The organism is Paenibacillus tepidiphilus, from assembly GCF_008635795.1.
Taxonomy (GTDB): domain Bacteria; phylum Bacillota; class Bacilli; order Paenibacillales; family Paenibacillaceae; genus Paenibacillus_AQ; species Paenibacillus_AQ tepidiphilus.
Map to the genome: position 1 here is coordinate 1 of NZ_VWRQ01000031.1, position 57671 is coordinate 57671.

General features: G+C 51.9%; 32 protein-coding genes (1 of these 32 running past the window's edge). 19 read left to right on the forward strand and 13 right to left on the reverse strand.

The genetic code is table 11. From position 1 onward, the window contains the following. Window positions 1-202 precede the first annotated feature (202 nt). Entirely contained in the window at window positions 203-973 is a 771-nt protein-coding gene (locus F1379_RS27005) for a class I SAM-dependent methyltransferase (RefSeq protein WP_150275573.1), read from the reverse strand. Between the two features lie 227 nt (window positions 974-1200). Here F1379_RS27005 and F1379_RS27010 point away from each other — a divergent pair, with 227 nt between their 5' ends. From F1379_RS27010 to F1379_RS27025, 4 genes are all read left to right on the forward strand, one after another. Then, window positions 1201-2112: an AraC family transcriptional regulator gene (locus F1379_RS27010; protein ID WP_150275574.1), complete on the forward strand. Its 912-nt coding sequence runs from the start codon at window positions 1201-1203 to the stop codon at window positions 2110-2112. 151 nt (window positions 2113-2263) lie between these two features. Beyond that, window positions 2264-3169, forward strand: coding sequence for a hypothetical protein (locus tag F1379_RS27015; RefSeq protein ID WP_150275575.1), 906 nt, complete (start codon window positions 2264-2266; stop codon window positions 3167-3169). Between the two features lie 266 nt (window positions 3170-3435). Continuing rightward, window positions 3436-7977, forward strand: coding sequence for an S-layer homology domain-containing protein (locus F1379_RS27020; RefSeq protein ID WP_150275576.1), 4542 nt, complete (start codon window positions 3436-3438; stop codon window positions 7975-7977). Window positions 7978-8259: 282 nt separating this feature from the next. Continuing rightward, a complete protein-coding gene (locus tag F1379_RS27025) occupies window positions 8260-12687 on the forward strand; it encodes an S-layer homology domain-containing protein (RefSeq protein WP_150275577.1) in 4428 nt (1475 codons plus the stop codon). A 104-nt stretch (window positions 12688-12791) separates the two neighbouring features. Here the strand turns inward: F1379_RS27025 and F1379_RS27030 are convergent, their stop codons facing one another. Beyond that, window positions 12792-14183: a SpoVR family protein gene (locus tag F1379_RS27030; protein WP_150275578.1), complete on the reverse strand. Its 1392-nt coding sequence runs from the start codon at window positions 14181-14183 to the stop codon at window positions 12792-12794. A gap of 198 nt (window positions 14184-14381) precedes the next feature. Here F1379_RS27030 and F1379_RS27035 point away from each other — a divergent pair, with 198 nt between their 5' ends. Further along, complete coding sequence (locus F1379_RS27035; RefSeq protein WP_150275579.1) at window positions 14382-15263, forward strand: hypothetical protein; 882 nt, start codon at window positions 14382-14384, stop codon at window positions 15261-15263. Between the two features lie 132 nt (window positions 15264-15395). Here the strand turns inward: F1379_RS27035 and F1379_RS27040 are convergent, their stop codons facing one another. Further along, window positions 15396-16826, reverse strand: coding sequence for a hypothetical protein (locus tag F1379_RS27040; protein ID WP_150275580.1), 1431 nt, complete (start codon window positions 16824-16826; stop codon window positions 15396-15398). A gap of 306 nt (window positions 16827-17132) precedes the next feature. Between F1379_RS27040 and F1379_RS27045 the strand changes: the two genes are divergently transcribed. Further along, window positions 17133-17957, forward strand: coding sequence for a DUF4362 domain-containing protein (locus F1379_RS27045; protein ID WP_162551296.1), 825 nt, complete (start codon window positions 17133-17135; stop codon window positions 17955-17957). A gap of 98 nt (window positions 17958-18055) precedes the next feature. Here F1379_RS27045 and F1379_RS27050 read toward each other — a convergent pair whose 3' ends face one another. Next, window positions 18056-19792 (reverse strand): glycoside hydrolase family 2 protein, encoded by a 1737-nt coding sequence (locus F1379_RS27050; RefSeq protein ID WP_150275582.1) that lies wholly within the window; start codon window positions 19790-19792, stop codon window positions 18056-18058. A 149-nt stretch (window positions 19793-19941) separates the two neighbouring features. Between F1379_RS27050 and F1379_RS27055 the strand changes: the two genes are divergently transcribed. Next, window positions 19942-20823: an AraC family transcriptional regulator gene (locus F1379_RS27055; protein ID WP_150275583.1), complete on the forward strand. Its 882-nt coding sequence runs from the start codon at window positions 19942-19944 to the stop codon at window positions 20821-20823. Here the strand turns inward: F1379_RS27055 and F1379_RS27060 are convergent. Next, entirely contained in the window at window positions 20789-21799 is a 1011-nt protein-coding gene (locus F1379_RS27060; protein WP_150275584.1) for a bifunctional glycosyltransferase family 2/GtrA family protein, read from the reverse strand. The genes F1379_RS27055 and F1379_RS27060 overlap by 35 nt on opposite strands. Before the next feature lie 8 nt (window positions 21800-21807). Further along, on the reverse strand, window positions 21808-22761 hold the full coding sequence (locus F1379_RS27065) for a phosphodiester glycosidase family protein (protein ID WP_150275585.1): 954 nt from the start codon (window positions 22759-22761) through the stop codon (window positions 21808-21810). A 148-nt stretch (window positions 22762-22909) separates the two neighbouring features. On the opposite strand from F1379_RS27065, the gene F1379_RS27070 reads away from it, so the two are divergent. The 5 genes from F1379_RS27070 (at window position 22910) to F1379_RS27090 (ending at window position 28216) form a co-directional block, all read left to right on the forward strand. After that, complete coding sequence (locus F1379_RS27070; RefSeq protein WP_150275586.1) at window positions 22910-23629, forward strand: response regulator transcription factor; 720 nt, start codon at window positions 22910-22912, stop codon at window positions 23627-23629. Continuing rightward, complete coding sequence (locus tag F1379_RS27075) at window positions 23629-24573, forward strand: sensor histidine kinase (protein ID WP_150275604.1); 945 nt, start codon at window positions 23629-23631, stop codon at window positions 24571-24573. The genes F1379_RS27070 and F1379_RS27075 overlap by 1 nt, the downstream gene beginning before the upstream one ends. A gap of 111 nt (window positions 24574-24684) precedes the next feature. Then, entirely contained in the window at window positions 24685-25602 is a 918-nt protein-coding gene (locus tag F1379_RS27080) for an ABC transporter ATP-binding protein (RefSeq protein ID WP_150275587.1), read from the forward strand. Continuing rightward, on the forward strand, window positions 25586-26275 hold the full coding sequence (locus F1379_RS27085; RefSeq protein WP_239004839.1) for an ABC transporter permease: 690 nt from the start codon (window positions 25586-25588) through the stop codon (window positions 26273-26275). Before F1379_RS27080 ends, F1379_RS27085 begins: the two co-directional genes overlap by 17 nt. A 288-nt stretch (window positions 26276-26563) precedes the next feature. Further along, window positions 26564-28216, forward strand: coding sequence for a PAS domain-containing sensor histidine kinase (locus F1379_RS27090; RefSeq protein ID WP_150275589.1), 1653 nt, complete (start codon window positions 26564-26566; stop codon window positions 28214-28216). An 85-nt stretch (window positions 28217-28301) separates the two neighbouring features. Here F1379_RS27090 and F1379_RS27095 read toward each other — a convergent pair whose 3' ends face one another. From F1379_RS27095 to F1379_RS27120, 6 genes are all read right to left on the reverse strand, one after another. After that, the gene (locus F1379_RS27095; RefSeq protein ID WP_150275590.1) at window positions 28302-29147 is read right to left on the reverse strand and encodes a DegV family protein; all 846 of its coding nucleotides are present in this window, start codon (window positions 29145-29147) and stop codon (window positions 28302-28304) included. A 187-nt stretch (window positions 29148-29334) separates the two neighbouring features. Then, window positions 29335-30195, reverse strand: a complete 861-nt coding sequence (locus F1379_RS27100) for an AraC family transcriptional regulator (protein ID WP_150275591.1) — start codon at window positions 30193-30195, stop codon at window positions 29335-29337. 217 nt (window positions 30196-30412) lie between these two features. Continuing rightward, window positions 30413-32101: a glycoside hydrolase family 13 protein gene (locus tag F1379_RS27105; protein WP_150275592.1), complete on the reverse strand. Its 1689-nt coding sequence runs from the start codon at window positions 32099-32101 to the stop codon at window positions 30413-30415. Window positions 32102-32440: 339 nt separating this feature from the next. Next, window positions 32441-34762 carry a glycoside hydrolase family 65 protein gene (locus tag F1379_RS27110; RefSeq protein WP_150275593.1) on the reverse strand — a complete coding sequence of 774 codons (2322 nt, stop codon included), beginning with the start codon at window positions 34760-34762 and terminating at the stop codon, window positions 32441-32443. Window positions 34763-34901: 139 nt separating this feature from the next. Continuing rightward, on the reverse strand, window positions 34902-35564 hold the full coding sequence (gene pgmB / locus F1379_RS27115) for a beta-phosphoglucomutase (protein ID WP_150275594.1): 663 nt from the start codon (window positions 35562-35564) through the stop codon (window positions 34902-34904). A 242-nt stretch (window positions 35565-35806) separates the two neighbouring features. After that, a complete protein-coding gene (locus tag F1379_RS27120) occupies window positions 35807-36844 on the reverse strand; it encodes a LacI family DNA-binding transcriptional regulator (RefSeq protein ID WP_150275595.1) in 1038 nt (345 codons plus the stop codon). Between the two features lie 665 nt (window positions 36845-37509). Here F1379_RS27120 and F1379_RS27125 point away from each other — a divergent pair. Further along, complete coding sequence (locus F1379_RS27125; protein ID WP_150275596.1) at window positions 37510-45087, forward strand: pullulanase; 7578 nt, start codon at window positions 37510-37512, stop codon at window positions 45085-45087. 83 nt (window positions 45088-45170) lie between these two features. On the opposite strand, the gene F1379_RS27130 is transcribed toward F1379_RS27125, so the two are convergent. After that, the gene (locus F1379_RS27130; protein WP_150275597.1) at window positions 45171-46913 is read right to left on the reverse strand and encodes an alpha-glycosidase; all 1743 of its coding nucleotides are present in this window, start codon (window positions 46911-46913) and stop codon (window positions 45171-45173) included. Between the two features lie 810 nt (window positions 46914-47723). On the opposite strand from F1379_RS27130, the gene F1379_RS27135 reads away from it, so the two are divergent. The 6 genes from F1379_RS27135 to F1379_RS27160 form a co-directional block, all read left to right on the forward strand. Further along, complete coding sequence (locus tag F1379_RS27135; protein WP_150275598.1) at window positions 47724-49064, forward strand: sugar ABC transporter substrate-binding protein; 1341 nt, start codon at window positions 47724-47726, stop codon at window positions 49062-49064. Between the two features lie 106 nt (window positions 49065-49170). Continuing rightward, complete coding sequence (locus tag F1379_RS27140; protein ID WP_150275599.1) at window positions 49171-50484, forward strand: carbohydrate ABC transporter permease; 1314 nt, start codon at window positions 49171-49173, stop codon at window positions 50482-50484. Beyond that, on the forward strand, window positions 50481-51326 hold the full coding sequence (locus F1379_RS27145; RefSeq protein ID WP_150275600.1) for a sugar ABC transporter permease: 846 nt from the start codon (window positions 50481-50483) through the stop codon (window positions 51324-51326). The genes F1379_RS27140 and F1379_RS27145 overlap by 4 nt, the downstream gene beginning before the upstream one ends. 265 nt (window positions 51327-51591) lie before the next feature. Next, entirely contained in the window at window positions 51592-53697 is a 2106-nt protein-coding gene (locus F1379_RS27150; RefSeq protein WP_150275601.1) for a methyl-accepting chemotaxis protein, read from the forward strand. A gap of 100 nt (window positions 53698-53797) precedes the next feature. After that, window positions 53798-54496 carry a thioesterase II family protein gene (locus tag F1379_RS27155; RefSeq protein WP_150275602.1) on the forward strand — a complete coding sequence of 233 codons (699 nt, stop codon included), beginning with the start codon at window positions 53798-53800 and terminating at the stop codon, window positions 54494-54496. Window positions 54497-54652: 156 nt separating this feature from the next. Beyond that, window positions 54653-57671, forward strand: part of the annotated coding region (locus tag F1379_RS27160) for a non-ribosomal peptide synthetase (RefSeq protein WP_162551297.1) (this coding region is incomplete at its 3' end). The annotated region continues 4120 nt past the right edge of the window; 3019 of its 7139 annotated nt are in view.

A 57671-nucleotide genomic window follows, 5' to 3' on the forward strand; every position in this document is an offset into this window, starting at 1 on the left:
CAATTGTATGGTCAGGCTAGCGTCTTTAGGCGCAGTTTGGCAACAAGGGGTTATACCCCTAGAGCAAACCACCCGTTGGACGGGTGGTCCTGATTCGTTAACTCCGGTGAAACGGTGATATAACACTGCCGCATGCACATCGTCTACCCGGGCTGCTTAAGCGGCCGTCCGGGGACGCAGACAATCTATAGTTAGCACTGGTCTAACCCTGCACCTTTATGGCAGCGATGCGCAGGCGCCGGGTGTCGAGCTGCCAGCCTCCGTCCCGGTACAGCTGCGGCTTGACCTGTGTTTCAATGGCCTCATATATTGTCGCCTTGTCCTCCGCTGTAACATCGTGGAAGAAGTAGCCGGAGAAGCTGTCCAGCCAATTTCGTATTGCGGAGCCTTCTCTTCTGACCGGAGCGGTACCGTCAAAATGCCGGGCATACGTGACGCGAAACCCGGTCTGCTCCAGCAGCGTGGCGTATTCGCCAAGTGTGGGATGGTACCAGGGATTTCGCCCCTCCCAGGCATAGCCATGATCTTCGAGCGCCTGCTGCATCGCGGACATAAGCGCTGCAGTATTGCCGTGTCCGGCAAATTCGGCGACGAAGCGGCCGCCTTCCCGCAGCGCCAGCCAAACCGCCTGGGCAGTTGCCGGTCCGTTCGCGATCCAGTGCAGCGCGGCATGGGAGAACACGGCGTCAAAGGGCGAGCCAGTCCGGTATTGGCTTGCTTCCTGCACCTCGAAGTGCAAGCCGGGATATTTCCGCCTGGCCAGCTGCACGAGCTCCCCTGACAGGTCAATGCCGGAGGGCACGGCTCCTGCAGAGGCGATCTTGGCCGTAAGATCTCCATTTCCGCAGCCTAGGTCGAGAATGCGCTCCCCCGGACAAGGCTGCAGCAGCTCAAGGATGCCTGCTTCAGGCTTGGTGGTCATATCCGGATGGAGGTGGCCGGCTTTAGGGTCATCAAAAGATTGGTTGTGCATGAATAGCATCTCCTCTATATTATGAACTTTGCGGACATATAATGTCTGCAATTAGTTTAATCATAGACTTTGTGAGTCCATAATAGACGTTATTCCCGGCTTCTGTCAAGTTCCACGGTTTACGCCACTTGTCTTGAGGTTCCGCTATTTTGCGCAAAGCTGGAACCGGCTGGCAAGGCAGTTCTTGATATAATAAAGGAACTGGAGAGAGAAAGGCCGGGTGCGATGTGAATTACAGTAAGGATATCGAGCGCTGCATTGAGTATATTGAAGAACATATTAAGGAGCCGTTAACCGCCAATGAAATTGCCGCGGTCGCCGGTTATTCGCTGTTTCATTTCAGCCGAGTGTTCAGCTTGACCCATGGGATGTCCATTATGGAGTACGTGCGCAGCCGCAAGCTGTCCCGGGCATCCATGGAGCTGTTCAGCGGCCGACGAATTATTGATATCGCGCTGGAATACGGTTTTGAGACACAAAGCGGCTTCGCTAAGGCCTTTCGCAAGAATTACGGCTACAGTCCCAGCGACTACGCGGCGCGGATGGAAAGCTTTCGGCCCACCCTGCCGCCTCGCTTGATCGGTAGTTATATGCTGAATCCTGCGTTTGTGCATAAACCCGCCTTTAAAGTTGCCGGCTACGGCATTGCGACGAATGTGACTGCCGGCAGCTATACCCAGGATGTTGCTTCGTTCTGGAGCCAATATGACGGGGAGAACCTGGAAGCCCGAATGTATGCCATCCTTCATCCGCCCAAACACGGAGAGGTCGGACTGTGTATTCCGGCGACGGAAGAGGGACATGCGAAGTATCTGCTGGGCGTAATCGTTGAGGATTTTGCCAGAGTTACGAAGGAAATGCTGACCGTTGAAGTACCCGAAGCGCAATATGCCGTGTTTACCACACCGCCGGTTGATACGTCGGGGAATGAGGGCCAGGAGGATTTTGTGCAGGTCATCAAGAGCACGTGGAAATATATTTTTGAAGAATGGTTTCCTTCCAGCGGCTATGTGTATGCTGAGGGCAGACCGAACTTTGAATTCTATGACGAACGCTGCCATTCCCGCGTGGATACCGTGATGGAGATTTATGTGCCGGTACTGGTGCGGACGGGGTTAGCCGATGAGTACTGCCAATAGGGCGGTTATTCATTACGTGAATCTATTGTCAACCGGCATCTGAAAAAGTGTCTATCCTGTGATAATATTTTTTGCATATTGTGGTATTAAGAGGAAAAATAATGTATTTTTATAGAGGGTACTTATTTTACTGGTGAAGGGGAGTACGATTTTGAGAAAAGTGATGTTGAAGAAAGCCTCTGCTTTACTGCTCATGTTCTGTTTCATGTTGTCGCCCTTTAGCTCGGTGTTTGCAGCTACAGCAGAGGCCTCGGCCGACGATACGCCAACAACCTCAGCGGTCGAGATCCAGGTTGCCTATCCCGATGGCACCATTATGGACCAGGGAGTTCTGTATGTTGCCCTGGATGACGAGTCCTACTCCACCTACACATCCTTTGGAGAAAATGGCGTATTCCTATTCGATCTTCCTGATGGAACGTATAATGTGTCGGGCGTAACCGACTTTACTTCTTGGGAAAGTATCACCTTTTACGATTCGTTTACCGTGTCCGGAGGAAATGCACAGACGTATACTTTGCAGCTTCCGCCTAAGATTGTTGGCTCAATTGTCACTGCGGATGGAGCGGATCTTCCTTATGGCAGATTATATCTGACCGGCTCTGACGGCAGCACAACCAATGGGTATGTCACCAATGTCGACGACGGGGCATTCTCGCTGTATCTCCCCGACGGCACCTACACAGCAGATTTTCTGTCCGAATGGAACCACATGTGGGCTGTTACTCTCCACTCTTCCTTTACAGTGACAGGTGGTCAAGTGGAGCAGACGCCGCTGGTAATCACTGTCCCCCTTCAATATACAGGCACTGTCACCAAGAACGGCGCACCCTTGAGCAGCGCTGTAGTATACTTCCAAAGCACAGATGACAGCAGTATCAGCTATGAGGGCCGGGTGATGAATGGCAATTTGAGTGTCTTCCTGCTCAACGGGAACTACCATATTGATAAGGTGCTGGACTTGAATACTTCACAGGAGTATAACGTTAATCTTAATGTAACCGTTGAAGATGGTGCTGTCGTCCCTGGGGGTCCTTTGACGATAACCATTCCTTAAGCTTCATGCGCGGATAAACCTTTTCGTCTTAATGTACCAAAGGCAAGCTGCCGAGTTTCGGTGGCCTGCCTATTTTTTTGCTTTGACTGGGGGGATTACAAATAATAATATATTACTTGGAATTATAGAGTTTTATTGTCATTAATTATACATAAAATTGTCGATATTTTTAGCGGAAAATCATTTCTTTCATATAGTGGAATTATGTAGAAGCCTGTACCTTTATAAAGGTGCTGTATATACACTTTAATCTGAGGGGGAGTAAGATGTCGAAAAAATCGATTTTGCAGAAAGGAATGGCCCTGTTTCTTGCGGTTTGTTTCACTTTAGCGCCTTTTGGCTCAGTACTAGCCGCAACCGCATCGGATATTTCCGGCAACTGGGCGGAACAGCAGATCCGCGAATGGATGGATCAAGGATACATATCGGGTTACCCGGACGGCCGCTTCAAGCCGGCCAATCATATAACCAGAGGCGAGCTGGTTGCGCTGGTTAATAAGTCCTTCGGATTGACAGAGACGAAGGAGATTCAATTCAAGGATGTAGCATCCTCAAGCTGGGTGTACCCGGAAGTATTAAAGGCAAATGCCGCCGGATACATCAGCGGATACAGTGACGGTTCGTTCGGACCGGGTAAGAAAATTACCCGCCAGGAGCTGGCGGTCATCGTTAGTAAGCTGCTGAACTTAAGCCCGGCAGCAGATGCCGGATTTACCGATCTTGCTTCTGTTCCGGCATGGGGCAAGGACGCGGTCAATGCCGTTCAGCAAAAAGGGATTATGCAAGGCTTTGCCGACAATACCTTCCGTCCGGCTAATCCTGCATCCCGTGCCGAAGCGGTAGTTATTCTGGACAGAGCGCTTGCTGTTCTGCACAGCGAAGAGGCAGTGGCCTACAATGCTGCTGGAGTATACGGACCGGAAACCGGGAATGAAGCCGTAGGCCAAAATGTGGCCGTAAACGCACCGGATGTTACGCTCAGGAATATGACCATCAGCGGTAACCTGCTTCTGGGAGCAGGCATTGCCGAAGGCGATGTGCTGCTGCAGAACGTCAAGGTGCTGGGGATTACAACGGTTCAGGGCGGCGGCGCCAACAGTGTGCATTTTGATAAGAGCACATTGGGGACGGTAGTTGTCGATAAGAAGAGTGGAAGTGTGCGCATTGTCGCTGAAGGCTCCACCACAGTGGGGAACCTCAACGTTCAATCGGCGGCTGCCATTGAGTCGACTACTGGAGCGGCAGTAGCTAATTTGTCCCTGTCCAAAGAACTGCCGGAGAATTCCAAGGTCATTCTGAAGGGCAGCTTTAAGGAAGTTAACGTGCTGGCCCGCAATATTGCGGTAGATATTCCCGAAGGCACCATCCAGAATCTGAAGGTGGATAAAGAGGCTACAGGCAATAAATTGAAGAATGAAGCCACAATCACCTCGCTGGATATCAATGCCGGAGTGGATATTACAGGTAAGGGCAAGATTGAAACAGCAGTGATCAACGCTCAAGGGATTAAGCTGGAGACGGCACCTGTCAAGCTGGAAACCGGCAAAGACAGCGGCTCCGATGTAAAAGTTACAATCGGAGGCGTTGAGAAGCCGGCAGCAACAGCTGCACCGGTAGTTGCGGGTGGAGGAGGATCGAATCCGTCGGTACCTTCAAACCCGTCGACACCTGAGCCGACAGCAACAGCGACGGCTAGTCCGGTGCCGACAGCTACACCAGCGCCGACAGCAACAGCGACGGCAACACCAGTAGCGACCGCAACGCCAGTGGCAACAGCGACCGCAACGCCAGTGGCAACAGCGACCGCAACGCCAGTGGCAACAGCGACCGCGACGCCAGTGGCAACAGCGACCGCGACGCCAGTGGCAACAGCAACCGCAACGCCAGTGGCAACAGCGACCGCAACGCCGGGCACCATACCGCCAGGGGTAGAGGGCAACGTGAAGGGCAGCTTTAAGTATGCCAACGGTTCACTGGTGGGGGATGGAACCCTGTATCTTTACAGAATGGAGAACAATATTGGAACCTTTTTTGAGCCGGAAGTGCATGACGGATGGTTTGGAATAGAACTTCCGGACGGCGAGTATTATTTGCATCAGCTGGAAACCAAAGATAATCAGGAGTCCATTGCACTGTACCACCCGTTTACGGTTGCTGATGGAAAGCTGGATTCAGGGCTGCTGCAAATGACTCTGTCACCTAAGGTATCAGGAACCATTCAGTTCCAAGATGGAAGTACAATCCAGGAAGGCAGCATGAGTATTAGCAAAGAAGAGAACGGTTCTTTTTCTAACTATACGGTTATGCTTCATAATGGAGAATTCAACTTATACGTGCCAGACGGAACATACCAGGTAAACAATATATTTGATTCGAAATCCAAAGAAAATATTGGAGCCAGCTTCACCTTTACTATTGCAGGAGGACAAGCTACGCCAAGTCCACTGAGCATTATTATCCCAACAGCAGTTCCAGGAACAATTAATAATTATGATGGAACACCGGTTGCTTCCGGAAGGATCTACATGAGCCGGACGGATATCAATTCCTCTCCAAGCTATTTCGCCGAAATTAAAGATGGCAAGTACAAACTATATTTACCCGATGGAAATTACCGAATCTATAGCTTCTATTCTTCTGCGCAACAGATGGTTGGTATGTCCCATGCATTCAGTGTAAACGGGGGCAAGACTAACCCAAGCCCGTTAGAAGTGACGCTGCCGAAGCTATATACTGGAATGTTAAGCTATTCAGACGGCAGTCCTGTTGGTGATGGATCCGTTTATCTGCTAAACACAGTAACCGGAACTGGCTATAGCAGTTTCAGCTCGAACGTGACGGATGGCCAATTCAGCTTCTATCTGCCGGATGGCACGTACAAGTTGAAAAATTACAATAATTATGATAACAAAGAATCCATATCGCTCGACTACAGCATCACGATTGTGGGCGGCCAGCCAACTTCGAATTCAAGCAAATTCATATTACCCAAGAAGCTTACGGGAACGATAGTAGATGGGGAGAGCAAGCCCGTTAGCGGCGGCTGGGTGTATGTCTATGATCAGCAGACCAATTCCGCAGTACAATATTCTGCTGGTGTCAAAGAGGGCAAGTTCACGCTCTATCTTCCAGACGGTATGTATAAGGCTGAAATGTATTATGATGCCCAGAACAATTCGACTCCAATCAGCTATGCGTTTACAGTAGCAGACGGACAAAGCGTTCCAGCCGCCCTTCATTTTATTATTCCTTCTAAAAATGTTGCGGGAACGGTAATGTATTCGGATGGCCGGGCTGTCGAGGATGGCACAGTATATATTATTAACCAGACGAATGGATCCAGTATGTCTTCAATCGGTGCCAAGGTGAAGAACGGTGCTTTCAGCCTTTATTTGCCAGATGGTGATTATGAAATCAACAGTCATTACAGCGATGACGGCAAGGAGTCTTCACAGTTCTCCTACAAATTTAAAGTTGTAAATAAAATTAGCGAGCCTGCGCCGCTGTCTGTCATTGTGCAGGCCAAGAACGTAACCGGGACCTTGCAATATGAGAATGGCTCAATGATCAAGGACGGGTCATTATCTATTGTTGAACAGGCCACAAATCAATATATAAATACTCAAGTAAAGGGTGGAAAGTTTAGCCTGTTCTTGCCTGATGGCCAATATAAAGTGAAGGATCTTTACGCCTCAATGACTCAAGAACTAATAAATATCACTTATAGCTTTGAGATTGTTAACGGGCAGCCGGTCGTGCTAGATATCAAAGTTCCTGATATTAATGTAACAGGTACACTTAAATATCTGGACGGATCCAACCTTCCAGATGGCATACTGTCCATCAGAAAACAGCCGTTTGATGGCAGCGCGAACGCCAGAACAGCTGTCACCAACGGACAATTTGCGACTACCATGGCCCCGGGGAAGTATGAAGTGTTTAGCTTCAATGAATCTTCTGTTCCGTTGTACTCATTCGAAGTTATGGACAAACAGATGAAACATCTGGATATTGAGCTTCCGTTTAAAAGTGAGTTCAAGGTAACCTATGCTGACGGTACAGTCATTGAGAGGGGCTCCGTCCACATTAGCTATGATGGAGAACCGGCTGCAAGTTACAGCTCTTCCACACAAAATGGCGTATTTAGTGCCTATCTTCCAGATGGAACCTATAAGGTATCGAATATATACGTCAGTGGTACCAGTGAAAGTATCTCATTCAATAGTACCATTACCATCACCGATGGACAGCTTAATCCGCAGCCATATATTCTGAAGCTTCCGCCGAAATTTGCAGGCACGATCATCAGCGCGGATGGAACGGCTGTGAACCAAGGCAGACTTTTTGTATACCGTATGGATGGCATTGTCTATCAGGGATATGGTACCGAGGTCACAGACGGGAAGTTTAGCTTGTACCTCCCGGATGGAAAATATACAGCAGATTATATATCTAACTGGTCCAGTATGGGGAATGTTACGATTAACTATCCTTTCACCGTATCGGATGGCCAGCTGGAGCCCCAACCATTCGTGGTTACTATACCTCATGAATATGCAGGTACCGTCACCAAGAACGGTGTTCCATTAGAGGACGCTGTTGTATATCTGCAGAATACAGATAACGGGAAACCTTATGAAGGTCGGGTAATAGAGGGGAGATTTAGCTTATTCCTGCCTGATGGAAACTACCAGATCACGAAAATATATGACATCGATGCCTCTTACGAATATGCATTAAATCTCAAGATTACAGTTAAGGATGGCAATTTCGTCTCTGGTGGCCCATTGACTATATCAGTTCCTTAAAAAGAGATGGGCTCAGTAGTACAGAGTCAATAAACTTTAAATTACACTGAAACAGGCAAGCTGCTGATTCCCGGCGGCCTGCCTGTTTTTTGAGGTTTGAAATCAGGATATAATTATGAATACTAATCTATAAATGGAAAATGAGATTGATATAGGAATTAATTATATGAAAAATTGTCGATATTTGCAGGGGAAAATCATTTGTTTCATATAGTGGAATTATGTAGAAAGATGTAACTTTATAAGGTGCTGTATACATACTTACATCTGAGGTGGAGAAAAATGTCGAAAAAATCGATTTTGCAGAAAGGTATGGCCCTGTTTCTTGCGGTTTGTTTCACTTTGGCGCCTTTTGGCTCAGTGTTCGCCGCTACCGCAACGGATATTACCGGCAACTGGGCGGAGAAGCAGATCCGCGAATGGATGGAGCAAGGATACATATCGGGTTACCCGGACGGCCGTTTCAAGCCGGCCAATTACATAACTAGAGGCGAGCTGGTTGCGCTGGTTAACAAGTCCTTCGGATTTACGGAGACGAAAGAGATTCAATTCAAGGATGTATCCTCCTCAAGCTGGGTGTACCCGGAAGTATTAAAGGCGAATGCCGCTGGATACATCAGCGGATACAGTGACGGTTCGTTTGGACCGGGCAAGAAGATTACCCGCCAGGAGCTGGCGGTCATCGTTAGTAAGCTGCTGGACTTAAGCCCAGCGGCAGATGCCGGATTTACGGATCTTGCCGCTGTTCCGGCTTGGGGCAAAGACGCAGTCAATGCCGTTCAGGAAAAAGGGATTATGCAAGGCTTTGCCGATCATACCTTCCGTCCGGCTAATCCTGCATCCCGTGCCGAAGCGGTAGTTATTCTGGACAGAGCGCTTGCGGTTCTGCACGGCGAAGGGGCAGTGGCCTATAATACTTCCGGCATTTACGGCCCGGAGACCGGGAACGAAGCCGTTGGCCAAAATGTGGCCGTAAACGCACCGGATGTTACGCTCAGGAATATGACCATCAGCGGCAACCTGCTTCTGGGAGCAGGCATTGCCGAAGGGGATGTGCTGCTGCAGAACGTCAAGGTGCTGGGGATTACAACGGTTCAGGGCGGCGGCGCCAACAGTGTACATTTTGATAAGAGCACACTAGGTACGGTAGTTGTCGATAAGAAGAGTGGAAGTGTGCGCATTGTCGCTGAAGGCTCGACCACAGTGGGGAACCTCAACGTTCAGTCTGCGGCTGCCATTGAGTCGACTACTGGAGCGGCAGTAGCTAATTTGTCCCTGTCCAAAGAACTGCCGGAGAATTCCAAGGTCATTCTGAAGGGCAGCTTTAAGGAAGTTAACGTGCTGGCCCGCAATATTGCGGTTGATATTCCCGAGGGTACGATCCAGAATCTGAAGGTGGATAAAGAGGCCACGGGCAATAAACTGAAGAACGAAGCCACGATTACATCGCTGGATCTCAATGCCGGAGTGGATGTTACAGGTAAGGGCAAGATTGAAACAGCAGTGATCAACGCTCAAGGGATTAAGCTGGAGACGGCACCTGTCAAGCTGGAGACCGGCAAAGACAGCAGTTCCGATGTAAAAGTTACAATCGGAGGCGTTGAGAAGCCGGCAGCAACAGCTGCACCGGTAGTTGCGGGTGGAGGAGGATCGAATCCGTCGGTGCCTGAGCCTACGGCAACGCCGACAGCAGCCGCGACCGCGACACCAGGAGCGAGTGCAACACCGACAGCGACAGCAACGGCAACGGCAACGGCAACAGCGACAGCAACGCCGACAGCGACAGCAACGGCAACAGCGACGGCCACGCCAACAGCAACCGCAACTGCAATGCCAGGGGTAGAGGGCAATGTAAAGGGTAGCTTTAAGTATGCCGACGGCTCACTGGTTGATGATGCCGTACTGAATCTTTACAAATTGAAGAAGGACAATACTGCAGAGAACTACAAAGCTGATGTGAACGACGGCTGGTTTGGTATAGAACTTCCGGACGGTGAGTATTACTTGAACCAGCTTTATATCAAGAGCAATCACGATAATATTGCCTTGTACCATAAATTCAAAGTGGCCGGCGGAAAGCTGGAATCAGGACCGCTGCAGATAACTTTGTCTCCGAAAGTGCCAGGGACCATTCAGTTCTCGGATGGAAGCACAATCAAGTTAGGCAACATGAACGTGGGCAGAGAAGTGAATGGCACTTACACCTATTACAATGTAATGATTGAAAACGGAACCTTTAGTGTATACCTTCCGGATGGAACATACCGGATAAACAGTGTGTATGATTTCGAGGCTGAGGAGAATATCGGAATTTACTATACCTTTACCATTGCCGGAGGCAAGTCTGTACCGGAGCCGTTGAATATTGATTTGCCTGTAGCTGTTACAGGAACCATCCATAACTTGGACGGAACGCCGGTTGAATCCGGCAGGCTGTACGCCGGACGGACGGGTGAGTCTTCGGTTAATTATTTTGCTGAAATCAAAGATGGGAAATATACGTTCTACTTGCCGAATGGAGATTACCAAATCTCCAGCCTCGCTAATGCGGATCAACAGATGATGGGCTTCCACTATACGTTCAGCGTAAATGACGGCAAGCCTAATCCGGATCCGTTACACATTACGCTGCCGAAGCTGTCGGCAGGGACATTAAGTTATGCGAATGGCAGCTCCGTCGGTGAGGGTAATTTACATTTGCAGAACACTGCATCAGGAAGCGGCTTTGTCAGCTACAGCTCCAATGTGAAGGATGGACGATTCGGTATTTATCTGCCGGATGGTACTTACAGGATAACCAGCTTTTATAGTTATGCTGACTCCGAACAGGTTGCCCTGGACTACAGCTTTACGGTTACAGGAGGACAATCGGTTCCAGACTTAGGCAAGCTTGTACTTCCTGCGAAAATTACGGGAACCATAGTGGATGAAGAGAACAAGCCGGTCAATGCCGGCAGGTTATTCGTGTATAATCAGCAGTCCGCTTCCAAAGTTCAGCTTTATGCCGACGTCAAGGCGGGCCAATTCACCTTCTATCTTCCGGACGGTACTTATAAAGTAGAGGTCTACTATGATGCCAAAAGCAATATGACTCCACTCAACTATGTATTCACTGTATCGGGGGGACAAACCGTACCTGATTCGCTTCACATCGTTGTACCGGCCAAGAATGTTGCGGGAACAGTGAAGTATTCAGACGGCCGAATGATTGAGGATGGCAACATTTATATTAAGGACCGGATTAATTCCAGTAATAGCTTAGTGAGCGCCAAAGTAAAGGATGGCACCTTCAATGTCTATCTGCCGGATGGCGAATATGAGCTGACGAGCTATAATGCCGATAACGTCCAGGAGAACGTCCTGCTCTCTTACAAGTTCAAAGTTGTGAATAAGGTAACGGATCCTGCATCTTTGGTTGTCATCGTACAGCTTAAGAATGTAACCGGGACCTTACAGTATGAGGATGGATCGAAGATCAAAGACGGGTCACTAAGATTAATGGAAGAGACTACAAAGCTCTATACCAATGTCCAGGTGAAAGACGGGAAGTTCAGCGTATACTTGCCTGACGGTAAGTATACGACGAGTAGTTATTATCCCTTCGGCTCTCTGGAAGGGGAGTTTTTTACCTACAGCTTTGCGGTTGTAAACGGTAAGCCGGTTCCGGGTGTGCTGGATATCAGAATTCCTAACCATAATGTGACCGGTACACTGCAATATCCGGATGGGTCTATGGTTCAAGATGGTTTATTATTAGTTAAAGGCCAGACTACCGGAGCAAGTGCCCAGGTCGTCAACGGGCAATTTACGCTTACCTTGGCCCCGGGTAAATATGAGGTGTACAGCTACAACAATGCAGTAATCCCGGCATACTCGTTCGAAATTGCTGATAAACAGATGAAGCATCTGGAGGTCACCATCCCGTTCAAGACCGAGATCCAAATCACCTATGCGGATGGAACCGCCATTGAACGGGCAGTCTTAAACATTTACACCGAAGGGGGGACCTATAAAAGCTACAATGCTGTCACGCAAAATGGCGTGTTTAACTTTTATCTTCCCGATGGAAATTATAAATTATCGACGTTTACCAACAGTGATACCAAGGAAACTTTAGCACTAAACAGAACGATTACAGTGACAGCAGGAAAGCTTAACCCGCAGCCGTATATTGTGAAGCTCCCGCCCAAATTTGAAGGCTCGATGATAAGTGCGGATGGAATAGCGGTTGCCCAAGGAACGCTCTTTCTGCACAGCACGGGTACCAGCAACTATATGAGCTACAGTGCAGTGGTCAAAGACGGCAAGTTCTCACTGTATCTCCCGGATGGGACTTATACGGTAGATTATTTAAGCGGCTGGTCCGCTCCGGGAAATGTAAAGATCAGCTATTCCTTTACAGTATCTGAAGGCCAGCTGGAGCCCCAGCCGTTCGTAATCACTGTACCGCATCAATATTCAGGCACCGTCACCAAGGGAGGCGTGCCTATGGATAAGGTGGTTGTATACTTGGAGAATACGGCCAACGGCGATACTTATCAAGGCCAAGTCACGGCCGGAAGCTTCAGTGTATATCTGCCTAACGGGTCCTACAAGGTCACCCGGGTGAATGACATGATTAGCTTCAAGGATTATAAGCCCAGTGTCAATTTCACTGTCACGGATGGCGTGATCGCCCCTGGCGGTACTCTGACCATTGAGATTCCATAAGCAGAATTTTTTGCCGGGCAGCATCATACCATAATCAAGCCCGCCGCACATCTTCATGTGCCGGCGGGCTGTTTTTTTGCGGGGAGTGTATTACAGAAGGAAGATTACAGGAACTTGCGCTGTACCTTTTTCCCATCATAAGTAAACAGGGCTTTCTTGTCTTCCACCACCGTCTGCAGGTGAACTGTGCGGCCCCATAGCGAATAGATATGCGGAAGCGTGCGCTCCAGATATTTGAGATCGAGCTCGATGCTCTCGTAGCGGTGGACGATCAGCAGCTCGCCGTTCCGTTCATAATCGGCATCCTGCACCACGAGGTAAGGCGCGCCGCCGTTGACCCGGGCCAGCACGAGCTGATCGCGGACGTTCTCCCAGGCTTTGTCGGTAATTTTCCATTCCGGCCCTTTCTTCTCGAAGACATACAGGTCCAGATCGCCCACCAATTGCTTCGTCAGATAGCTGCGGATGAACGAGATGTCAGAATCGAGCTCGCGCACCTCGAACATTTTGTCGCGGTCCCAGCGCTGTTCGATATCCTCGAAGATCTTCAGCCCCAAATAGTACGGATTCAGGCTTTGGCGGGAGGGCTGCACCACAGAGGAGTTGAGCTTCGAGTATTCGATCGTTTCCTCCGAAGTAAGGTCGAGCTCGCGCATAATGCGCTGATGCCAGTACGAAGCCCAGCCCTCGTTCATGATCTTGGTCTCCATCTGCGGCCAGAAATAGAGCATTTCATCGCGCAGCATCGTCATGATGTCGCGCTGCCAGTCCTCCAGGACGGTGGAGTATTGCTGGATGAACCAGACAAGGTCTTTTTCCGGCTCCGGGGGAAAAGCACGCTTGGCCGCAGCGTCCGGCGCTTTGGCGGCCGGGTCGTCAGGGTCCAGATTCCACAGTTCATCGTAGGGGCCGGAGACGGATTTCCCCGGCGGCTGGCCTTTACGCTCGCGCATCTTGGCTTCGAGCTGATCAGCTTTGCCGAGCTTATGCGGCTGGATCAGGCTGGGATCGATATGCTCCTGGATCGCCAGCACGGAGTCGATAAAGCTCTCCACGGCATCGGTGCCGTAAGTCACGGTGTAATCGGCAATCCGGTCGGCGGTGGCGGACATGCTCTCGACCATATTGCGGTTAGACCTGGAGAAGCGCATGTTATTCTTGAAGAAATCGCAGTGCGCGAGGACATGGGCGACGATCAGCTTATTCTGAATCAGGGAATTACCGTCGAGCAGAAACGCGTAGCATGGGTTGGAATTAATGACCAGCTCATAGATTTTACTGAGGCCGAAATCGTACTGCGACTTCATTTTGTGAAAAGCCTTGCCGAAGCTCCAGTGCCCGAAGCGGGTCGGCATCCCGTAAGCTCCGAACGTATAAATAATATCGGCCGGACAAATTTCATAACGCATCGGATAAAAATCAAGCCCAAACCCTGAAGCAATCTCCGTAATTTCGGCAATCGACCGCTCCAGCGCCCGGATTTCGTCTCCTGACAAATGTCATCGCTCCCTCCGTGAAATGCTCTTGTTCATATATATGGGGAGTCGGGAGGTTGTATGATGGCGAAGCGTGTTTGAGGATTAAGCCTTGAAGTATATGACAAACCTATCGCAATTTTATTGTGGTAGGATTACAATTATTAACAAAGGATTAAAGACACTGAGCCGATAAAATATACATCTGGGGGAATAAGCATGACCGTAAAATGCAGATCTTGTTTAACCGAATATGAGACTGAACCAAGATGGTGTTCTCCTTGCGGGAAGCCATTCCACCGGTATTTGGAGGATTCGGAATACTTAGAGCTAACTAAAGGAAAAACCGATGCTGTACTTAATGCTCCCATAATAATAAAAGGAGACGATAAACTTGTCTGCCATAGGTGCAATACCGTATTCAAACGTTCTCAAATGAGGGATTTGCCCAATTCCTGCAGATGTGGTTATGTGTTTACACTACAAGACCACAGGCGATTTGTTGATCTGAAAAGATATGGTGGCGGTTTGGTTGGTGGTTTAATGGATGCGTTCGAAGCTGTTACAGACAAGGCCGCCAGTGTAATGGTTGATTCGGCCATGACAACATTTAAAGCTGCGGATGCTGCCGTAGATGTGGTTGTCGATACCATCCACTTTTCGTACCAAGGATTCAAAAAGTATCAGAGTGAAGTTCGCCTTGTTAATGAGTTTAGAAATAATCCCCCCTTAGAAAATTCAGCCATGAAACCTTTTTACGCAAGCATAGAGTCGATGGATGAATTCATCTTAGAAACAGCAGTAGAGCTTGGGATAGACCCCTTATCATATAAAAATTTACGGATAGACACTCACCTCCTGTACAAGTTCAAGCACCACTATTGTTACACTGTATACCAGATAGGGTGGATGATCGGATACCATGGTAGAACGGTTACCCCATTAGAGGATCGGCAGCTTAGTAACATTATTAACGAACTTGTTGAGCTAATCAGAGGTAAATATACTCAACTTGTAGTTAATGTTTTCTTGCAATACCTGGAAGAAGCTCTTATAGCAGGAATTGCTATGGGGTTTGATTATAAACATCGCGGCCTATAGAAGCCCTGTTCTCCAGAACTGAAGGCTGGACCGAAAGTGAACGAGAGTGATGGTGAACTTTTAATAAAAAAGACACCCACTCCTCTATTGGAGGAGCAGTTGTCCATTGGGGAACTCTCGCTTTAAGATGATTTATTTATAAGCTTTCAATTGTGCATTGCCTAATAAGCCGCCATTTGGACTGTATTTTACGAGCTGCCAGGTTTGTTTACCGTTAATCGTTACCTCTTTAACAATGGCATATCCGTTTTGTAGCCCGCCATATTGTAAAGAATCATAAGCTAATTGTCTATCTGATTCAGGCCATGTTCCCATAATTTTATCGAGGTTATCCTCATTAACATCTGCATCATTCTCAAAGGTGAACGTGGTAAATTCAGCATAGTACAGCCCACTGCCAAGAGAAATCAACATATTTACCTGAGACGAGTAAGAGCTGGGATCACCACCAATTTCAGGGCTGAGGAAATAATAGTATCCGTCTTTATATACGGCGGAATCGTAATTTTTCGCTTGAAGAGTAATGCCAAAGAGCTTTTTGGTTAAAGCGTCGACGGTTGCTTTCTTGTATGGATAGTATTCGAAACCATTTTTGTCCTGATAAGATGTTTTTGACGAATCCTGCACGAATGAATCATTGCTGAGTTTACCTTCAAATCTCGCTGAAACAATAAAATCTACGATTTGCTGATTCGAATTCTGTTTATTGTCATAGGAATAGGAATTCATTGTGTTATTAAAATAGTTAAGGAAAGCTGTAATTCCATGTTTCTTTTGAAGAGGCTGGGTACTAAATACATTCTTGTAGGTCCCCTCACGATAAGTTGCTTTACTTTTTAACAAAAAGTCATGCATCATTTTAGCGTTATTTGCAGTATTGAAGCCAAATTCCACCAATCCAACATCGTTGCTGATTAATGTTTTAGCTTTACTTAAATCAAATTTTGCGAGATATTGGTCATACTTTGCTTTATTTACCTTGGTCTGAGTATTGTTCACTTTGATTGAATAGGTTTCCCGCATGCTGCCGTTTGTATCGTGATATTCTTGTTTGTATTCGGTATGGCCGGCAGCTACAAATTTATTATTGGAAACTGTGTGAAACTTATAGTCTGAAAAATACACAGTGGAATAAGGAGCGTCACCTAGTCCTGTTCCGTATTCAAAATCCTCGACCAGATACGTCTGTTTATTGGTGTTTAGCAGGTACCAGGAAATTCCATTCTGAGGTGTGACTATTTGTTTTGATGTAAAGATTCTGCTAACTTTATTATTGGCAAAGCTCCAGACTCCCAGAGTATACTCCCCAGAATCCTCCATATAGATAGCAAACAGTTCTGACAGCCCATCTTTGTTAAAATCAATAAGTTCAGCATACGCAAGTCCGCTGCTGCATTCAGCATATTCCTCTGTGCAAATTCTATATTTGTTGATTATGTCTTGAATGATAAAGTAATACTGGCCGGCTGCATTTTGCTGTGCCGTTGCTGCAAATGCATTAACAGGTAAACAAGTAATAACAAGAATTAAGGCTGTTATAATTGCAATTATTTTTTTCCGCAACTTTCAGAACCCCCATATGTATTAAATATTAAAAGACTAAAGCTATCTATTTATTCTTTATTCTTACGTATGAATTCCCCTCCTCTTTTGTCTTAAGCTCACTTCTCACTACTATCCTTTGCTTTCACATCATTACTTTACCACACACCTCAAATTCAGAATATACGCTAGTACATACCTAAATAACCATTTAGTATAATTGGTTTAAGTATTCCGGAAAAAGGGGATATGTATATGCCCATAAGGCGTTACTCAGAGCCTACTCAGGCGAAATCGAAATCAGCACGAATCCGGAGGGCCGGGATAGTGGTAATAGCGGCGATTGCGATTCTCCTTATTTTGCTGGTCGCCTACCTCATCCAGCGCGAATTGGTCTCGTCTGCAAATCATGAGATCAATTGGGAGGAGGATGTGATCATTAAATACCGCTTCAAGGTCAAAAATGTGGAGCGGCTGGATACGTTTATGGAGCGGAAAAGCGGGAGTCAGCGGGTGGTCCAGCTCACGGTAGAGGGCGATCCTATCTTTGAGGATTTGCAATATAAGCGCGGCAAGCTGGAGTATACCCTTGATACGACGGAAGATGCATACGGACCCAAGGTGGTCCGCAGCTATACCTGTTCCGCTTTGAAGCGCGAAGAGACGGAGACGATGCTTAGTTACACGCTGACGGGCTGCGACGGAGAGGTCCCTGACCGGCAATTGCTGCGGCTGGATTTTGATCCGAAGCAGTTAGGCAGCTTCGGCTTTGTGCTGAAATATGGATTTGGCCGCGGAAATGAAATTAATACACCGGACGGAACATTGGTCAAAGACCTCCTGGATGGCACTGCGGCAGGTCCCGTCCCGTTTAAGTATACACAGGATGAGATGCAGCAGATTTACCGGAGAGTGGTATTGGCCGATTATCTGGCGGATAAAGAGGTGTCCGAAGCCTGCAATATCAAGCCTTACGCCAGCTATGAGCTCAGCGTTGCATTCGGCAGCAGGGAGCAGCACTATACCTGGAGCGAATGCGACAACAGCAGGGACGGGCAGGAAATGACCGGTCTGGCCGAATATATCATCGGACTGGCAGAGGAGACGGACGTTTACCGGTCACTGCCCGAAATCCGGGGCTATGTGCACTAAACACCGTCAGTCCTTCTACTGTTTCGGTGGAGCGGTGATTGGATGGGTTCACGGAATTGGAGAGGGAGCCGTCTTACTAAGACAGGCTCCTGAATTGATTATTTCAATGTCGAGCCCCAGCTGTATGGATCGGAGCATTCCGTATAAATGCCCTTGACCACCCGGTAAGCGAGCTTGGGTTTACGGTATTCGGTGACCAGACCTTTATTATTGAAGGAACGGGCGCGGTCCCGGAAGTGGGGGCGGAAACTTTCCAGCTGAGCCCGGGTATCCGCGAACTGCCAGACATAAGTGCCGCTTATCTTCGTGTCGCTCCGGAACAGCTTCAGCGCCTTGCTGAGGATCTCCGCCTGATAGTCCTCGCTGAATAAACGGGGCTCCCAGCCGCTATCGCCATGGATGCCCGCTCCGCCGAATTCGGTCATCAGCACAGGAGTCTCCTCTGCTCCGTAAGCCTGGCAGCGCTCATGGAAGGTCGAGAGCATCTCCTCAAATTTCGTGTGGCCGAAATACCAGCCGTCATAGTAGTTGATACCGATGACATCGAACAGACCCAGGCAAATGTCAGTCATAGGGTGCATGGTGGCGTAAGCGACAAGCCGCGACGAGTCCTTGGCCCGGACAAGCTCTGTCATCTTGACGGACAAGTCATAGGCCTGCTTGGAGCGTGTGTCGATTTCATTATGGACGGACCAGAACAGGATGGAGGGATGGTGCAAATCCCGCTCGATCATCTCGCCCATCATCGTCATCGCGCGTTGAACGAACAAGGGATCGTCCGTATGCTCGGCCGGGAAAGCGGCACCCCAGATCGGAATCTCGCCCCAGAAGAGCACGCCCCGCTCGTCCAGCAGATCCAGCCAGTATTCGCTCTGAGGATAATGGGAACCCCGCACAGTGTTGCAGCCCATCTGCAGAATAATATCCAGGTCCTTGGTCATCAATTTGTTAGGGAAGGCGAAGCCCCATTCCGGGTGCTCCTCGTGACGGTTGACACCCTGGAGATACAGCTCCTTGCCGTTCAGCAGAATCTTCTTGTTCCGCGTCTCCACGGTGCGGAACCCGATGCGGTCCGCCCGGTCGTCCCGGCCGGCTACGGCGCGGATCAGGTAAAGCTCGGGATTCTCCGGCTCCCACCGGACCAGCTCCGTCCAGACTTGCTCTATGTTTAATTCCAACCGTTCACCGGCATTAAGGCGTACGTTCTCGGTGTGGAATAATTCTCCGTTCCGGTACAGGGACACGGGCACTTCCGCCGGGCTGTCCGACAGGGAGCGAAGGCTCATCTTCATCCGGATGTCAGCGCTGGAATCACCGGTCATCTCGTAGGTAATTCGCATATTCTCAATGGAGACGTCCGGGAGAAGCTGCAGCTCCACAGGCCGGATGATGCCGCCGTAATGGAACCAGTCCACGATATGGTACGGAATGGTATTGAGCTCCAGTGTGCTGTCCGTGCGGACGATGAGCTCGTGGATTCCAGCCGTGGCAGTGGGAATTGTAAAGTGGAAGGGAGTATAGCCTCCATAATGGTAGCCTAAATGGTTACCGTCCCAGTACACATCGGCATGTCCCAGCACAGCATGAAACAACAGGCGCACATGGCTGCTTTCCTCAAGCGTTACCCGGGTGCGGTACCAGGCAACCCCCTCGTATTCAAATTTGCCAAGCTCGTTGTTCCAGCAAGCCGGCACCGGCATTTGCTCGGAAACGGCAGGAAAATCGGCATGCCATCCTTCAGCTAATCCGAGGTTATCCTTGTCAAAAACGAAATCCCACAATCCGTCAAGCAGATGACACTCCCGCAGCCGGTGCTGTTGAAAGGTTCGAATCAAATCCATCATCTCCATTAATTTATTAGGGTCCAAGCGATTTCTACCCTTTATGATGGGAGTGTAGCACCTGGAGCTGCGAAGGGACAATGGCAAAACCAATCGGAATCATTTATCATAAACGATACAGAATGTTCTTGGGAGGAAGAAGGATGGGATATGAATTGGGGAATTTGGCTGCGCATATCCACTGGGTGCTGGCCAAACCGGCAGTGCCGGGCTGGGAGGACATACGGCAGAACGTTTCCGGGCATACCTTCTACTACATCTATAGCGGGAAAGGGGTATTCCGGTGCGAAGAAGGAGACCGGGAAGTTGAAGCTGGCACTGTAGTATACCTTTGGCCCGGATTGCCGCTATACATGAAGTCCTCCGAAGCCTATCCTTTACGGATGACAATGCTGCTGTTTGATTGCGCGTCGCTGCGGAGAAGTGTGGAGGGATGGGAGGTTCCGGAGCCCATTAGCAGGCTGCGGCTTCCGTTTCTGATGACTTTGCAGAGTGAGCGTATACGAAGGATCGGCGCACTCTTTCGGGAAGCGGAGCGGGGATGGGTACCGGGAGATCCCGTGCGGGAGGCACGGGTGAAATCATTGTGGTACCGGCTGCTTCCGGAGCTGCACGAAGCTGCAGAAGAAGGGGATATAAAGAGAAGTGAGCAGGATATGGCAGCGACGCTTCGCCGGTTCAAGGAGCAGCTTGATACGGGATTTGCCGCCGAGCTGCGTATCACCGAGTTATGCGAGCAGACTGGCTTCTCTCCTGTCTATTTACGCAGGGCCTTCGCAGCCCAGTACGGATGCAGCCCCAAGGAGTATCTGGGACAGCTGCGCAACGAGCATGCGGTCCGCCGGCTCCGGTTCACAGGAGATCCGGTGGGAGATATTGCTAGAGCATGCGGCTATTCCGACGTCTACCAATTCAGCAAGGCATTCAAGAAGCGGAACGGTGTATCGCCGACCGATTACCGCCTCAGAGCCGAGGAGCCGAGGCCAGCCGCTAGTACACAAACCTCCGCTGCGCCCAGTAGCTGAATACGAAGATCGATGCCTCCGTCAGAATCTTCGCAACGGCCAGCGGGAGGATCAGCTTCTCGTTATAGAAGTAGAGCAGCCCGTAATTGGCCAGCAGCACGAGGATGACGAGCGAGAAGTATTTCGGCAGCGACTGGAGCCGCGAACTTTTACCGCCGGTAAATACATATTTCCGGTTCACGGAGTAGTTAAAGACGGAACTGCACAGTCTTGCTGCGACCACCGACAGGAAGAGGTTACCGGACAGGCGCTGGAACAGGAACAGCAGCAGGAAGTCCAGGAGCGCCGACAGCAGGGACGAGGTGCTGAACATCAGAATCGGCAGATAGATCCGGAAGGAGTCGGCGAGCGGACGGAAGTGGGAGGATTTATTATTATCCAGATACACGGTGTCAATAAACACCTCGGTAATGCCGTAACCCTCTTTGCGGGCGTTCAGCAGCAGGTTCATCTCGTATTCGAACCGGTCGCCGGGGACCCGGCACAGCCACTCCAGCATGGAAGGGGCGAAGCCGCGCAGCCCGGTCTGGGTATCATATATCTTTGTGCCTGTGGTGAGTGCGAACACACCCCGGGTCACCGAGTTGCCGAAGCTGCTGCGCAGCGGAATCCTCCCGCTGAAGCGGCGGCTGCCCAGGACAATGGCGGGTGTGGCCTGGCTGTGCAGCGCCCCGGCAACCCGGTTGATATCATGAGGGAGATGCTGCCCGTCGCTGTCTGCGGTGACGACATAACCAGGCAGTCCGGTATCCCGGATATAGTGGAATCCGGTCTTAAGGGCCGCTCCCTTGCCCAGATTGGCGGCATGCGTCAGCACATGGCAGCCGAACGCCTCCGCCGTCTTGAACAGTCCGCAGTAGGCCGGGCCGCTGCCGTCATCTACGACCACAATAGGGTCAAGCTGATAGTCCTTCAGCCGTATAATCAAATCGAGCAGCCGGTCGTCCGGTTCATAAGCAGGAATTAGAATCGTCATAGCTGTGGTCACTCCTTGATGTAAAGTATGTCGCTTACGCCGCGTTCCTGGTTCTTACCCTGCGGGTTGTTGACGACCCGTCCCATAAAATACATGGTGGAGGAACCGCCGCCGTCCAGGTTATAGGCTTCCGTTGCTCCTAGGTCCTGCATCAGCTGTGCAAGCTCGGTCAGGGTCATGCCCCGGCTGTAGCCTTCATTGCGGCCGTCAACGACAACGAACACGTAGTGGTTCGGAGCGATCATGCCGATGGCCGTCCGCGGATTCGCGTTCTGGATCGAGCGGTTGCCGAAATTGGTATCGATTTTGACATTGCTGAAATCACTGGTGATTTGTCCGTCCTGAATCAGGACCGGTCCGAAGGAAAGGGTGTTCGTGACTCCTTGCGCCAGCAGCTCGGAGGAGGCAACCTCTTCCTCGTTATACGTCTCCATCGTTCCGTCCGACAGCAGTGCCATCGCATCCCGGACCGGATTGTCCCGGTAGACCGTGCCACCACGGATAATCACCCCGTCTTCCCGGAAGCCGTAATAGTCCCCGTTAACCGCAAAGATGGCATTATTGCTCTCGGCAATCTCCGAGGTCACCTCCGTAATATTCGTGCCGAAGCTGTTATCGGCAAAAGCGGTCTGCAGACTGCCGGCATCCTCAAGCACGACATCCGCCACAAAGTACGTAATCTGGTCCGAACCCGAACCCGTCTGCACCTCATCAATCTTGATCTGAATATCCTCACTGCTGTAGCTCCAGTCATCGGAAACGGCGTTAACCTCTTCAGCGGCGGAAGTATCACTTGCTTCGTCCGCCGCAGCGGCATCGGCCACGACGACTTCCACATGCTCGATCAAGTAACGGTCAGCCAGCTTATAGACCACGCCTCCGATGATCAGGAGAACAAGTATAATCCCTATAACGACATTCTGTTTGAAGCTCCCTGTTCGTTTAGTATTCTTTTGCTTCATTCCAGCATCACCTCGATTTGTTTATTGCTTAAGCAGCATGATACGCGCCGTACCTTTAGTGAACCTGAAATATGGGCAGAAGCAGCTGTACGGTGATAATTCTTGCTATAATTAGGGAACAAGCGATAGATTTCAGGGAGGTAGCGTCGTGCAGCAACATGTGCTGGTTATCGAAGATGATCATGATATCAACGAAATGGTAAGCTCGTATCTGCAAAAAGAAGGCTTTGAAGTAAGCGCCGCGTTCGACGGCGAAGCGGCGGTGGAGCTGCTGCGCAGCGGAGAACGCTTTGATCTGGTGCTGCTCGATCTGATGCTGCCGAAGCTCGGCGGCCATGAGGTGCTGCGGAGTATCCGGGAGCGTAGCCTCGTGCCTGTGCTGATCCTATCGGCGAAGGACAGTGATGTGGACAAAGCGCTGGGCCTGGGCTTCGGCGCAGATGACTATATCACCAAGCCCTTCTCCATGATTGAGCTGACGGCCCGGGTGAAGGCGGCTATCCGGCGGGCCGGGTATACAGCGCCGCCGGCCGGTGAGACCGGGAGGCAGGAGGAACAGAAGCAGGTGCTTACCTTGGGCCATCTGGCGATCGATCTGGACAATTTCACGGTCTGGAAGAACGGAGAGGAAATCAAGCTGACGGCCAAGGAGTTCCATATTCTGAAGCTGTTCGTGACCTCCCCGGGCCGGGTCTTCACAAAGGCGCAGATTTACCGGCAGGTCTGGGAAGATGAATATTACGGGGACGAGAATGTGATTAACGTACATATGCGGCGGCTGCGCGAGAAGATCGAGGAGGACCCGTCCAATCCGGGTATCATTAAGACCCTCTGGGGCATTGGCTACAAACTGGGAGAGGCCGAATGATCGCCGCGCTGCTTGGTGTGATTATTGCGCTTTTACTGGCTGTGATCGGGTGGCAGGCCTACCGCTTGCGGCAGAGCGCGCGCGAGCTGCAGTACATCCACGGGAAGCTGGACCGTATTGTTGAGACGGGCTCGCATGAGCGGCTGCTGCTCTTCAGCGAGCATCCGGAGATACGGCTGCTGCTGGCTGCGCTTAACCGGCTGCTTGACGCCAGCCATAGGGGAGCAGTAGAACGGGCACAGCTGGAGAAGTCCATGCGGAATATGCTGGCCAATGTTTCGCACGACCTGAAGACGCCTCTTACCGTCGTACTTGGATATATTGAGACACTGCAGCAGGATCAGGGTGAGATGCCGGAGGCCGAGCGGCAGCAGATGCTGGAGACGATCCGGCGCAAAGCCGAAGAGGTGATTGCGCTGATGAACCGCTTTTTCGACCTGGCGAAGCTGGAATCGGGTGATAAGGACATACCGCTGTCCAAGGTCGATGTGGGAGAAGTCTGCCGCAGCAACATTCTCGCCTTCTATGACCTGCTCAGTGCCAAGGGAAGCAAGGTGGAGGTGGAGATTCCGGAGGAGCCGCTTTACATGATGGGAAATGAAGAGGCGCTGACCCGGGTGTTGTCTAACCTGATCTCCAATAGCATAGCTTACGGCGATGCCGGAGGAGTTCTGGGTCTCCGGGTGTACGGGGATCAAGAAGGTCGGCAGGTAACGGTCGAGGTATGGGACCGGGGCAAGGGCATACCTGACACGCAGCTTGACAAAGTATTTGAACGGCTGTATACCCTGGAGGATTCGCGCAACCGCTTCTACCAGGGCAGCGGCCTCGGCCTGACCATCACCAAACGCTTAACCGAACAGATGAAGGGCCGCATCACCCTGGACAGCAAGCCTTATGTCAAGACCGTGTTCACCTTGACGTTCCCCAGGCTCAATTATTAACGGCACGCGGAGCAACTTAAGATTTACGTAAGAATCAGGTAATAAAAAAGCAAGCTCCGCCCTGTACAATAAGAACCAGGAAGCAAAGAAACGGCAAAGGGGATAACGGAGATGTCAAACATATTGCAGACCTGGAATCTGACCAAGGTCTACCGGGGCAAGGAAGTCGTCAATAACGTCAACATGCAGATCAGGCAAGGAGAGATATACGGATTCTTAGGGCCCAACGGCGCGGGCAAAACAACAGTCATGAAGATGATCACCAACCTGGTGAAGCCGACGTCGGGCGAGATCGAGCTGTTCGGCGAGACGCTGGCCCCCAAGTCTTACGAAGTGCTGAAGCGCATGGGCAGCATTATTGAATACCCGGTCTTCTACGATAAGCTGACGGCCAAGGAGAATCTGCAGCTGCACGGCGAATATATGGGTTACTATGACCCCAAGGCGATGCAGGACGCGCTTGAGCTGGTTAGCCTCAAAGGGACGGACAGCAAGCCGGTAAAAGAGTTCTCGCTGGGGATGAAGCAGCGGCTGGGCATTGCCCGTGCCGTCATGACGAAGCCGGAGCTCCTGATTCTGGATGAGCCAATCAACGGTCTGGACCCGCTGGGCATCAAGGAGCTGCGCGATATATTCCGCATGCTGAGCAGGGATTATGGGATGACCTTGCTGATCTCCAGCCATATCCTGGGGGAGATTGAGCAGCTCGCCGATACTGTCGGCTTGATCCGTGATGGCATCCTGCTGGAAGAAGTGGCGATGGATACGATCCGTACCCGGAATACGCAATATATTGAGCTTGAAACCGGCGAATGCAACAAAGCGGTTTATATTTTGCAGCATAAGCTGGGCTTATCCAATTACAAGGTGCTGAATGCACGCACCATCCGGATTTACGACGCCGTTTCCCAACTGGAGGTCAACAAAGCGATGACCGAAGGCAATGTGGAGCTGGACAGCATCAGCAAGAAGCATCATTCGCTGGAGGATTATTTTATGGAACTGATGGGGGGTGAAGGCATTGCTTAAGCTGATCCAACTGGAAATGCGTAAGAACAAGACCAGGCTGCTGCGCGGAGTGCTCATTGCCGATTTGATTCTGCTGGCTTTTATGGTGCTCGTTGTATTTACCGAGGAAGGGGAATTCAGCACCTATGCCGATGTGTTTGACGGCTTGTATGTGTTCGTCACAGCGATATTTATCATTTTCGCCTCCGTGCTGCTCAGCAAGCTGGTGATCGATGAATACAAGAACAATACCATTACTGTATTGTTTATGTATCCGGTCTCCCGCAAAAGACTGATGTCCGCCAAGCTGATCATTGTCTTCGGCTTTACCTTCATCTCGATCTTTCTGTCCGATATTGTGCTGAGCCTGCTGCTGGGCGGCATTGATTATTACATCTCGGATGTGATCCAAGGCGATCTGACTGTCCGGATGATGCTTAATGAATTGCCGGGTATTGCAGCGGATGCGGTATACGGCGCAGGAATTGCCCTGATTCCGCTGTTCTTCGGGATGCGTAAAAAGTCGGTGCCGGCGACGCTCGTATCGGCTGTGCTCCTGGTCAGCGTGCTCTCCTCCGGCGTCGGACAATTCCGGCTGGGCAATCAGTTTGGCGTGGCGCTGTCGCTGTCGCTGGTCGGTGTTCTGATCGCCTATCTTTCCATCCGTGATATTGAAGTGAAGGATGTGGCCTAAGGCCGATTATCGCAGCCATACACATGCATTGAAGGCGCTGTTCTCCCTGGAGAGCAGCGCCTCTTTACGCTCGTTATCCGATAGGGCTGAAGAATACAAATGGCTTCTCCAAATCAGCCCGGAATAGCGGGTTTTTTTCACTGAATTCGCGATATTTAGGGGCGGAATGTGGCGACCGGTAGCGCTTTTTTTGTTATAATAGAAAATAATTCAGGTCTTTTTACATAGATAGAGCTTTTCCGCAAATTCGGAGCAGACCATAGATAGTTATAATAAAGGAGGTGTGCCATGCCACAAGACTGGGCTTCCATTCTAAGCCGAATGCTGACCGCTGACAGTGCTTACAGAGCGTTCTATGAATTGCACCCGGACTTGATCCTCGTGCTGGACAGACAGGGGCGTTATGTGGAGAGCAACCGTCCCATGAGCGGGCTGATTGCCGGCGCACCGCCTTCTCCCTCAGGAAGCGCGGCGGCCGTCTTGGCGCCGGTTCCCGGAGAGGCTTATTTTGCCGATGCGCTGCAGGGCATGCCTTCCAGCTTTGTTATGGCGGAGGACTCTGCGGGGCAGACGGCAGCCATGAACTACATTCCGATTACGGCGGAGGAAGGGGTGGCCGGCGTATTTGCGGTAATCCGCTGCGATGGGACACAGCCGCTGCCTGTATCGCTGCTGCGCTGGCTGGACGGATTGCAGGCAGCGCAGGAGCAAGGTGAGCTGCAGCAGGAAGCGGCAGCCGCCGCCGAAGGCGATGCTGCGGATTGCAATCAGCCTGAGCTTATTCTGGACATGGCCGGGGACCGGCGGCTGGGTCTGATTCTGAACTCCGTAGCGTCGGGCATCTGCGGACTTGATACGCAAGGGCGGACCATCTTCGTAAACCGCGAAGCTGCCGAAATGCTGGGCTATGATCCCTACGAGCTGACGGGGATACCGCTGATGGAGCTGATCCAGCGGATCGGCGGCGACGGCTTCCGCTTTGCCAATATGGACTGTCCGGTCCGGCTGACGCTGGAGGACGGCATTACGCGCACCAAGTCGGATGATATCTTCTGGCGCAAGGACGGGACGAGCTTCTTCGTCCATTACCGGATTGCCCCGCTGATGGATGGCGGTGCAATCTGCGGTGCAGTCATCTCCTTCAGCGATATCACCAACGAGCGCGAGATACTGCGGGCCAAGGAGTCGGCGGAACAGGCTGCACAGGCCAAGTCCGATTTCCTGGCGATGATGAGTCACGAGATCCGCACCCCGATGAACGGAATGATCGGCATGGCGGATTTGCTGCTGGAGACGCCGCTGGAAGAGGAGCAGCGCAGCTACGCCGAGATTCTGCGCAGCAGCAGCTACAGCCTGCTGCAGATTCTGAATGATATTCTCGACTTCAGCAAGATGGAAGCGGGCAAGATGACACTGCAGTCCGAGACCTTCGATTTGCGCGAGATGCTGGAAGGCATTATCGACCTCTTTACCCCCAAGGCGGAGGAGAAGAAGCTGGCGCTGCGGTGGTGGGCGGATACCAGTGTGCCGGCTTTTGTCACCACAGATCCGAGCCGGCTGCGGCAGATTATCGTCAATCTGGTCGGCAATGCCCTCAAATTCACCGAGCGGGGCAGCGTTACCCTCTCGGTCAAGAATATTCCGCTGCCGTACTCGCCGGAATATCTGCTGGAGTTCTCGGTCCGCGATACCGGAGTAGGCATCGCGGACAGCAAGCTCAATCTGCTGTTCCAGTCCTTCTCGCAGCTGCATCCGTTCATTAACCGCAAATACGGCGGTACGGGACTGGGCCTGGCGATCTGCAAGCAGCTGGTGGAGCTGATGGGCGGCACGATATTTGTGGAGAGTGAAGAAGACAAGGGCTCCACCTTCCGGTTCATGCTGCCGTTCCTGAAGGCAGAGTCGGGAGTGGAGATGTGGGAGGCAGAAGCTTCCCAGTAATCCGGATTTCCGTCTGACTTCTATTAACATTCTATACACGAGCAAGGCCCCGGCTTCGTAAGAAAGCCGGGGCCTTGCCCTGTAATTATCGGATATACATAAGTCCCACAGTAGCCGGTCCGCAATGGCTGCCGATGACACAGCCTGCGTGAATCACAGCGATTTCATCCACCTGGATCTGCTTGCGCAGCTCCGCTACCAGATATGCGGCATCTTCTTCTGCCATCGTATGGGCGACAATCACCAGCTCCTTGTCGATTTCCCCGGCATGCACGAGGGCGTGCTGCAGCATTTGCTCCACCGCCTTCTCTTTCTTGCCGCGGATCTTGCTGACCGGGACGATGGCGCCGTCAATCAGGCGCAGCACAGGCCGGATCTTCAGCAGGCTGCCGATGAAATTCTGCATGCCCGAACAGCGTCCGCCCATATATAAATAATCCAGGGTATCCACAACAAATTCCGTCTCTACCCGGCTGCGGCACGCTTCGAGCATGGCAACAATTTCGGTACTGCTGTGCCCTTTGGCTGCGGCCCGCGCCGCTTTCATGACCAGGAGCGCGATTCCGCCGCACAGCGTCTCGGAGTCAACCACGCGGACACGGCCTTCCGGAAATTCTCCCGCTGCCAGCAGGGCGTTCTGGTATGTAGAAGATAATGCCGAAGATAGACTGATATAGACAATATCCCCACCGCTGCTGATGACCGGCTCAAAGGCGGCCATAAAGTCGGCAGGAGAAGGAGCGGCCGTCTTGGGAAGAGCACCGTTTACGGCGACGCGGCTGTATACTTCCTCGGGCGTAATGTCTACACCATCCTTGTAAGTACCGTCCTGAAACACAACATACAGGGGAACAATCCCGATATCATACGTTTCCTTCCAGCCTTGCGGCAAATCGGAAGTGCTGTCTGAAAAGATTTTTACGATTGACATGAGTGTCTCCTTCACCGGATCTCAAAATGACTATTGCACACAGCATGAGCTATGGTGTCAATTCATTATACCAAGCTTGCCGCGTTTCTCAAAATAGAAATGCCGCATTTGCGGTAAATGAGAGAACGGAAGAATAGCGGAAAAAGGACTTCAGCGGGTGAAGTCCTTCAGGTTCGGGCAAGCGATCTTATTTTTTTACAACGGGAATCCATACCTCACATACATAATCTTCAGCTCCGGGATCACCGGGAAGGTACAGCTCGAACTCCGGTGCGTTCGCATGCTCATAGCCCGTGGAAGGGAACCACTCCGAGTAAATACGCTCCCAAATCTTCTGGATCGCATGCGGCATAGGCCCGACCGATGTGAAGACCGCCCAGGTTGCAGCGGGAATAAGCGTTACTTCGTAGCCTTGAGGATCGGTCTCCTCGGAGCCTTCAGCGGCAATCCAGTAAGTCATCGTTTCTTTCTGCATGTCCATGTCGCTGCAGATGCCCATGAGATTCGGGTGCACGCCGATGGACTCTAATCTTTCGGAGGTGCCGTCGCTGTTGACCTCGTTCCATAGCTGCGGGATCTTGCGGAAGTTCTCTCCCTCGCAGGTGTCTACCACCCACGACTTGCCGATCACTTGAAACGCTGCTCTTTCCACAATTCTGTATTCCATTTCCTGATCTCCCTTCAATGACAGATGGAAGGAGAGGCGGGGGAAGGCCTTGAGCGCAGCACCGGGCTCACGCGCAGCGGAGGGTGTAATGCCGTGCGCCTTGCGGAACGCCTTGGTGAAGGCTTCCGGTGTGTCGTAGCCGTACTTCAGCGCGACCTCCAGCACCTTGGCCTTAGACACGGCCAGCTCCTGGGCGGCCAAGGTCAGCCTGCGCTTGCGGATATAATCCGCCACTGTGAAGCCGGTAATCATTCCGAACATTCGCTGGAAATGAAAGGGCGAGACATGCGCTATCCGTGCCACCTCTTCAATACGCAGCGGCTTCGTCATATTGCTCTCCATATAATCCAGCGTGTCTTTCATGCGGTTCAGCCATTCCATAATCGCCATCTCCCCTTGAACTCATCCTATCATGCGGCCTGCTTCATAGTCCGGTTATTCTGTGCTCACTTGAGACAGATGCCGGGAGAGGTGCGGAACAACAAATCCGGCAACGGATGGGCCGGCAGCTGTACCGGCCTTATTCTCCTATGATGGCATGTTCAGGGACGCCCGTAAAGTGATTCCCGCTCAGCAGAAGCCGGCGGAGGGCTTTGGGCTATGACTTGAGCGAATATACAACAGCCTCATAAGGACGCAAAGTGCCGCGTTCTTCTGCAGGCTGCTCGCCGCCATAATTGCCGACGATCACGCCGTTCACGGCGGCCAGCTCCTCCGGCAGCTCCACTTCCTGCGGCACATCGCTGAAATTCAGCAGTACCAGCCATTTCTCATTCTTCAGCGTACGGGAATAGGCGTAGACATATTCATTCTCCGGCAGCAGCAGCTCGTAATCGCCGTAAACCATTATCAGATGCTTCTTGCGCAGGGCAATGAGCTGCTGATAATAGTAGAATACTGAATCCGGATCGGCCAGTGCCTGCTCGGTATTAATGTCCGTATAGTTCGGATTGACCTTGAGCCAAGGAGTTCCGGTAGTGAAGCCGGCATTCTCTCCGGCGTTCCACTGCATCGGGGTACGGGCATTGTCCCGGCCCTTCACGTGGATTGCGTTCAGGATTACATCATGGTCTGCGCCGCCTTCGGTCACCTTTTCGCGGTACATATTAAGGATTTCAATGTCCTTGTAGTCTTCCAGCGCCGGGAACTTCACGTTGGTCATCCCGATTTCCTCGCCCTGGTAGATGTACGGCGTACCCTTGAGCGTATGCAGCAGCGTGGCCAGCATTTTGGCCGAGAGGACACGGTATTTGCCGTCGTTGCCGAAGCGCGATACCATCCGCGGCTGGTCATGGTTGTTCAGATACAGGCTGTTCCAGCCGCGTTCCGCGAGTCCAACCTGCCATTTATGCAGGATATCACGCAGCTTCGTCAGGTTCCACGGCGTGACCTCCCACTTGCCGGTCGGTCCGGCGTCCACATCCATATGCTCGAACTGGAACACCATCTGCAACTCCTTGCGGTCCTCGTCGGTATAGAGGATGGCATCCTCAACGCTGGCCCCCGGCGTCTCGCCGACAGTCATGACGTCGTATTTGGACAGCACCTCACGGTTCATTTCCTGCAGGAATTCATGCACACGCGGACCGTTCATATAATACTCGCCGCCCCCTGCGAGGTCTCCGGGCGCCAGCCCTTCGTGGGTGACGGAAGGCAGTCCTTCCACCTTGGAGATCATGTTGATGACATCCATCCGCAGGCCGTCTACACCTTTATCGAGCCAAAAGGCCATCATCTTGTACAGCTCTTCGCGCAGCTTCGGGTTCTCCCAGTTCAGGTCAGGCTGCTTGCGGGAGAAGAGATGGAGATAATACTCGTCCGTCTTCTCGTCATATTCCCAGGCCGGTCCGCTGAAGATGGAGCTCCAGTTGTTCGGCAGTTCTCCGTTCGGTCCGCCGGGACGCCAGATATAATAATCACGGTATGGATTATCCTTGGAGGAACGCGATTCCACGAACCAGGCATGCTCATCCGAGGAATGGTTGATAACCAGGTCCATCATCAGCTTGATGCCGCGCTCGTGCATCCCGGCCAGCAGTTCCTCCCAGTCGGCCAGCGTGCCGAACTCATCCATAATATCCTGATAGTCGCTGATATCGTAGCCGTTGTCGTCATTTGGCGATTTATAGACCGGCGACAGCCAGACCACATCGACGCCCAGCTTCTGCAGATAATCAAGGCGCGAGATGATCCCGCGCAGATCGCCGATACCGTCTCCGTTGCTGTCCTGAAAGCTGCGGGGATAAATCTGATAGACGACGGCTTCTTTCCAAAACGCTCTGTTCATTGGGTTAGCTCCTTTGAAATGGAATGGTGTAAACTTAAGAATTCCCTATATAAGGTAAGAACGTGATTACAGCGAATATTTGGACTTCCGGCCGCTGCCCATCTGCAGATTTCTTGATTTATACCGCCGATCGTGGTTGAAATCCGCAGACTGCCTATGCTTCCGATGCGAGCTTTCCTGCGGAAAGCTTTCAGGCGGACGCTACCGCTCCTCCAGTTCCAAAATTCCCTTCCGCCACTCCACCCTTCAAGTTTATTAACACAATTCGAAATTTTATAGGCTTTGGTAGGAAAAAAAGCCCCGTAAGCAAATGCCTGCGGGGCCGGTGTAAAAGCGTTGTTATGCCGTAACGGAGGAGCCTTCGGCAGTAACGCTGCTCAGGCCGTTCACAGTATAGTCTTTGCCATGGATCGTAATGGCTGCCGGAATATCGGTTTCGTTGACCACAGTAACCTGCAGGTCGGAGACCTTCACCTTCAGGCGCGCGCCGCGGAACATGATTTTGAAGGAGTATGAAGTCCAGTGTCCCGGGTTGGATGGATTCAGGATCAGGCGATCTTCCTGCACACGCAAGCCGCCGAAGCCGTGAACGATGGACATCCACGTGCCTGCCATGCTGGTTGTATGGCATCCGTCTTCTGTATCGTTGTTGTAATTGTCGAGATCCAGGCGCGATGTGCGCAGGTACATCTCATAAGCTTTATCCTTATAGCCCAGCTCGCTGGCAAGAATGGAGTGGATACAAGGAGAAAGGGAAGATTCATGCACCGTAATCGGCTCATAGAAATCGAAATTCCGCTTCTTTGTGTCCAGATCATAACGGTCACCCAGGAAGTAGAGGCCTTGCAGGACATCGGCTTGCTTAATATAACAGGAGCGCAGAATGCGGTCCCACGACCATTTCTGGTTCAGCGGCAGATTCTCCGGCGATACTTCCTTAACCGGGATGATCTCTTTATCCAGGAAGCCGTCCTGCTGAAGGAAGATTCCCAGCTCCTCATCGGCCGGATAGTACATTTTGGCGATGATATCCTGCCATTTCGCAGTTTCGCTGCCCTGCAGATCCAGCTTGTCGGCCAGTTCGGCATAACGCGCCGGCTCTTGCTCCTGCAGATAAGCCAGGGATTCGAGCGTATACTCCATCGTCCATGAAGCGATACGGTTCGTGTACCAGTTATTGTTTACGTTATTCTCATATTCATTCGGTCCCGTTACGCCGAGCATGACGTACTGGTCCTTGCGCTGTGCGTAGTGGACGCGTTCCTCCCAGAAGCGGGAGATTTCCACCAGCACTTCGAGGCCGTATTGGCCGAGATAAGCCTTGTCGCCGGTGTAGTTCACATAGTTGTAAATCGCGTAGGCAATCGCCCCGTTGCGGTGAATCTCCTCAAACGTAATTTCCCATTCGTTGTGGCATTCCTCGCCGTTCATCGTAACCATCGGATACAGCGCGCCCTTCTTGAAGCCGAGCTTGCGGGCGTTTTCCTTCGCCTTCTCCAGATGCTTGTAGCGGTAGATCAGCAGATTGCGGGATATGCTGGAATCCGCGGTGCTGAGATAGAACGGTACGCAGTACGCTTCGGTGTCCCAGTAGGTGCTGCCGCCGTATTTTTCACCCGTAAAGCCCTTCGGTCCGATGTTGAGACGGTCGTCTTCGCCGGTATAGGTCTGGTTGAGCTGGAAAATATTGAACCGGATTCCTTGCTGCGCCGAGACATCGCCTTCAATAATAATGTCGCTTTCTTTCCATTTCTCGCCCCAGGCTGCGGCCTGCTCTGTAAGCAGTGCGACGAAACCGGCTTCGCGGGCGCTTTGCAGCGCGGCTTGCGCGGCTTCCACCAATTGGCCAAGGCCGTAATTGCGGGAAGTGACATTCGCGGCATATTTATAAATAACCACTTGGTCTCCGGACTGCACAGGCACAGCCACTTTGCTGCCCACATATTTCTCCTGCTCAATGGCTTCAGCCTCGTCGGTAACCAGCTTCTCACCGTTCACAACGATGTCGTAGGCGAAGGCGGAGGTGACGTGGAAATCGAGCTTTTTGGTCTTCAGCGTCAGGTGGCCGCCGTCCGTGGCCGCTTTCTTCTCGACCTCGTTCCAGAACTTCTCGTCATAGTTGGAATCCTTGTTCTTGATGTCGCCGTCAAGATAAGGAGTAACGGTGAGTACGCCGGAGAAGTTAAGCGGTGTCACCGAATAGCGGATGGCGCCGATTTCGTGACGGGCCATGCTGACGATGCGGATGCTTTCCACCTTCACTTCCTTGCCGTCCGGGAGGGTGGCTGTGAAGCTGCGGGAGAGCGTGCCTTCCTTCATATTAAGCTCGCGGCGGAATTCACCTACAGTGCTTGCCGCCAGATCCAGCGTTGTGCCGTCCAGGTCGATATTGATGCCAATCCAGTTGGTGCTGTTCAGCACTTTGGCAAAATACTCCGGATAGCCGTTCTTCCACCAACCGACACGCGTTTTGTCCGGATAGTAGACTCCGGCCATGTAGCTGCCCTGCAGGCTGTGGCCGCTGTATTGCTCTTCAAAGTTGGCTCTTCCGCCCATGTAGCCGTTTCCGATACTGAATACGCTCTCGGAAATTTCCTGGGTGTTCGGATCAAAGGATTCCTCAATGATCGACCATTCATCAATTTTTAAATATTGTTTCATGAATTACCGGCTCCTTTAGATTAAGGGTTGATATGAAATGAACTATGGGACAGGCCAATCCGCAAGAATAACTCCCACCGATAGTCCGGGTAAACAGTAGGGACTGCAGGGTGCAGCAGTCGATATAACCTTAGGATAATCAAACAGCGGCAAAAGCTTCCCGCAGCCCGGCGACACTGACCTGCGCCAGGGAAGGGACAACCTGATTCGCCGCGCCCAGGGTTTCCGGCGAGCCGATGCCAACGCTGCGCATCCCGGCCCGGGTAGCCGCTTCCACGCCGGCTTCGGCATCCTCGAAGACGACGCAGTGGGCAGGGGCTACGCCCACGGCCTGTGCACCGAGCAGGAACACTTCGGGATCAGGCTTGGCAGCGCTTGTATGTGTGCCGTCGATGATGGCATCGAAATATGGCGTAAGCCCGGTATTGGACAGAATCGTGGCTGCATTCTTGCTGGCGGAGCCCAGCGCGGTCTTAATGCCTGCGGCGCGGCATTCCTGCAGGAACTCCAGGGCACCCGGCAGAATCTCCGAGCTGTCCATCTTGGAGATGTACTGGACGTAGCGGTTATTCTTCTGCTCGGCGAGCCGTGCTTTCTCGGCTTCATCCAAGGTGAGCCCGCCGATCTCCAGCAGGATGTCCAGCGAAGCGGCCCGGCTGACGCCCTTGAGCCGTTCGTTGTCCTGCTCGGTGAAGACGAAGCCAAGCTGCTCCGCCAGCTCCCGCCAGGCGATAAAATGATATCTGGCCGTATCGACGAGCACACCGTCCAGATCGAATAGACAAGCCTTGATTTCTGACATGTTGATCCTCCTAAAAGTTTTGTGAGCATAGCTTCCTGAATTGGCGATCGTACAAAACTGGCTTCGGAAGCATAGGCTAAGTTTTGTGAGCATAGCTTCCTGAATTGGCGATCGTACAGAACTCGCTTCGGAAGCATAAACTTAGTTTTGTAAGAATAGTTCCCTTGAATAGCGCAAACGTTTGTACAAAAAGTGAAAAAATAAATGAAGCTGCAAAGCTTCATTTATTCCTGTTTCCACAATCATTTCTTCCCGGGAGCGTACATGGATGACTCTCTAACGATCAACCGGTGGGGAATCACAAACCGATTCGTATATCCGTCATGGTTATCCGGCTTCTGAATGCTCTGGATCAGCACCTGGGAGGCCGTATAGCCAAGATGATAAATTCCGATGTCGATGCTGCTGATCGGCGGACTGGACAATTCGGATAGCGGGATGTTGTTAAAGCTGACAATCGCCAGGTCCTCGGGGACCTTATATTTCAGCTCATTTAATCCTCGCAGGACTCCGAAGGAGACCATGTCGTCGACAGCGACGAGTGCTGTAGGCCGGTTAGGGAGATTCATGAAGAATGACATCGCCCGGTATCCGCTGTCCTGCAGGAACTCGCCTTCCACAATCCATTCCGGCTTCATTTCAAGCCCGCTGCTCTCCATCGCCATGCGGTATCCTGCGAGACGGTCGCGGGAAACGATAAGATTCGGCGGTCCGCTGACAAAGCCGATGCGCTCATGGCCCATGGCGATCAGATGATTCGTTGCATCGAACGCAGCCTTAATATTGTCGTTGTCCACGGAAAGGATTTCCTCATAGCGGTCGCTTCGGCCGATCAGCACGAAGGGATAACCGCCGGCTTCCAGGAAATCGATCACAGCGTCGTCTTTACGCGAATACAGCAGAATGACGCCGTCCACACGGCGCCCCTTGAGCAGGCGGGATACCGCCTCAAGCTCTTCCCGTTCATTCGCGCCGGAGCTAATCAGCACATCATATCCGGAACGGCTGGACTGTGTGACAATCCCGCGGATTAACTCCATAAAGAACAGATTGGAGAAAAGTTCTTCTGCCGGTTTCGGAAGAATGATGCAGATGCTGTTGGTGGTCTTCGAAACGAGGCTCTTCGCCATCATGTTCGGCGTGTAGCCCATTTCTTCCATGATCCCTTTAACCTTGCGGGAAGTTTCTAGGCTAATTCTGGGATGGCCTGACAACACCCTGGATACTGTGGAGGGAGAAACTCCCGCTTTCTTGGCCACGTCCTTTATGGTAACTGTCATAGAAACCTCCTAATGGAACCGTTTGCTTTACAAAGTAATATTAATCGAAGAGCAGTTAATTGTAAATAGTGAAACTGTTTTAAACCGCCAAATTCCTAATCTTTTCGCAACAAAAGAGAATAAAATGCAGCCGAATTTTTACATGCAAAACTAGAATTCTCCAGTTAGCCGGATTTAAAGTAAGTTTGTGATATAGAAGCGGCGGACGAAATGCCATAGAATCGTGCAAACGTTTTTTTGTTGAAAACTGCACTAATGACAAGCAGAACTTGTGAGCTTCTGTGCAATTCTATGCAAAAATATCTGAAGTGATGGCTGAAGATTGCGCTGAATTTTTCTCGGAAGAAAATAATTTTACCCGTTGACAATTCTGAAAGGTCAGGATTAGTATGAGAACAAGAGTTTAAAAGCGCTTACATACGCCTGTTTAGGGGCTGTATTTCTGCCTGGGCAATTTCAAAGGTGGAACTGGCTACGGCCAGCCATTTTTGCAAACGTTTGCGCTAAGTTTTACTGAGATTTAGGGGATTGGAGGGGGTGAGCGTCTACTTTCTGGATGAGGTGCAGGCAGCCCGAAGCGGCGGTATGCACGGGTTAAAGTGCACAGGCCGGCAGCAACGGATGGTTTCAACAAATCAAAACAGCGACAGGGAGGGCTTAAGCGGATGAAATGGGCGTTATGGAGCAAGAAAGCATTTGCCATCAGCATGGTTATCGTAATGATATGCTCCTTCTTTACAGGTTACCCGGCAAAAACGGCGGCGGCGGAAGCAACCAAGGTTGCGCTGGTGGGCAATTTGCAGACTGCATTTGGTAATGACAATAACTGGGATGAGAAATCCACAGTTACACAAATGACATACAAGGATAATGGCACCTATGTATTTACCGGGACTTTACCGGCAGGTGTGTATGAATATAAGGTGGCTCTTAACGATGCATGGACTGAAAATTATGGCATCGGGAACTACACCAATCCAAACGGGGTTGATAAGGGCGGTAATATTGTCCTTACCCTGGCCGAGGAAACTTCAGTAACGTTCTATTACAACGACATAACGAAAAAAATTGCAGATTCAACATACTATCATCCGGTATCTCCGCTTCTGACAGGAACACTGCAGACGGAACTGGGCGAAGCTGCCGATTCATCGCCGCAGACGGCGCAAGCTCGCTTAAGCGACACGAATTTCGACAATGTATACGAGCACAAAGTGAATCTGCCGCAAGGCGACTATACTTACCAGATCTATATTCCGGGCACGACACCGGAGGCGGATAAGCTTTACCCCGAAACGGAGAAATCGCTCAGCCTTCCGGCGGATGTGGCAGTAACCTTCAGCTACAGCGCACTGGATCACGGAGTGAATGCGGCCTTCAAGGTGCCCGTGCCAAAGCCTGAACCGGGAGAAGTCATTCCAGTGCCGGAAGGACATATGCGTATTCACTATCAGCGCACGGACGGGAACTATGAGAACCAGGGAGTGTGGATATGGGAAGGCGTACCTGCTGAAACCACGGGTTGGCCGTACGGCGCGATTGCCATTCCTGAGGGACAAACGGACAGCTATGGGGCTTATGTTGACATCCAACTGAAGGAGCATGCGCAGAAAATATCGTTCCTGATCGTCAACAAGGTAACCGGCGAGAAGGACGGCGGCGACAAGCTGTATACGATTGGCACGCCGCAGACCAATGAGGTCTGGATCAAGACTGGCTCGGATAAGGTGACCCCTTATGAACCGGTAGAGCTGCCAGCCGACACGGTACGCATTCATTACAACAGAGCGGATGGAGATTACAGCTCTTATGGCGTGTGGCACTGGGGAGATGTTAACCAGCCGTCTGAGACGGCAGGGAAATGGCCGGAAGCCGCCACTGCGTTTCCGGAAGGTCAAGAGGACAGCTACGGCGCTTATGTGGATGTCCCGCTGACCAAGCAGGCCCAAAAAATCGGCTTTCTGATCGTCAATCGTTCAACCGGGGTGAAGGACGGCGAGAACAAAACCTTTTCCCTGCTGGACCGTTATAATCAGCTTTGGATTACTGAGAAGAAGGATGATGTTTACGTTTCTTCCTTTGGTGAGCTGCCGATAAGCCTGGCTTCAGCCGAGGTCATCTCCGCCACCGAGCTGCTGCTCGGGTTTACATTGACTGACGGACTGGAGACAGCGGCACTGAAAACCGGAATTACGGTGCTTGATGCAGACGGCAAGGCCATTGCGGTCAAGAGTGCGGCCATCAGCAGCGGCACACAGGTGAAGGTCACAACCGAAGCCTTCAATCTGGATAAAACCCCGCTTAGTGTATCGTACTCCGGGCGGACCGTCTCTGCCGCTGGCGGATGGCGGATGATTGATTCGCTTTATAACTATACGGGCGATGATCTCGGAGCCACCTACAATGCTGCAGATCATACGGCAGCGCTGAAGCTGTGGGCGCCGCTGGCCAGCACTGTAGTGGCCAATCTGTTCGACAAGGACGATGCTTCCGTGAAGGTCGGGCAAATCAGCCTGGCGAAGGGCGAGAAAGGCGTCTGGTCGGCTACGCTGCAGCCGTCCGATCTGAAGGAAGTGCCGGGTGCGGACGATGTGCGCGGCTACTATTATCAGTATGAAGTTACTAACAATGGCGAAACGAAGCAGGTGCTGGACCCTTACGCCAAATCAATGGCGGTGTTCACCGTCAATACAGAGGGTACAGCAGGTGCAGACGGGGATACAGTCGGCAAGGCGGCAATCGTCGACTTGAGCGCTACCAACCCGGACAGCTTCACACATGCGGATATCGCCGGATACGAGAAGCGGGAGGATGCGGTGATTTATGAGGTGCATGTCCGCGACTTCACCTCCGATCCTTCTATTGAGAGCACGCTGGACGGAGAGCGCTGGGGCTCCTATGCCGCTTTTGCCAAGAAGCTCGACTATATTAAGTCGCTTGGCGTTACCCATATTCAGCTTCTTCCGGTAATGTCGTGGTATTATGGCGACGAGACGAAGATGGGTGAACGGGAAACCGAATACTCCGCACAAAACAATGAGTATAACTGGGGCTATGACCCGCACAGTTATTTCTCGCCTGACGGTGCCTATTCGGAGAACCCGGCCGATCCGGAGCTGCGGATCAAGGAATTGAAGGGTCTGATTGATGCAGTCCACGAGGCTGGTATGGGTGTAATCTTTGACGTTGTATACACTCATATGGCCAAGAAGGAATTCCTGAACGATATCGTTCCGAACTATTACTTCTTCCAGGACGCGAACGGCAATTTCGTCGGCGGCTTCGGCAATAACCTGGCGACCAGCCACCAGATGGCCGAGAAGCTGATGATCGATTCCGTCAAATACTGGTTCAGCGAATACAAAATCGACGGTATGCGCTTTGACATGATGGGCGATGCCACCCAGGACGCAGTTCAAGCAGCCTACAATGCGGCTGCGGAAATTAATCCGGACGCGCTGTTCCTCGGCGAAGGCTGGGAGACCTTCAGCGGTGCCGCTTCCGATCCGGCCCTTACGGGTAAAGGGGCGGATCAGAAATGGATGGATAAGACCGACGACGTCGGCGTCTTCTCCGATCAATTCCGCAACGAGCTGAAATCCGGCTTCGGCAGCGAAGGCCAGCCGCGCTTCCTGACAGGCGGCCCGCGTCAGATTTCTTACATGCTGGATCTGATTAAAGCCCAGCCGTCCAATGTTCCGGCCGATGATCCGGGCGACATTATTTCTTATATTGAAGCCCATGACAATCTGACGCTGCACGATGTTATCGCGCAGTCGATTAAGAAAGATCCGGCAATTGAAGCTAATGAGCTGGAGATTCAGCAGCGTATCCGTCTGGGCAACCTGCTGGTCATGACTTCGCAGGGGACGCCGTTCATCCAGGCCGGCCAGGAATACGGCCGCACCAAGGAGTGGAAGGCGGCGGGAGTTCCCGAGCAGAAATATACCGATCTGGTTGACGAGAGCGGCCAATCCTTCGGCTATTTCATCCACGATTCCTATGATTCTTCGGATGCGGTTAACATGTTTGACTGGTCCAAGGTGACCGATCCGGCCAAGTATCCGGTACAGAATATGACCAAGGATTACACCGCAGGGCTGATTGAGCTGAGAAAATCTACAGATGCCTTCAGGCTGGGCGACAAGAGTCTTGCCGACAGCAATGTCACCCTGATTCAGGCGCCTGAAGTGAAGGATAGCGATCTGCTGCTTGGCTACAAGAATAAAGCCACGGATGGAACCGGACTTTATTATGTATTTGTAAATGCGGACAGTGTAACCAGAACCCTGTCGTTGTCCGAGGATTTGACCGGCGGCACCGTGCTGGTGGATAACGATGAAGCTGGCATTCAGGCTATTCCTGCTGCGGACCAGAGCGGCTTCACGCTGACGGCTTCGGCAATTACGCTGGAACCGCTGACAGCGGTCGTCATTCAGCTCAATAGCGATGCCGCTGTGCTGACATCTCTGGAGGCTGACAGCGAAGGCTATGAGCTGGAAACCGGCAAGACGCACCGGACGGTGGTAACTGCACATTATGATGACGGCAGCAAGCGGACGGTCACGAACAGTGCGTCCTATGTTTCCGACAAGCCCGAAGTTGTGACGGTGAGCGCTAAAGGTGTGGTCAAGGCAGTTAAAGGCGGAAATGCCAATATTACCATCAGCTACGGAGGCAAAACTGTAACCGTAGCGGTCAAGGTGAAACGTCCTGTACTGGACAACAAACGCTATGTCGAGTTTACGTTTATCCGTCCCGACCAGAATTATACCGACTGGAATATGTGGGTATGGTTAAGCGGTGCCAGCGACGGCCAGGTTGACCTGGACTCAGCCGAGGGCGGCAAGGTTACCGTTCTGCTCGAAGTGGATGAGACTGCCACTCAAATGGGGTTTGTGCTGAAGAAAGGCGCTGACTGGTTAACCGGCAAGCAGGATATTCAGGATGACCGTTTTATTCCGCTGCCTGCAGGCGAAAGGTATATCAAGGTTACAGTAACCAGCATGGTGCAGGAAATGGACATTACTCCTGGCATCACAGGACCGGTACTTGAAGAAGGTACAGTGCAGTTCTTGTACCGTGATCCGGAGCTGTTCCGGCTGGGCGATGTGTCTCCGATTACGGATATCAAGGTCAAGGTGGACGGAGTGGAATATCCGATGACCTATGATCCGGAGCATGAATGGTTCAGCTATACTCTAGAGGGCTTGACTGAAGGCTCTCACAAGTACAGCTTTGTTGTCACGAAGGATGGAGAAACCAGTGAGATTACCGATCCGAAAAATACGGTAGACGGTGAATCTGTATTTGATTACCAAAATCCGGAAGTAACGCTTACGGCTTCAGTAAGCCCGGCGGCGGTAACTTCCAACGAAAATGCGGTGCTGGAAGTTCATGCCGCCTCTGAAGAAGAAGTTACGTACAAAGCGGCTTACCTGGATCTGAGCGAGCTGGGCGGCCCGTCCGCAGTCCCGCTGGATACAGAGCTGCTGAAACAGACAATAGCGGTTAAAGATGACGTTCCGGCAGGAATTAAAACTATTCCGTTTACCCTGGTAGACCAGTACGGCAACCGTCACAAGCAGCAGACAACGCTTGAGGTGAAGGCCAGAACCTATACAGGCGCGGAGCTTGATTTCGACTGGGATGAGGCGCGGATTTATTTTGCACTGACCGACCGTTTCAAAGACGGCGACGCCACTAACAATGAGAACGTGGACAAGACGCATCTTGAAGCCTATCACGGCGGGGATTTCCGCGGTATGATCGACAGTCTTGATTATTTGAAGGAGCTTGGCATCAACACGCTCTGGATTACACCGGTTGTCGACAATATTGATTTCAACCAGGGCACAAGCTTTGGCAAGCAATATGCCTACCATGGCTATTGGGCCAAGGATTTCACCCAGCTCGACGAGCATCTCGGCGACATGGAGACCTTCAAAGAGCTGATCGAAAAGGCGCATGATCAAGGCATCAAAATCATGGTCGATGTCGTATTGAACCACACCGGCTATGGCCTCAAAGAAAGCGATACGGCTCCTGGCGTAACCGCTGAAGACAAGGCGCGCTTTGCGGATATGCTGCGGACAGGAAGCGTAGTGTCTGCCGACAAGGATGCCATTAAGGGTGAACTGAGCGGCCTCCCGGACTTCAAGACAGAAGACCCGGCGGTGCGCCAGCAGATCATTGAATGGCAGACCGGGTGGCTTGAGAATGCGCGGACAGACCGTGGAGATACCATTGATTATTTCCGCGTGGATACGGTCAAGCATGTAGAGAGCACTACCTGGAAAGCCTTCAAGAATGCACTGACCGAAATCGCTCCGGAGTTCAAGATGGTCGGCGAGTATTTCGGCGGATCGGCCGACAACAACGGCGGCTATCTGCAGTCCGGCCAAATGGACAGTCTGCTTGATTTCGGCTTCAAGGAGCAGGCCAAGGCATTTGTGGGCGGAAGCATCGATGCCGTCGACGCTTACCTGCAGGAACGTGAAGCGAAGCTCGACAACACGAAGATGATGGCCCAGTTCCTGAGCAGCCATGACGAAGATGGTTTCTTGACCTCGGAGACTGTAAACGGTGATAAAGGCAAGCTTAAAGCAGCTGCTGCACTGCAAATTACCGCCAAGGGCCAGCCAGTCATTTACTATGGTGAAGAATTGGGACGTTCCGGCAAGAATGCCGGTGATATGTCCAAGGGCGAGTTTAGCGAGAACCGCTCCGACATGCCTTGGGATCAGCTGGAGGCTGAGGAGGCACTGCACGACCATTACCAGAAGCTGCTGAATATCCGTGCGAAATATTCCAAGGTATTCTCGAAGGGTGAACGCACGAAGCTGGCGGGCTCTGATGAGACCGGCTACCTGGCATTTGACAAAGCGTATGCCGGAACGCATATCGTGACCGTCATCAATACGAAGGCGGAGAAGGTTAATGCGTCGATTCCTGTACCGTATGCTGCCTACAGCATTGTGCAGGATGAGTACAACAACAAGCAGTACCGTGTGGGGCAGGATGGTACCGTCACCCTTGACCTGCCGGGCAGAGATGCCGGAGGAACCGTAATTCTGTCTGCCGTCTTCTATGACGGAGGGACAACTGCACCGGCTCCTGCACCGGCGCCGACAGCGCCTGCCGCTGCCCAGTCTATCGGCAAAGATGTACTGTCTGCCGCCAAAGACGGCAAGGTAACAGTGAAGGTGGAGACAGGCAAGCATGCCGTACAGCTGCCGGTTGATGCCGCTGCCGTTATGGGCACAAGCGTCCTGGAGCTGCAAATGGATGGACTGACCGTCACACTGCCGCATGAAGTGCTGGCCTCACTGCAGAAGCAGCTCACCTCCGCACAAGCGGATGGCGCATCCATTACCTTCACGGCTGCACCGCTGGAAGAAGCGGCGGTGAAGACGCTGCTGCAGTCGTTGAATAAGAACAATACGCAAGTAAATGCAGTATCGGGTGTATTTGACTTCCGTCTGCAAGTCACTCTGAAGGACGGTTCTACGGTTCCTGCGACTGCTTTTGCAGCACCGGTTACGCTGGCCTTCCAGGTGAGCGGAAGTCCGGACCGCGATTCTCTGGGTGTGTTCCATCTGGGAACCGGCGGAGTACTCGAATATGCCGGAGGTGCTCTGCAAGACAAGACCCTCACGGCCCAGGTGTCACATTTCAGCCAATACGCGGCGCTTGAGGTTAATAAGACCTTCAAGGACATGCCGGCAACGCATTGGGCCTTCCAGGCGGTCAAATCGCTCAGCGCGAAGCAGATCGTTACAGGGATCAGTGCAGACGCCTTCAATCCCGGCGGCAATGTAACGCGCGCAGAATTTACCGCGCTGCTGGTTCGCGCCCTGGGGCTGCAAGGAACAGGGCAGAGTGCGTTCGCCGATGTAGCGGCGGGAGCCTGGTATGCCGCCGATGTGAATACGGCGGTCAGCCTGGGAATCGTGAACGGACGCGGTACGAACAGCTTCGCACCGAATAGCACGATTACCCGCGAGGAGATGGCAGCTATGCTGATCCGCGCGCTGCAGGTCAAACAGGGACGTGAGCTGACAGCGGAAGCGGCAGCATCATTTGCCGATGCCGCCGATATCAGCGCATGGGCTGCGTCTTACGTCAATACCGCCTCCGGTCTCGGCCTGATTCAGGGCCGCGAAGCCGGCGGGTTCGCCCCGCAGGCCGCGATGACCCGCGCCGAAAGCGCGCAGGTGATCTACCGCTTGCTCGGCTTATAGGGTTTGCTGTGAATAGCAGCAAATAAGCAAATGCAATAAACAAAGGCACTCTTCTTCGCGAAGAGTGCCTTTTCGTTCTGCAGTTATACCTTTTTCAGCACCATATAGCCGTATCCTGGCAGCTTGACCGACAATCTGCCGCGTTCGGCGCGGTAGGTATCGCCGGTAAAGAGGTTGTTCCACTCCCGTTCCTCCACGCTCAGCTGGAAGGTTTGAGTGGTCTCCTCCGTGTTGATCAGCACCATGATCACGTCATCGCCCAGGCTGCGCTCGTAGGCCAGCTTGGTGCCCTGCGGGCCGGCCTCCAGGAAGGTAATGGCGCCGGTCCGCAGCGCCGGCTCCTCGGCACGGATGCGGATCAGCTGCTGGTAATAGCTGAACAGCTCGCGGTCCTGCTTGGCCGGGTCCCATTCCATGCATTTGCGGCAGCCGGGATCGTTCTCTCCGTCCATTCCGATTTCACCGCCGTAATAGATGCAAGGGGTTCCCATGAACGTGAACTGGAAGAGCGCGGCCAGCTTGACCCTGTTCTTGTTGCCGCCTGCGAGGGTAAGCACCCGGGGCGTGTCATGGCTGTCGAGCAGATTAAAGGCGACCTCGCTGGCCTGCAGCGGATAGCGTGCGAGCTGACTGCCGATCGCATGGGAGAAGCCTTCCGCATCGACCGTTCCGTGGACGAAGAAGTCCAGCACCGCATCGGTGAACGGATAGTTCATCACAGCGTCGAATTGGTCGCCCTCAAGCCATGGTGCAGATTCATGCCAGATTTCGCCGAGAATATAGGCCTCCGGATTGGCAGCCTTGACCACTTTGCGGAAATCGCGCCAGAAGGCGTGATCGACCTCATCGGCCACATCGAGCCGCCAGCCGTCGAGTCCGACTTCTTTAATCCAGAATTCGGCTACTTTTAAGAGATAGGCCTTGACCTCAGGATGCTCTGTGTTCAGCTTCGGCATCAGCGGCTCGAAGGCAAAGGAGTCATAATTCGGGATATTGTCCGTCACCTGCAGCGGGAATTCGCGGATATGGAACCAGTCTTTGTACAGGGAGGCTTCGCCCTTCTCCAGCACATCGACGAACGGGGCAAAGGTGCGCCCCGAGTGGTTGAATACGGCGTCCAGCAGCACGCGGATGCCCCGCTCGTGGCAGGCATCGACCAGCCGTTTCAGCGTCTGTACATCACCGAAATGCGGGTCGACCATCATATAATCCTCGGTATCATATTTATGGTTCGTGGTTCCTTTGAAGATCGGCGTGAAGTAGATACCGGTGATGCCAAGCTCGCTTAAGTGATCAAGATGGTCGATAACCCCCTGTAAATCTCCGCCGAAGAAATTATGCGGGGTAGGTGTTCCACCCCAAGTCTCTACACCTTCCGGGTTAAGGGAAGGATCGCCATTAGCGAATCGTTCGGGGAAAATCTGATAAAAGACCGCATCCTTGACCCAGGCCGGCGGTGTAAACACATCGGCCGGGTTGAGGAACGGATATTCAAACAGCTTGAGCGGATTAGCCGGACGTTCGGCAACAAAGCCGTTTTCGGTCATCCAGATCTGCTCTCTGCCCTTTTGCAGCAAGAACCCGTATTTCAGTCTGCGGAGCTTGGGAATGGATTCGCATTCCCAGTAATCGAACATCGCATCCGAGGTGAACAGCGTCATCGGGATCAGCTCTTTAGTGGCGTCCCAGGCATATTTATCGCCAACCCAAGCGAATACTTCAGTTAAGTCGCCTTTCTTGGCGCGCAGGCGCAGATGGATGGTCTGGCGGTCATAGGCATAGGACCAGTTCAGCCGGGGACGATGGTAGACAGCTTCAAGTAACATAGATGAATCCTCCTAAAGTAATGGGATGAGTAACTCCGAAGCCACGTCAGACTGAGCGGCTTACGGAGGCTGCACATAAAAATAAGGGTGTGTATGTATAAATCCTCCAATACAGTGGATAACAACTGTGTAGGAAGCTTATGCAACAGCGGCCTGGACGAGCTGTATATCTGTGCATCAGTTGCGCGCAATTTGGACTAAACGCCAAATTTGCCCACAGCAAAAAGGCACATCCGTGGCAAAGAGCTTGCCCAGGGATTGTGCCTGGTGAGTATCACGACCTTCGAAGCCGGTAATAAACGCAGATTCTTCAGCGAGAGTCCAGCAGGCCAGGCTGCTTATAATGTTTTGGATTATAGCATGGAATAAATGGCTGTTCAATACTATTGTTCAAACCGTTGCACAAAATGACATGCGGAAAAATTCACATCCAAATGGACAAGCAGGCCTGAAAAAACGCTAAGAAATACGTTTATAAGTAAATTTAAGCAAGAAAAAACACGAAAAAAAGAGAAAAGAGTGATAAGTAGAGTAATTAGGAGTATTCGTGTAAAATATGAAGCAAATAGCTTAATATATGCTAATAAAACGGTTATTTGGGCAAATACACTATGTGCAAACGTTTTTACAATCAAGATTCATGTTGTATTATGAATTTAGTAATGAAGCGCTTTCTAGAACTAGGCTAAAGCGGATACAGAAGGTTGGAAGAACAAAACAGACGTTTTTTTTGGATCTTCTGAAATCGTTTGCGCAAGTTCTGCAGCATCATTGTTGGCAAGCGTACACAAATTAGGAGGGGTTAAAGCAATGAAGTTGAAAAAGCTTATGGTTCTCACCGCCGCAGCTTCTATGGCACTGTCTGTCACTGCCTGCGGATCTAGCAACAACAACGGAAATAACGGGGGCAACAACACAACCGCAACGAATGCACCGACAGAAAGCACAGCTCCGGCCGGAAACGCAGGCACGGACAACGCTGGCACTGAAACCGTGCAAATTACACCTGAGGATGGCGCATCTCTGGTTGTATGGGAAAGTAAAGAAGAAAGAGCCTTTACAGACGCGATCGCGAAGGAATTCACTGAAAAATACAATGTTCCTGTAAAAATCGAAGAGCTGTCGCCGGTAGAGCAGGTTACCAAGCTGTCCCAGGACGGTCCTTCCGGTCTGGCTGCTGACGTTATTCTGATTCCGCATGACAACCTGGGCAGAGCCGCAAGTGCACAGCTCCTGCTTCCAAACGACGTGTTCGAGCAAGAAACGATCAAGAACAATACTGAAGCCTCGATTACTGGTTCTAGCTATGACGGAATGCTTTACGGCTATCCGCGTGCAGCTGAAACTTATGCTCTGTACTACAACAAGTCTCTTGTCACTGAAGCGCCTAAGAGCTTTGATGATGTACTAGCTTTCGGCAAAACCTTCACTGATAAAGCCAATAACCGCTACGGCATCATGTGGGAAGTCGGCAACATGTACTTCAGCTACCCGTTCATCGCTTCTAACGGCGGCTATATCTTCGGGGATAACGGCACCAACAAAGACGATATCGGTATCAATACCGATGGCGCAATTGCAGGCTTGAGCGAGTTTGTAAAACTGAAAGAAATTCTGCCGATTAACAGCGGCGATATTAACCCTGACATTAAGCGCAGTCTCTTCAACGCCGGCGATGTCGCAATGGATATCAACGGACCTTGGGAACTGGCCGGCTACAAAACTGCTCTCGGTGACAACCTGGGACTGGCACCGCTGCCGACTATCGGCGGAAAGACTGCCATCACTCTGGCCGGCTTCAAGATCTTTGCAGTTAACGCCTATACCCAATATCCAAATGCCGCCAAGCTCTATGCTGAGTTCGCTTCCAGCAAGGAAGCCCAGCTTAAGCTGAACGAACTGGTCGGATCGATTCCAACCAACCTGGAAGCTCTGGAAGACCCGCAAATCAAGGATGATGTATATGTATCCGCTTTTGCAGAACAGGCTAAAAACTCCCAGCCAATGCCATCCATTCCTGAAATGGGCAATGTATGGAGTCCTGTAAATGCAGCCCTGCCGGAAATCTGGGACAAAGGCGCAGACCCTAAGACTGCCATGGATAAAGCAGCCCAACAGATCAAGGATCTGAACGACGGCGCTTCGCAGTAAGCATCAATAGGTCTATCCCAACAGTGAATTTATGAAATCAAATCGCCCGCCGCCTGGTAGCGGCGGGCGATTCTCTGATTTCCCAGGAGAGGAGAGCGGAAGGGAAATGCAGCGACACCATACTAGAGCTACGATACTGTCGACCTTGTTTATGGGATTGGGACAAATATATAACCGCCAATTTATTAAAGGTATTATTTTTATCATCGTAGAGGCTTTAAGCTTAGTTTACTTTATTCAGAATCTGGGACGCGCGGTCTGGGGCGTCGTTACGTTGGGTACAGCTACCCAGCACTTCGAGAAGGTCAACGGAATCGCCAAACTGGTCAAAGGTGACCATTCTATATTCATTCTGATCGAGAGTTTAATTACGATTATATTCTTTCTTCTGTTCGTGGTTGCCTGGTATATGAATATCAGAGATGCTCGCAAGACCGGGGCTGCGCGAGACGCAGGGCATACTCCGGGTACTTTCAAGCAGAGCATCCGCTATATCCTCGATTACAAGTTTGCGCAGACATTTCTTATCCTGCCGTCTGTAGGCATTCTGTTATTTACAGTAATGCCGATTATCTTCATGATCATGCTGGCGTTTACGAACTATTCTGCGCCTAACCATATGCCTCCGGCCAAGCTGGTAGACTGGGTTGGCTTTGAAACCTTCCGTAATCTTGTGGTGCTTAAATCATGGAGCCAAACCTTTTACGGGGTTCTTACTTGGACTATTATCTGGGCGGTCCTGTCCACGATTACTACCTATTTCGGCGGTATGCTGGTCGCCATGCTGGTCAGCCAGCAAGGCATCCGTTTCAAAGGCATCTGGAGAGCTATTCTGATTGTTCCGTATGCTATTCCGCAGATGATCTCCCTTCTGCTCATGCGTAACCTGTTCAACGGCCAGTTTGGTCCGATTAACCAATATCTGAAGTTCTTCGGACTCGGCGGTCTTCCTTGGCTGACGGATCCATTCTGGGCTAAAGTAACGGTTATCGTTGTAAACATGTGGGTTGGTATACCGGTATCCATGCTGCTGATTATCGGGGTTCTGACCACAATTCCACGCGATATGTATGAAGCGGCAGAAGTGGACGGAGCGACTAACTACCAGAAATTCCGAATCGTTACATTGCCTATGGTGCTATTCACGACGGCACCTACACTGATTGCCCAGTTTGCAGGCAATATCAATAACTTTAATGCGATCTTCCTGTTAACAGCCGGCAGTCCTCCCAACGGGGATTATCAATACGCCGGTTCCACCGATTTGCTCGTGACGTGGCTCTACAAGCTCACACTTGACCAGAATAAATACAACATGGCATCTGCGGTCGGTATCATTATCTTCATCATCGTGGCCAGCTTCTCGATTTACAATTACCGGCGGACGAAATCATTCAAAGAGGAGGATATGATCCAATGAGCGGAGTAAAAATTAAAACAAGAATACGGCTCGGATTAAGTTATTTGATGCTGGTTATTCTGTCTGTTGCAGCACTTTATCCTGCCATTTGGATTCTGTTATCGTCGCTGCGGCCAGGCAAATCCCTTTACAGTAAAACACTGATTCCTGAAACGTTTACGCTTGAACATTACCGGGCACTCTTCTATGATCCTACCCTGCTGTTCCCTACCTGGTGGCTAAATACGTTTAAAATTGCCTTCTTCTCCATGCTTCTGGGCGTGTTCCTGACATTGCTTACCAGCTATGCGGTCTCCCGGTTCAGGTTCAAGGCGCGCAAGACCACCATGTCCGGACTGCTGGTGCTGGGAATGTTTCCGGGCTTCATGAGTATGATTGCCATCTACCTGCTGCTGAAAGAATTTGATCTGCTGGATAAGCATCTGGCTCTGATTATCGTCTATGCAGCCGGAGCTCCGCTTGGCGGGACACTGATCGCGAAGGGGTTCCTCGATACGATACCGCGTTCGCTGGACGAAGCTGCCCGCATTGACGGTGCCAGCAACTTCGGAATCTTCTGGAGAGTGATTCTGCCTCTGTCGAGACCGATGATTACCTACATGGCGCTTACGCAATTTGTCGGACCTTGGGTTGACTTTATCTTTGCCCGGCTCATCCTGCGGACCAAGGAGAAATGGACCGTTGCCGTCGGCATGTGGGATATGGTGAATACGAACCAGAACACCAATTTCACGACCTTTGCAGCCGGGGCTGTACTGATCTCTATCCCAATCATGATCCTCTTTGCCTTCCTGCAAAAGCTGCTCGTCGAAGGCTTGACTGCCGGGGCGAGCAAGGGTTAATCGGTCCTTTGCCATTTTACGTGCTTTAATAAGAACAAGGTACAGCCTTCATTTGATTCGAAGGGTGTACCTTGTGTCTTTTCGTTCCAAAATTTGACGAAATATGACGAAAAATGGCGAATCACATAAAACCTCCTGAATTCGCTTTCACGGAAATTCCCGCTAGTGTGGGTACTCAGGGACTCCTGCCGGAGCGCCTGATTTAGGCTTCAAGGATAAAACCCACTACTGTGGCGTTATTTTATTCTATGGGGAGAGTAGACTTATGAAACGACAACGAAGCCTGCATCTGCAATCGGTTGGCGTTAAATTGTTCGTGATCCTGTTCGGTACGATTCTGTTATTGTCTTCCGTGCTTGGTGTGACCTCCTATTATGCGGCAAAAGGCATTATCACCAATGAGGTGGCGGCCGCTTCCTCACAATCCATTGTCCAGGCCGCGGACAAGCTCGACTTTCTCTTTGTCGAGTATGAAGCGCTTTCGCGGCAATTTGCCGTGGATCAGGCGCTTAAGGCGGATCTGGAGGCGGTGAATGATCCCGGTATCGGAACCGTGGCTAAGGTTGCCGCCGAAGCGCGCATCCGCAGCAAGCTCGATGCCGTCAAGGGCTCCGATGAACGTCTCATGGGCATCCGTCTTGTTTCCCGCAGCCTCGCCGAAGTTGAATCCTATAAAACCTCAGGCGTTACGGGAATCCGCACCGACGAGGGGATCCTGGCGAGAATCAAGCAGATTGACGAGGCCAAGGGCAATCCGGTGTGGTTCCCGGTCCGGCCGAAGGGCTTCTTCGATACATATTCGGAAGCTTCGCTCACGATGGGACGGCTTCTGCGCAATATGCAAAATCCGCAAGCAGAATATTATATGCTGATTGAGATCAAGCGGGATGCGCTTAAGGGCACACTTTCGAACCTGAAGATCGGTCAGGGCGGGGAGCTGCGCATCCTGAATGCAGCCGGAAATGTTGTGTATGCAGCGGATGACGCTCTCCTGGAGCAGTCCTCGTTCATTAAGCCGGCCGTGGCGGAGCCGCAGCCGGACGAGGAGGCGGATCGTTCCTTTATGGCAGACGATGAAGCCGGAACGGAGCAGCTGGCGGTCTACCAGCCGCTGACTACGGGCGGCTGGACACTGCTTGGCTACGCACCGGTCAGCGATTTCACCAAGTCGGCTGACCGCCTGCTGTATATTACGCTGCTCGTAGTGCTCGCAGCGGCGCTCATCGCTCTCCTGATCGGGTATGTGCTGGTGCGCCTGATCGGCAAGCCGCTGGGCAAGCTGGCCCGGCTGATGGAGGAAGGAGAGCAGGGCAATCTGCAGGTCCGCACCAATTTCAAAGGGCGAGATGAAATCGGTCGGCTGGGTCACAGCTTCAACCGGATGATGGAGCAGATTTCTCGCCTCGCCGGCCAGAGCGGCGCTTCGGCGACGGAGGTGCTGGCTACCTCGGAACAGCTGGTCCATGCTTCCGGGACGATTGCCGACCATGCCCGCGAGCTGGCGTCGGCGACCGGAGAAATTGCCCAGGGCGCGGCCAGTCTGGCAGCGGAAGCCGACAGCAGCAACCATGACGTGGAACAGATGGGCGATAAGATGCAGGAAGTGGACGGAATCAACCGGGTCATGGATGCAGCAGCCGAGAAAGTGATCGCGGTCAGCGAGCAGGGAGCGGAACTGATGAAGACCCTGGTAGCGCAAAGTGAGTCGACGGTGCAGATGATGCGGCTGATTGAAGCGAATTCGGCCAAGCTGCAGGAAAGCACTCATCTCATCCGCAATATTCTCGCTCCAATGATTGCCATGAACAAGCAGACGAACATTCTGGCGCTCAATGCTTCCATAGAAGCTGTCCGCGCCGGTGCGGCCGGCAGAGGCTTTATAGTCATCGCCGATGAGATCCGCGCGCTGGCCGGCCAGTCCAGCCAGTCCATTGCTTCCGTCTCGCAAATTACGGAGGAGATCGGCCGGAACATCGAGGACACCGTCAAGGTTGTGGGCGAAGCGGCGCCGCTCTTCAGTGAGCAGATCGGTTCGGTGCGGGAATCCTCGCAGATCTTTGCCGCAGTACGCAAGGAGATGGAAGATTTCATTGAATATCTGGGCCAGTCTTCCGCGGCGGTTTCGGAGCTGACCATCTTCCAGGCACGCCTTGGCGAGTCGATGGGCAGTGTCCGTTCTGTAGTGCAGCAGACCAGCGCCTCTACGGAAGAAGTGGCGGCGATGTCTTCCCGGCAATTGACGGTAAGCGGCGAACTGGTTACGTTGTCCAGACAGCTGGAGGAGCTGGCGGAGAGCCTGAAGCAATCGCTGGTGTCTTTCCACGGGCAGGCTGAACATCCGGGAGCAGACAAACCGGAACAATTGCAATAAATTGTTACTTATTTAAGTCCCCCTCCATCCCCCGCTGATGCGGGCTGGAGGGGTATATTCTGGACTTCCTGAATTCACTAAATCATGAAAGAGATGGACTATGAAATTATTCTGTATCCCTTATGCCGGAGGCTCGGCCTCCTTCTATAGTCAATGGTCAAGCCATATAAAAGGAATCGCTGAGATTGTTCCAGTGGAGCTGGCTGGCAGAGGCAGGAGAGTGCATGAGCCGTTCTACCGGACTTTTGAAGAAGCGCTTGAAGATATTACATCGATGATTGTGCCGCAATTAAATGGAGATTCCTATGCGATTCTCGGGCATAGCCTGGGGGCTATTCTTGCCTATGAAACAATTCATCAGCTGAAAAGCAGGGGTTATCAGGAGCCGGAGGTCGCTTTTTTCTCTGGCAGATCAGCCCCGCAGGTAAGGGATATGGATAAAACCATCGTTCACCTGCTCCCGGATGATAAGTTTATACAGCACGTAAGGGAATTAGGCGGGACGCCGCCGCAGTTTTTTGATAATAGAGAATTGATGGATCTCTTTTTGCCTATTATCAGGTCGGACTTCCGGTTGTCGGAGACTTATCTGTTCAAAGAGAGAAACAGTAAACTCGGGTGTGACGTCAACGTATTCTTCGGTTATAAGGATGACACCCTGTCAGGAGATATCAAAGAGTGGGATCAAATATCTGACAAAGCTTGCAGGTATGCCGGTTTTGATGGAGATCATTTTTTTATTCATAGTCATTCGCAACCGGTTCTAGAGGCACTTACGAAGGCTCTCCATTTCCGCTAGGCGCAGCAAGATGTGTTATTACAACAAGAACCTATAATCATGCCAATCCTCAACCTGCATAATTCAACTTCACTGTCTCAGATTGGTTTGCGGTTGCCTTCAGAAGCATGCAGTTCATTCAGAATCAGCATAATCAATGAGGGGGCTTCACTAAGCATGAAACAGTTAGGCAGAAGTGAATCTGCAGTTTCATTAACGCACGCACAGAAGCGGATTTGGATGATGGAGCAGCATTATCCGGGCACTCCGCTCAATAATATAACGCTGTATTTTATTTTTAAAGGAGAAGCGAATTTAGTCTGGATTGAAGCAGCCATCCACTATAATCTCAGCAACCACGCTGGCTTTGGATTGCGAATCTCCCGCAACCAGGACGGTGAGCCCTATCAATATTATGTACCCCATCCTAAAACCCCGTTCCCGCTAATCGACTTCAGTACTTCAAATCACCCTAATGAGGCGCTTGAGCTTTGGACGCAGCAGCAAGCGAAAATCCCCTTCCAATTCGAGAATAACCCTTTATATTACATAGCCCTCTTCAAAGTCAGCGACGATGAGTGCGGATATTTAATCAAGGTCCACCACATCATTGCTGATGGATGGTCAGGACAGGCTTGGCTTCAAGATACACTGGCAATTTATGAGAAGCTGGCGAAAGGCGAAAGCCACCCGGTTGGCAGGTCCAGCAATTTTCTGGATTTTGCAGATCACGAAGATCATTATTTAAGGTCTAACCGCTACATCAAAGACAAGCAGTTTTGGTTACAGCGTTATCAGGATTATGAGTCCCCTACGGTTATGGGTACCTCCAAAGGGATCACCAGCGATTCGGCCGGCACACGGAAATCATTCCTGCTGAACAAAGAGCTAAGTGAGCGGATCAGGGAAAAGCTTGATGAGAACCGGGTTTCACTAAACGCCTGGTTTGTCGCATTAATGCTCGCTTATCTGAACCGGACGACCGGGCAAAGCGACTTGGTCATCGGGACTCCGGTCTCAAACCGTTCCGGTGCGAAAGAGAAATCTGTCATTGGCATGTTTGCCAGTACAATGCCGCTGCGGGTTCAAGTTAATGCAGTGCAGAGCTTCGACTCGTTTAGCAGGGAAGTACAGCAGCAATTGATGTCATGTTACTTTCATCAGAAATATCCTTACGATAATCTGGTGCAAGAATTGGAGCTGCGCAAAAAGGGAATAGACCAGCTGTTCTCGGTTGTTGTAAATAATCTTGGCACCAGACTTGTGACGAATGTGGAAGGTCTCACTGTAAAAGCGAACGAGGTTTACAACGGGCATCAATTTTATCCATTTCAGCTAATGATTAAAGACTGGTCTCTGACTGGTGAACTTGAATTGGCCTTTGATTACAAGGCTGACCATTCGGATGGAATTGTAGAACAGATCTTCAGCACTTTTGTTGTCATGCTTCAGGATATCCTCGGGGAGTCCAGTCCGATGATCCAGGATATCCGGCTATTGGATGAAGAGGGGACCCGTCAGCTTACCCTTGGATTCAACGATACGGCGGCGGAATATCCGCGGGAAGCGACGATCCACGGTCTGTTCGAGGCGCAGGTGGAGAAGACGCCGGATGCGGTGGCGGTAGTGTACGGGGATCAGCAGCTGACCTATGCGGAGCTGAACGCACGGGCGAACCGGCTGGCGTGGACGCTGCGTAGGCAAGGTGTAGAGCCGGACTGTATTGTGGCAATTATGGCGGAACGCTCGCTGGAGCTGATGGTAGGGATTTATGGCATCCTGAAGGCTGGCGGGGCGTACCTGCCGATTGATCCGGCCTACCCGAAGGAGCGAATCCAATACATGCTCGGAGACAGCGGCGCGTCGGCGCTGCTGATTGACGCTGGCCTTGATCCATGCGGATTTGAGGGCGCGGTTATCGAGTTGACTTCCGGCAGGCAGGAACAATCCGAGGCCAACCCGCCGCAAGAGCTGAATTCCCGGCATTTGGCGTATGTGATGTATACCTCAGGGACCACCGGCAACCCGAAAGGCGTCATGATGGACCATCGCGCGGTGATCAACCGTCTGCAGTGGATGCAGAATTGGTACTGTCTTCGAGAAGAGGATGTGATTCTGCAAAAGACGCCGATCACGTTCGACGTTTCGGTGTCGGAGCTGTTCTGGTGGGGCATGACCGGGGCGCGGGTCTGCATGCTTTCGCTGCGTGGAGAGAAGGATCCGGCGGTGCTGGCCGAGACGATAGAACGCCACGGCATCACGGTTATGCATTTTGTGCCGTCGATGCTGAGTGTCTTCCTGGAGCAGGCCGGGCAAATGTTCAGCCCGGAGAAGCTCCGCAGCCTGCGGCGGGTATTTGCCAGCGGGGAAGCGCTGAAGCCGCAGCATGTGACCGGGTTCTACAAGCTAATGGAGGGGAGCGGCGCGACGCTTCACAACCTGTATGGACCGACGGAAGCAGCCGAGGTTTCCTATTATGACTGTATGCCTCTCTTCGCGGAAACAGCGGTGCCGATCGGCAAGCCGCTTGCCAATACGCAGCTGTACATTGTAGGTGACGACCTGCAGCTGAAGCCGGTAGGCATCGCGGGTGAGCTGTATCTCGCGGGGGACGGTCTGGCGCGGGGTTACTTCAATCGGCCTGACCTGACGGCAGAGAAGTTCGTCGACAACCCGTTCGAGCCGGGGACCAAGATGTACCGAACCGGAGATTTGGCGAGGTGGCTGCCGGACGGCAACGTGGAGTACCTGGGCCGGATCGACCATCAGGTGAAGATCCGCGGCTACCGGATCGAGTGCGGGGAGATTGAAGCACAGCTTATGGCGCAGGGCCATATCCGCGAAGCGGTGGTCATTGCCCGTGAAGATGAGCAGGGACAGGCGTATTTGTGCGCGTATCTCGTAAGTGATGAAGCAGTTCCGGTACCGGAACTGCGGGCGCAACTGGCAGCACAGCTGCCGGAGTACATGATTCCGTCCTACTTCGTGGAGTTGGAGAAGCTGCCTCTGACCGCTAATGGCAAGGTGGACCGAAAGGTGCTGCCGGTGCCGGACCGGGAGGCGTACACTGAAGGCTATGAAGCCCCGCGGGATGCGCTGGAAAGGCAATTGGCGGAGTTGTTCGCCGAGGTGCTGGGGGTTAAGGAGGTTGGCATCGGAGATTCATTCTTCGCGCGCGGCGGCCACTCGCTGAAAG

Coding starts and splice junctions, on each gene's coding strand:
- F1379_RS27095 (WP_150275590.1), bottom strand. CDS start 29,147: ATGTCAATCGTAAAAATCTTTTCAGACAGCACTTCCGATTTGCCGCAA.
- F1379_RS27155 (WP_150275602.1), top strand. CDS start 53,798: ATGAAATTATTCTGTATCCCTTATGCCGGAGGCTCGGCCTCCTTCTAT.
- F1379_RS27145 (WP_150275600.1), top strand. CDS start 50,481: ATGAGCGGAGTAAAAATTAAAACAAGAATACGGCTCGGATTAAGTTAT.
- F1379_RS27055 (WP_150275583.1), top strand. CDS start 19,942: ATGGGATATGAATTGGGGAATTTGGCTGCGCATATCCACTGGGTGCTG.
- F1379_RS27120 (WP_150275595.1), bottom strand. CDS start 36,844: ATGACAGTTACCATAAAGGACGTGGCCAAGAAAGCGGGAGTTTCTCCC.
- F1379_RS27150 (WP_150275601.1), top strand. CDS start 51,592: ATGAAACGACAACGAAGCCTGCATCTGCAATCGGTTGGCGTTAAATTG.
- F1379_RS27005 (WP_150275573.1), bottom strand. CDS start 973: ATGCACAACCAATCTTTTGATGACCCTAAAGCCGGCCACCTCCATCCG.
- F1379_RS27035 (WP_150275579.1), top strand. CDS start 14,382: ATGACCGTAAAATGCAGATCTTGTTTAACCGAATATGAGACTGAACCA.
- F1379_RS27125 (WP_150275596.1), top strand. CDS start 37,510: ATGAAATGGGCGTTATGGAGCAAGAAAGCATTTGCCATCAGCATGGTT.
- F1379_RS27025 (WP_150275577.1), top strand. CDS start 8,260: ATGTCGAAAAAATCGATTTTGCAGAAAGGTATGGCCCTGTTTCTTGCG.
- F1379_RS27130 (WP_150275597.1), bottom strand. CDS start 46,913: ATGTTACTTGAAGCTGTCTACCATCGTCCCCGGCTGAACTGGTCCTAT.
- F1379_RS27105 (WP_150275592.1), bottom strand. CDS start 32,101: ATGAACAGAGCGTTTTGGAAAGAAGCCGTCGTCTATCAGATTTATCCC.
- F1379_RS27140 (WP_150275599.1), top strand. CDS start 49,171: ATGCAGCGACACCATACTAGAGCTACGATACTGTCGACCTTGTTTATG.
- F1379_RS27110 (WP_150275593.1), bottom strand. CDS start 34,762: ATGAAACAATATTTAAAAATTGATGAATGGTCGATCATTGAGGAATCC.
- F1379_RS27020 (WP_150275576.1), top strand. CDS start 3,436: ATGTCGAAAAAATCGATTTTGCAGAAAGGAATGGCCCTGTTTCTTGCG.
- F1379_RS27065 (WP_150275585.1), bottom strand. CDS start 22,761: ATGAAGCAAAAGAATACTAAACGAACAGGGAGCTTCAAACAGAATGTC.
- F1379_RS27060 (WP_150275584.1), bottom strand. CDS start 21,799: ATGACGATTCTAATTCCTGCTTATGAACCGGACGACCGGCTGCTCGAT.
- F1379_RS27100 (WP_150275591.1), bottom strand. CDS start 30,195: ATGGAATGGCTGAACCGCATGAAAGACACGCTGGATTATATGGAGAGC.
- F1379_RS27090 (WP_150275589.1), top strand. CDS start 26,564: ATGCCACAAGACTGGGCTTCCATTCTAAGCCGAATGCTGACCGCTGAC.
- F1379_RS27080 (WP_150275587.1), top strand. CDS start 24,685: ATGTCAAACATATTGCAGACCTGGAATCTGACCAAGGTCTACCGGGGC.
- pgmB (WP_150275594.1), bottom strand. CDS start 35,564: ATGTCAGAAATCAAGGCTTGTCTATTCGATCTGGACGGTGTGCTCGTC.
- F1379_RS27135 (WP_150275598.1), top strand. CDS start 47,724: ATGAAGTTGAAAAAGCTTATGGTTCTCACCGCCGCAGCTTCTATGGCA.